This is a genomic window from Rhizobium sp. CF080 (genome assembly GCF_000282095.2).
Taxonomy (GTDB): Bacteria; Pseudomonadota; Alphaproteobacteria; order Rhizobiales; family Rhizobiaceae; genus Neorhizobium.
In genome coordinates this window covers 559987-615817 of the sequence record NZ_AKKC02000015.1, presented here as the reverse complement: position 1 = coordinate 615817, position 55831 = coordinate 559987, and the positions used below count along the sequence as shown (strand labels likewise).

At 62.2% G+C, this 55831-nt stretch carries 54 protein-coding genes and 1 tRNA gene (2 of these 55 running past the window's edge); 30 read left to right on the top strand and 25 right to left on the bottom strand.

Translation table 11 applies throughout. The features are described from left to right. Positions 1 to 632, bottom strand: the 5' portion of a protein-coding gene (locus tag PMI07_RS30070; protein WP_024164288.1) for a competence/damage-inducible protein A. It extends 154 nt beyond the left edge of the window; 632 of the gene's 786 nt are visible here — the first part of the coding sequence; the start codon lies at positions 630 to 632; its stop codon lies beyond the left edge, outside the window. A gap of 248 nt (positions 633 to 880) precedes the next feature. Between PMI07_RS30070 and wrbA the strand changes: the two genes are divergently transcribed. Beyond that, positions 881 to 1480, top strand: a complete 600-nt coding sequence (wrbA, locus tag PMI07_RS30065) for an NAD(P)H:quinone oxidoreductase type IV (RefSeq protein ID WP_024164287.1) — start codon at positions 881 to 883, stop codon at positions 1478 to 1480. 57 nt (positions 1481 to 1537) lie between these two features. Here the strand turns inward: wrbA and PMI07_RS30060 are convergent, their stop codons facing one another. Then, on the bottom strand, positions 1538 to 2290 hold the full coding sequence (locus PMI07_RS30060; RefSeq protein WP_007765433.1) for a 3-oxoacyl-ACP reductase family protein: 753 nt from the start codon (positions 2288 to 2290) through the stop codon (positions 1538 to 1540). A 72-nt stretch (positions 2291 to 2362) separates the two neighbouring features. Then, positions 2363 to 2941 (bottom strand): TetR/AcrR family transcriptional regulator, encoded by a 579-nt coding sequence (locus PMI07_RS30055; RefSeq protein WP_007765431.1) that lies wholly within the window; start codon positions 2939 to 2941, stop codon positions 2363 to 2365. A gap of 193 nt (positions 2942 to 3134) precedes the next feature. Here PMI07_RS30055 and PMI07_RS30050 point away from each other — a divergent pair. Beyond that, positions 3135 to 3220: transfer RNA gene (locus PMI07_RS30050), tRNA-Leu, on the top strand. 67 nt (positions 3221 to 3287) lie between these two features. Beyond that, complete coding sequence (locus PMI07_RS30045; RefSeq protein ID WP_024164286.1) at positions 3288 to 3935, top strand: metallophosphoesterase family protein; 648 nt, start codon at positions 3288 to 3290, stop codon at positions 3933 to 3935. Here the strand turns inward: PMI07_RS30045 and PMI07_RS30040 are convergent. Then, positions 3932 to 5386, bottom strand: a complete 1455-nt coding sequence (locus PMI07_RS30040) for a TrkH family potassium uptake protein (RefSeq protein WP_024164285.1) — start codon at positions 5384 to 5386, stop codon at positions 3932 to 3934. The two genes, PMI07_RS30045 and PMI07_RS30040, sit on opposite strands and share 4 nt — an antisense overlap. A gap of 116 nt (positions 5387 to 5502) precedes the next feature. On the opposite strand from PMI07_RS30040, the gene ilvA reads away from it, so the two are divergent. Beyond that, the gene (ilvA, locus tag PMI07_RS30035) at positions 5503 to 6753 is read left to right on the top strand and encodes a threonine ammonia-lyase (protein ID WP_037088722.1); all 1251 of its coding nucleotides are present in this window, start codon (positions 5503 to 5505) and stop codon (positions 6751 to 6753) included. Here ilvA and PMI07_RS30030 read toward each other — a convergent pair. Continuing rightward, entirely contained in the window at positions 6746 to 7738 is a 993-nt protein-coding gene (locus PMI07_RS30030; RefSeq protein WP_007754181.1) for an alpha/beta fold hydrolase, read from the bottom strand. The two genes, ilvA and PMI07_RS30030, sit on opposite strands and share 8 nt — an antisense overlap. Before the next feature lie 80 nt (positions 7739 to 7818). After that, on the bottom strand, positions 7819 to 8835 hold the full coding sequence (locus PMI07_RS30025; protein WP_024164283.1) for a glycerophosphodiester phosphodiesterase family protein: 1017 nt from the start codon (positions 8833 to 8835) through the stop codon (positions 7819 to 7821). Positions 8836 to 8939: 104 nt separating this feature from the next. Between PMI07_RS30025 and PMI07_RS30020 the strand changes: the two genes are divergently transcribed. The 3 genes from PMI07_RS30020 to PMI07_RS30010 all read left to right on the top strand — a co-directional run bounded on the left by PMI07_RS30020 (position 8940) and on the right by PMI07_RS30010 (position 13958). After that, the gene (locus tag PMI07_RS30020; RefSeq protein WP_007761150.1) at positions 8940 to 9263 is read left to right on the top strand and encodes an HlyU family transcriptional regulator; all 324 of its coding nucleotides are present in this window, start codon (positions 8940 to 8942) and stop codon (positions 9261 to 9263) included. Between the two features lie 132 nt (positions 9264 to 9395). Further along, the gene (amt, locus tag PMI07_RS30015; protein WP_007761147.1) at positions 9396 to 12575 is read left to right on the top strand and encodes an ammonium transporter; all 3180 of its coding nucleotides are present in this window, start codon (positions 9396 to 9398) and stop codon (positions 12573 to 12575) included. 99 nt (positions 12576 to 12674) lie between these two features. Next, on the top strand, positions 12675 to 13958 hold the full coding sequence (locus tag PMI07_RS30010) for a GGDEF domain-containing protein (protein WP_007761144.1): 1284 nt from the start codon (positions 12675 to 12677) through the stop codon (positions 13956 to 13958). On the opposite strand, the gene PMI07_RS30005 is transcribed toward PMI07_RS30010, so the two are convergent. Continuing rightward, a complete protein-coding gene (locus PMI07_RS30005) occupies positions 13955 to 14572 on the bottom strand; it encodes an FMN-dependent NADH-azoreductase (RefSeq protein ID WP_007761141.1) in 618 nt (205 codons plus the stop codon). The genes PMI07_RS30010 and PMI07_RS30005 overlap by 4 nt on opposite strands. 163 nt (positions 14573 to 14735) lie before the next feature. Here PMI07_RS30005 and PMI07_RS30000 point away from each other — a divergent pair, with 163 nt between their 5' ends. Beyond that, the gene (locus PMI07_RS30000) at positions 14736 to 15704 is read left to right on the top strand and encodes a LysR family transcriptional regulator (RefSeq protein WP_007761137.1); all 969 of its coding nucleotides are present in this window, start codon (positions 14736 to 14738) and stop codon (positions 15702 to 15704) included. Between the two features lie 36 nt (positions 15705 to 15740). Here PMI07_RS30000 and PMI07_RS29995 read toward each other — a convergent pair whose 3' ends face one another. Then, a complete protein-coding gene (locus tag PMI07_RS29995) occupies positions 15741 to 16769 on the bottom strand; it encodes a zinc transporter ZntB (protein ID WP_007761134.1) in 1029 nt (342 codons plus the stop codon). 300 nt (positions 16770 to 17069) lie between these two features. On the opposite strand from PMI07_RS29995, the gene PMI07_RS29990 reads away from it, so the two are divergent. After that, positions 17070 to 17630 (top strand): DUF2087 domain-containing protein, encoded by a 561-nt coding sequence (locus PMI07_RS29990; RefSeq protein WP_007761131.1) that lies wholly within the window; start codon positions 17070 to 17072, stop codon positions 17628 to 17630. A gap of 85 nt (positions 17631 to 17715) precedes the next feature. Here PMI07_RS29990 and PMI07_RS29985 read toward each other — a convergent pair whose 3' ends face one another. From PMI07_RS29985 to PMI07_RS29965, 5 genes are all read right to left on the bottom strand, one after another. After that, on the bottom strand, positions 17716 to 18552 hold the full coding sequence (locus PMI07_RS29985) for a PhzF family phenazine biosynthesis protein (protein ID WP_007761128.1): 837 nt from the start codon (positions 18550 to 18552) through the stop codon (positions 17716 to 17718). A 79-nt stretch (positions 18553 to 18631) separates the two neighbouring features. Beyond that, on the bottom strand, positions 18632 to 20620 hold the full coding sequence (locus PMI07_RS29980) for a bifunctional 2',3'-cyclic-nucleotide 2'-phosphodiesterase/3'-nucleotidase (protein ID WP_007761125.1): 1989 nt from the start codon (positions 20618 to 20620) through the stop codon (positions 18632 to 18634). 159 nt (positions 20621 to 20779) lie between these two features. Next, a complete protein-coding gene (locus tag PMI07_RS35480; protein ID WP_007761120.1) occupies positions 20780 to 21148 on the bottom strand; it encodes a response regulator in 369 nt (122 codons plus the stop codon). After that, on the bottom strand, positions 21145 to 23187 hold the full coding sequence (locus tag PMI07_RS33860) for a CHASE3 domain-containing protein (protein WP_024164282.1): 2043 nt from the start codon (positions 23185 to 23187) through the stop codon (positions 21145 to 21147). Before PMI07_RS33860 ends, PMI07_RS35480 begins: the two co-directional genes overlap by 4 nt. A 303-nt stretch (positions 23188 to 23490) precedes the next feature. Further along, positions 23491 to 23829: a PilZ domain-containing protein gene (locus PMI07_RS29965; protein WP_007760814.1), complete on the bottom strand. Its 339-nt coding sequence runs from the start codon at positions 23827 to 23829 to the stop codon at positions 23491 to 23493. A 194-nt stretch (positions 23830 to 24023) separates the two neighbouring features. On the opposite strand from PMI07_RS29965, the gene PMI07_RS29960 reads away from it, so the two are divergent. Together PMI07_RS29960 and PMI07_RS29955 are read left to right on the top strand one after the other, a co-directional pair. Beyond that, positions 24024 to 24611, top strand: coding sequence for a TetR/AcrR family transcriptional regulator (locus PMI07_RS29960; protein ID WP_245277251.1), 588 nt, complete (start codon positions 24024 to 24026; stop codon positions 24609 to 24611). After that, positions 24608 to 25441: a DMT family transporter gene (locus PMI07_RS29955; protein ID WP_007760808.1), complete on the top strand. Its 834-nt coding sequence runs from the start codon at positions 24608 to 24610 to the stop codon at positions 25439 to 25441. Before PMI07_RS29960 ends, PMI07_RS29955 begins: the two co-directional genes overlap by 4 nt. Here the strand turns inward: PMI07_RS29955 and PMI07_RS29950 are convergent. Beyond that, the gene (locus tag PMI07_RS29950; protein WP_007760806.1) at positions 25436 to 25897 is read right to left on the bottom strand and encodes an Lrp/AsnC family transcriptional regulator; all 462 of its coding nucleotides are present in this window, start codon (positions 25895 to 25897) and stop codon (positions 25436 to 25438) included. The two genes, PMI07_RS29955 and PMI07_RS29950, sit on opposite strands and share 6 nt — an antisense overlap. 154 nt (positions 25898 to 26051) lie before the next feature. On the opposite strand from PMI07_RS29950, the gene ald reads away from it, so the two are divergent. Both ald and PMI07_RS29940 read left to right on the top strand, forming a co-directional pair. Continuing rightward, the gene (gene ald, locus PMI07_RS29945; protein WP_007760804.1) at positions 26052 to 27170 is read left to right on the top strand and encodes an alanine dehydrogenase; all 1119 of its coding nucleotides are present in this window, start codon (positions 26052 to 26054) and stop codon (positions 27168 to 27170) included. Between the two features lie 172 nt (positions 27171 to 27342). Beyond that, a complete protein-coding gene (locus PMI07_RS29940) occupies positions 27343 to 28029 on the top strand; it encodes a PadR family transcriptional regulator (protein ID WP_007760803.1) in 687 nt (228 codons plus the stop codon). Between the two features lie 66 nt (positions 28030 to 28095). On the opposite strand, the gene PMI07_RS29935 is transcribed toward PMI07_RS29940, so the two are convergent. The 6 genes from PMI07_RS29935 to PMI07_RS29910 form a co-directional block, all read right to left on the bottom strand. Next, positions 28096 to 28599, bottom strand: coding sequence for a DUF1203 domain-containing protein (locus tag PMI07_RS29935; protein ID WP_007760802.1), 504 nt, complete (start codon positions 28597 to 28599; stop codon positions 28096 to 28098). Between the two features lie 110 nt (positions 28600 to 28709). After that, positions 28710 to 29174: a hypothetical protein gene (locus PMI07_RS29930; RefSeq protein ID WP_007760801.1), complete on the bottom strand. Its 465-nt coding sequence runs from the start codon at positions 29172 to 29174 to the stop codon at positions 28710 to 28712. Next, entirely contained in the window at positions 29174 to 29731 is a 558-nt protein-coding gene (locus PMI07_RS29925; RefSeq protein ID WP_037088623.1) for a GNAT family N-acetyltransferase, read from the bottom strand. The genes PMI07_RS29930 and PMI07_RS29925 overlap by 1 nt, the downstream gene beginning before the upstream one ends. Positions 29732 to 29736: 5 nt before the next feature. Further along, a complete protein-coding gene (sseA, locus tag PMI07_RS29920) occupies positions 29737 to 30603 on the bottom strand; it encodes a 3-mercaptopyruvate sulfurtransferase (RefSeq protein WP_024164281.1) in 867 nt (288 codons plus the stop codon). Positions 30604 to 30627: 24 nt separating this feature from the next. Continuing rightward, positions 30628 to 31365: an alanyl-tRNA editing protein gene (locus PMI07_RS29915; RefSeq protein ID WP_007772758.1), complete on the bottom strand. Its 738-nt coding sequence runs from the start codon at positions 31363 to 31365 to the stop codon at positions 30628 to 30630. Positions 31366 to 31390: 25 nt separating this feature from the next. Further along, positions 31391 to 32428 carry a cysteine synthase A gene (locus PMI07_RS29910; RefSeq protein WP_007772756.1) on the bottom strand — a complete coding sequence of 346 codons (1038 nt, stop codon included), beginning with the start codon at positions 32426 to 32428 and terminating at the stop codon, positions 31391 to 31393. A gap of 343 nt (positions 32429 to 32771) precedes the next feature. On the opposite strand from PMI07_RS29910, the gene PMI07_RS29905 reads away from it, so the two are divergent. Further along, positions 32772 to 33413 carry a ChrR family anti-sigma-E factor gene (locus PMI07_RS29905; protein WP_007772755.1) on the top strand — a complete coding sequence of 214 codons (642 nt, stop codon included), beginning with the start codon at positions 32772 to 32774 and terminating at the stop codon, positions 33411 to 33413. A 33-nt stretch (positions 33414 to 33446) separates the two neighbouring features. Here PMI07_RS29905 and PMI07_RS29900 read toward each other — a convergent pair whose 3' ends face one another. From PMI07_RS29900 to PMI07_RS29890, 3 genes are all read right to left on the bottom strand, one after another. Next, positions 33447 to 33689, bottom strand: a complete 243-nt coding sequence (locus tag PMI07_RS29900) for a DUF982 domain-containing protein (protein ID WP_007772754.1) — start codon at positions 33687 to 33689, stop codon at positions 33447 to 33449. A 153-nt stretch (positions 33690 to 33842) separates the two neighbouring features. Then, entirely contained in the window at positions 33843 to 34232 is a 390-nt protein-coding gene (locus PMI07_RS29895) for a DUF1236 domain-containing protein (RefSeq protein ID WP_007772753.1), read from the bottom strand. An 85-nt stretch (positions 34233 to 34317) separates the two neighbouring features. Then, a complete protein-coding gene (locus tag PMI07_RS29890; RefSeq protein ID WP_007772751.1) occupies positions 34318 to 35019 on the bottom strand; it encodes a DUF899 family protein in 702 nt (233 codons plus the stop codon). Between the two features lie 162 nt (positions 35020 to 35181). Between PMI07_RS29890 and PMI07_RS29885 the strand changes: the two genes are divergently transcribed. Then, entirely contained in the window at positions 35182 to 35823 is a 642-nt protein-coding gene (locus tag PMI07_RS29885) for an alpha/beta family hydrolase (protein ID WP_007772744.1), read from the top strand. Positions 35824 to 36034: 211 nt separating this feature from the next. Continuing rightward, complete coding sequence (locus PMI07_RS29880) at positions 36035 to 37930, top strand: sugar phosphate isomerase/epimerase and 4-hydroxyphenylpyruvate domain-containing protein (RefSeq protein ID WP_024164280.1); 1896 nt, start codon at positions 36035 to 36037, stop codon at positions 37928 to 37930. Positions 37931 to 38000: 70 nt separating this feature from the next. Here the strand turns inward: PMI07_RS29880 and PMI07_RS29875 are convergent, their stop codons facing one another. Next, positions 38001 to 38699 (bottom strand): GntR family transcriptional regulator, encoded by a 699-nt coding sequence (locus PMI07_RS29875; RefSeq protein ID WP_007764365.1) that lies wholly within the window; start codon positions 38697 to 38699, stop codon positions 38001 to 38003. A gap of 173 nt (positions 38700 to 38872) precedes the next feature. Between PMI07_RS29875 and PMI07_RS29870 the strand changes: the two genes are divergently transcribed. From PMI07_RS29870 to PMI07_RS29845, 6 genes are all read left to right on the top strand, one after another. Continuing rightward, the gene (locus tag PMI07_RS29870) at positions 38873 to 40813 is read left to right on the top strand and encodes an ABC transporter substrate-binding protein (RefSeq protein ID WP_024164279.1); all 1941 of its coding nucleotides are present in this window, start codon (positions 38873 to 38875) and stop codon (positions 40811 to 40813) included. Positions 40814 to 40911: 98 nt separating this feature from the next. Continuing rightward, positions 40912 to 41898, top strand: coding sequence for an ABC transporter permease (locus PMI07_RS29865; RefSeq protein ID WP_007764332.1), 987 nt, complete (start codon positions 40912 to 40914; stop codon positions 41896 to 41898). Further along, a complete protein-coding gene (locus PMI07_RS29860; RefSeq protein WP_024164278.1) occupies positions 41895 to 43049 on the top strand; it encodes an ABC transporter permease in 1155 nt (384 codons plus the stop codon). The genes PMI07_RS29865 and PMI07_RS29860 overlap by 4 nt, the downstream gene beginning before the upstream one ends. Beyond that, positions 43046 to 44758 carry an ABC transporter ATP-binding protein gene (locus PMI07_RS29855; RefSeq protein ID WP_007759118.1) on the top strand — a complete coding sequence of 571 codons (1713 nt, stop codon included), beginning with the start codon at positions 43046 to 43048 and terminating at the stop codon, positions 44756 to 44758. Before PMI07_RS29860 ends, PMI07_RS29855 begins: the two co-directional genes overlap by 4 nt. Before the next feature lie 4 nt (positions 44759 to 44762). Further along, positions 44763 to 45971 (top strand): D-mannonate dehydratase ManD, encoded by a 1209-nt coding sequence (gene manD / locus PMI07_RS29850; protein WP_007759116.1) that lies wholly within the window; start codon positions 44763 to 44765, stop codon positions 45969 to 45971. A gap of 14 nt (positions 45972 to 45985) precedes the next feature. Next, positions 45986 to 47140: a mandelate racemase/muconate lactonizing enzyme family protein gene (locus tag PMI07_RS29845; protein WP_007759113.1), complete on the top strand. Its 1155-nt coding sequence runs from the start codon at positions 45986 to 45988 to the stop codon at positions 47138 to 47140. 72 nt (positions 47141 to 47212) lie between these two features. Here PMI07_RS29845 and PMI07_RS29840 read toward each other — a convergent pair whose 3' ends face one another. Then, on the bottom strand, positions 47213 to 47524 hold the full coding sequence (locus PMI07_RS29840; RefSeq protein WP_037088714.1) for a helix-turn-helix transcriptional regulator: 312 nt from the start codon (positions 47522 to 47524) through the stop codon (positions 47213 to 47215). 91 nt (positions 47525 to 47615) lie between these two features. Here PMI07_RS29840 and PMI07_RS29835 point away from each other — a divergent pair, with 91 nt between their 5' ends. From PMI07_RS29835 to PMI07_RS29800, 8 genes are all read left to right on the top strand, one after another. Next, positions 47616 to 50537, top strand: a complete 2922-nt coding sequence (locus PMI07_RS29835; RefSeq protein ID WP_037088621.1) for a monovalent cation/H+ antiporter subunit A — start codon at positions 47616 to 47618, stop codon at positions 50535 to 50537. After that, positions 50537 to 50875, top strand: coding sequence for a Na+/H+ antiporter subunit C (locus PMI07_RS29830; protein WP_007759109.1), 339 nt, complete (start codon positions 50537 to 50539; stop codon positions 50873 to 50875). Before PMI07_RS29835 ends, PMI07_RS29830 begins: the two co-directional genes overlap by 1 nt. Then, the gene (locus tag PMI07_RS29825; protein WP_007759100.1) at positions 50872 to 52503 is read left to right on the top strand and encodes a monovalent cation/H+ antiporter subunit D; all 1632 of its coding nucleotides are present in this window, start codon (positions 50872 to 50874) and stop codon (positions 52501 to 52503) included. Before PMI07_RS29830 ends, PMI07_RS29825 begins: the two co-directional genes overlap by 4 nt. Next, positions 52503 to 52979 carry a Na+/H+ antiporter subunit E gene (locus PMI07_RS29820; RefSeq protein WP_007759099.1) on the top strand — a complete coding sequence of 159 codons (477 nt, stop codon included), beginning with the start codon at positions 52503 to 52505 and terminating at the stop codon, positions 52977 to 52979. The genes PMI07_RS29825 and PMI07_RS29820 overlap by 1 nt, the downstream gene beginning before the upstream one ends. Further along, on the top strand, positions 52976 to 53257 hold the full coding sequence (locus PMI07_RS29815) for a K+/H+ antiporter subunit F (protein ID WP_007759098.1): 282 nt from the start codon (positions 52976 to 52978) through the stop codon (positions 53255 to 53257). The genes PMI07_RS29820 and PMI07_RS29815 overlap by 4 nt, the downstream gene beginning before the upstream one ends. Then, positions 53254 to 53655 (top strand): monovalent cation/H(+) antiporter subunit G, encoded by a 402-nt coding sequence (gene mnhG / locus PMI07_RS29810; RefSeq protein WP_007759097.1) that lies wholly within the window; start codon positions 53254 to 53256, stop codon positions 53653 to 53655. Before PMI07_RS29815 ends, mnhG begins: the two co-directional genes overlap by 4 nt. Positions 53656 to 54045: 390 nt before the next feature. After that, a complete protein-coding gene (locus PMI07_RS29805; RefSeq protein WP_007759096.1) occupies positions 54046 to 55449 on the top strand; it encodes a PLP-dependent aminotransferase family protein in 1404 nt (467 codons plus the stop codon). A gap of 128 nt (positions 55450 to 55577) precedes the next feature. After that, positions 55578 to 55831 carry the 5' portion of a DUF983 domain-containing protein gene (locus PMI07_RS29800; protein WP_245277250.1) on the top strand. The gene runs 133 nt beyond the window's last position, so the window shows 254 of its 387 coding nt (coding positions 1-254); the start codon lies at positions 55578 to 55580; its stop codon lies off the right edge, out of view.

Sequence of the window (55831 nt, the reverse complement as noted above, 5' to 3'; positions counted from 1 at the left end):
GAGCCGATGCTGGTCTCGGGATGCGCCTTCTGCACGGCCGACAGCAGCGTGCCGATATCGCCTTCGCCATAGGGGCAGGGCAGCGCCCGCGACAGCATTTTTGCGCCGGAACGCAGCATCGGCAGCACGTTATCGACCATCGCCTGAAAGACCTGAGGCACGCCGGCCATCACATAGACGTTGCCGATGATGAAGCCAGGCGCGGTCGAGACGGGGTTCGGGATATGCCTGGAGCCCTCAGGCATGCGGGCCATGCGCTGGCGTGCCTCGGTGAATTCCATTTCCCGGCGCTTGTACATGTCGGCGAGCAGCTTCATCGCATCGGGATCATGGATGCAGGGCACGCCGAAGGCTTTCGAGATCGCATCGGCGGTGATGTCGTCATGGGTAGGCCCGATGCCGCCCGAGGTGAAGACGTAGTCGTAGCGCGCGCGCAGCGCATTCAGCGCCTCGACGATCGCATCCTCCTCGTCGGCGACGATCCGCACTTCCTTGAGGTCGATGCCAGAAAGCGTCAGCAGATCGGCGAGATGGCCGATATTCTTGTCCTTGGTCCGGCCGGACAAAAGTTCGTCGCCGATGGCGAGCATGGCGGCGGTGACGATTAAGGATGGTTGCGACGCGTCAGACATGGATATTCCTCCGTAAGTGCCACACTCCTAAGCCCAAATTTTTCGAGGCAGAAGCGATTTTGTGGTGACGGCTGCAGAAACCGCGTCTGTTACGAATTTATGATCCGCAAGCGAAATATCGTCTCCGAATGCTGAACAGTGCGTAGACCCGACAGGGGCTGTCGCCAAGCTGTGAAGCCGTTACATCTGGGCCTGGTTCTGGCCGCAGACGGCCTTGTTCACACATCAGAGATTGAATGGAGAAGATCATGGCAAAGGTTCTCGTGCTTTATTATTCCGCTTACGGCCACATCGAGAAGATGGCCTATGCCGTTGCGGAAGGCGCGAAGTCGGCGGGCGCCGACGTGACGGTCAAGCGCGTTCCGGAACTGGTTCCGGACGAGGTCGCAAAGGCTTCCTACTACAAGATGGACCAGCAGGCCCCAGTCGCGACCGTCGAGGAACTGACCGAATACGACGCGATCATCGTCGGCGCCGGCACCCGGTTCGGCACGGTCGCTTCGCAGATGCGCAATTTCTGGGATCAGACCGGCGGCCTGTGGGCGCAGGGCAAGCTGGTCGGCAAGCTCGGCTCGATGTTCACCTCGTCCGCCACCCAGCACGGCGGCCAGGAATCGACCATTCTCGGCTTCATCCCGACCTTCCTGCACCAGGGCATGGCGGTCGCCGGCCTGCCCTACGCCTTCGCAGGCCAGATGGGCACCGAAGAAGTCAAGGGCGGTTCGCCCTACGGCGCCAGCACGATCACCAACGGCGACGGTTCGCGCCAGCCTTCCGAGATCGAACTCGAAGGCGCAAAATTCCAGGGCGCCCACGTTGCCAAGCTGGCCGCCAAGCTCGCTGCCTGATTGAATTGAGATGAATGAATGAAAGGGCGCGGCGAGAAATCTCCGCGCCCTTTTACGTCATGCGAGGTAGCCGCCGTCGATGGTGAGCGCCGATCCGGTGATGAAGCTCGATTCGGGGCTGGCGAGATAGGCGACCAGGCTCGCGACCTCATAGTCCTCGCCCACGCGGCCGATCGCCATCAGCGGTTTGGTGAGGGCACGGCTTTCCTCGCTGGAATTCATGTCGGTCGCCGTCGGCCCCGGCTGGATTGCGTTGACGGTGATGCCGCGGGGACCAAGATCGCGGGCGAGGCCGCGGGTCATCGAGGCGATCGCGCCCTTGGTCATGCTGTAGACGGAAGAGCCGGGAAAGCCGCTCCGCTCCGCAGTCACGCTGCCGGTGGTGATGATGCGGCCGCCCGACTGCATATGCGGCAGGGCGGCCTGGATCGCCACGAACGCCGCGCGGACATTGACGTCGAACATCCGGTCAAACGTGGCAAGATCGTAGTCGTCGACCAGGCCCCGCACGAGAATGCCGGCATTGTTGACCAGGATGTCGAGCCTGCCGAAGGCGTTCGCGGTTTCCGCAACCGCCGCCCTGACCGCGTCGACATCGGCGCTGTCGGCCTGGATCGCCAGCACCCTGCCGCCGGCCGACTCGATTTCGGCCGCAAGCTTTGCCGCCTGTTCCCCGGAAGCGGAATAGGTGAAGGCGACCGCCGCGCCGTCTTTCGAGAGGCGGCGGACGGTTGCAGCACCAATGCCGCGCGAGCCGCCGGTGACGAGCGCGACCTTGCCGGCGAGAGAATACGAGAGGGAGGATGGCATGGAAACTTCCTTCTTTATTGGATCGATCAGTCTAGAATTTGGCATGCGAAAACGATGTGGGAGACATGTCCTTCAGCGAAGGCTTCGAAGCGCGGTCCGGGCTATGCCCTGGAGGATCTGGGAGGAAGCTCCGGCGCGTGCGGCAACCTTGATGCCGGTGAGCGTCGCGAGGATGAATTGTGCGGCTTCGGCGGGTACGAGCTCCTCGGGCGCCTCGCCGGTGCCGACCGCTTCGGAAATGCGTGTCTCGAGGGCTGAGAGCAGGGCGCGGCCGGAAATCTCCGTCACCAGCGTCACCTCGCGCTCCGAATGGCCGAATTCGCAGACCGCGCTGATGCCAAGGCACGCGGGTGCAGGGTTTATGAGCGCGGTTTGAATCATATTCTCCAGAAGCGCCTCCACGCCTTTGATCGGAGAGGCTTTTCCGTTGAGAACCGCGACCTGGGAGGCGACGCTTTCGGTGACATAGCGTTGCAGGGCCTCCAGATAGAGTGCCCACTTGTCGCCGAACGTGTCGTACATGCTCTGGCGGCTGATCCCCATGGCCTTCAGGAGCGCATCCGTGGACGTGCCCTCGAAGCCGTGATCGGAAAAAACCCCGATCGCCCGCTTCAACACCGTGTCCCGCTCGAATTCCTTTTGCCGTGCCATGATCTGCAGATAGAAATTCCGGACTGATCTGTCAAGAATAGACGTCGGTATTTTTCTGCGACCGGCGCGACCGCCAAGGGGCGGGCCGGCCTTGCGCTCATCCGACCTTTCACGCTTTTTCGTGACAGGCGAACCGCTTCCGCGATTTGGGTGCTTGACGACGCCCCGCAACTTCAAGAAACAGGACGCCCATGCGGACGTGGCGAAACTGGTAGACGCAAGAGACTTAAAATCTCTCGGCCTTTGGTCATGCGGGTTCGATCCCCGCCGTCCGCACCAAACCAGACCCTGCCTGCAACCGTTTTCGATGAAGACCGTTTGATATCCATTTTGATGGAGGCGTGCTTTGGGCTTTACCTTTGCCATTGGCGATATCCACGGCTGCCTGGCGCAGTTGAAGGAACTGCTCGGGCATGTGGAGGACCATGCGCCTTCCGGGCACGTGGTGTTCATTGGCGATTATATCGATCGTGGGCCGAAGAGCAGGGGCGTGCTCGACCTTGTCATGGCGGGGCCGCGCAAGGAAGGGTGGCGGTGGATGGCGCTCAAGGGCAATCATGAGGACATGATGGTCCGCGCGCATCAGAACCGCGGGCACGACGAGATCACCTGGCTCGACAATGGCGGCCGCGAGACGATGGTCTCCTTCGACGGCTACGTGCCGCCTCAGGTGCTGTCATGGTGCGCGCATCGTCCGCTGATCCATGTCGACGAGCGCCGGATCTTCGTGCATGCCGGCGTCGACGAGACGCTGCCGCTCGATGGGCAGCGGGAGCGCGACCTGATCTGGAAGCGATTTGCGAGCGACGAGGACGGAGAATTCTGGGGCCGGCATCTCTGCCACGGCCACACGCCGCTTCCCGGCAATCCGCAGACGATCGGCAACCGCACCAATATCGACAGCGGCTGCGTGTTCGGCGGCGAACTGACCTGCGCCGTCTTCGACGACGACGAACCGGGCGGGCCGGTCGAATTCCTGCGCGTGCCGGGCTAGTGCCGCCAGAAAACCGGCGTCAGCAGGACCAGCACGGTCAGGATTTCGAGACGCCCGAGCAGCATCATCAGCGACAGGAGATAGAGCGCCGGATCGCTGATCGTGGAAAAGTTGCCGACGGGGCCGACGATCGGGCCGATGCCGGGACCGACGTTCGACAGCGCGGTGATGACCGAGGACGTGGCGGTCAGGACGTCGTAGCCCAACAGCGCCATGCCGACGCTGCCGACGACCCAGAGGAAAATGTAGAGGCTGACGAACAGGAAGACCGCACGCTGCGTCTCGGCATCCACCGTCAGGCTGCCGTAACGCACGGGATAGATCGCATTCGGATAGATGAGCTTGTTCAGCCCGGCGCGGATGACGTTGACCATCACCACGAAACGATAGGCCTTGATGCCGCCGGCCGTCGAACCTGAGCAGCCGCCCACGAAGGTGGCGAAGAAGGCGACGAGCACCACGAACGGTCCCCAGAGCGTATAGTCGTCGCTCGCAAAGCCACCGGTCGACAGGATCGAGGTGATGTTGAAGAACGAATGGATCAGCGCGTCGTCCAGTTCGACGCCATTTCTCAGGTGGTGGTAGACGGCAACGACGATCGAGATGAGGCAGAGATAACCGAGGAAAACCAGGATTTGCGGATCGCGCAGCGTATCCAGCCGCCCGCGGACGGCGAGCAGGATCAGCACCGAAAACGGCAGGCTGCAGATCGCCAGAAAGATAGTACCCACAACCAGAAGCCCGTTGTTGTCGAAATAGCCAAACGACATATCGTGGGTCGAGAAACCGGCCGTGGCGATCGTCGACATCGCATGGTTCAGCGCATCGAAATGGTCCATGCCGGCGAGATCATATGCGACGGTGCAGGCAAGCGTCAGCAGCACGTAGACGATCAGGAAGGCCCGGGTGAAGCTCGCAAGCCGGGCGAACGGTTTGTCGTTGGTCTCCGACGATTCAAGCTTGAAGATCGAGGCGCCGCCGACTTTCAGGAACGGCAGGACGAACAGGCCGAGACCGACGATGCCGATGCCGCCGAGCCAGGTGAGCAGCGAACGCCAGAGCAGGATGCCGGGCGGCATGGTGTCCAGCCCGACGATCACCGTCGAACCGGTGGTGGTGATGCCGGAGATCGACTCGAACAGCGCTTGTGCAAACGAGAGTTCGTGTTCCGCAAGGAAGAGCGGGATCGCGCCCACTACAGAAAACATCGCCCACAACACGTTGACCAGCAGGAAACCCAGCCGCTTGTTGAAGACCGGCGGTGGGCCATGGGTCGCCAGCGCCGCTGCCGCCGCAAGCCCCCCGACCATGAAGCCGGACATCGCGAAAACCTGCCAGTCGCGGTGCCCGTAATAAAGGTCCACCATCGCCGGCAGGAACATGGCGAGCGACAGGTAGAGCGCGCAGAGCGCCGTCATGTAGATGACCGACTGGAGAAGATTGGCGTTCAAAAAGGGTTGTCCCGAAGTTCGCGGCAACTGAAAGAAGCTTTGTCTCAGCCGTAAGCCTATGGCATAGCGGGACCATTCTTGAAATTCAATGGATGACCGATGTGACCAAGGCGGGCGTGACCAAAGCAGGCGTGGACGAAGCCAGGGTGGCGATGCGGGAGATTTTCCCCGAGACGCCGCTGCAGATGAACGAGCACCTGAGCCGCCGCTACGGCGCCGAGATCTGGCTGAAACGCGAGGACCTGTCGCCGGTCCGCTCCTACAAGATCCGCGGCGCCTTCAACTTCCTGCGCAAGGCGATCGCGTCAGGCGCCAAGGGCAAGACCTTTGTCTGCGCCTCGGCCGGCAATCACGCGCAGGGTTTTGCCTTCGTCTGCCGCCATTTCGAAGTGCCGGGCGTGGTCTTCATGCCGGTGACGACGCCGCAGCAGAAGATCGACAAGACCCGGATGTTCGGCGGCCAGTTCATCACCATCCGGCTGATCGGCGACATTTTCGACCAGTGCTATGCGGCGGCCCGCGCCCATGTGGAAGAGATCGGCGGCGTCATGGTGCCGCCCTTCGATGACGCCGACATCATCGAAGGCCAGGCGACCGTCGCGGCCGAGCTGCTCGAACAACTGCCGGAAGGCGTGACGCCCGATCTGGTCATCCTGCCGGTCGGCGGCGGCGGCCTTTCGTCGGGCACGACCGGCTACCTGAAGGACATCGTCAAGCGGGAAGACTTTCTCTTCACCGAGCCTGAAGGCGCGCCGAGCCTGAAGAAGAGCCTCGAGGCGGGCGAGCCGGTCACGCTCGCCAAGCTCGACAATTTCGTCGACGGTGCTGCCGTGGCGCGGATCGGCGACCTTAATTTCGAGGCTTTGAAGGGCTTTTCGCCGGATCAGGTTCTGCTGGTGCCGGAAAACGCCATCTGCGTGACGATCACCGAGATGCTGAACGTCGAAGGTGTCGTGCTGGAACCGGCCGGTGCCCTGTCGATCACCGCGCTCGATAGGCTGGGACGCGAAAAGCTCGGCGGCAAGACGGTGGTCTGCGTCGTCTCGGGCGGCAATTTCGATTTCGAACGCCTGCCCGACGTCAAGGAACGCGCCATGCGCTATTCCGGTCTCAAGAAATACTTCGTGCTGCGGCTTGCCCAGCGCCCCGGCGCGTTGCGCGATTTCCTCAATCTCTTAGGACCGGAAGACGATATCGCCCGCTTCGAATACCTGAAGAAATCGGCCCGCAATTTCGGCTCGATCCTGATCGGCATCGAAACCGCAAGACCGGAGAATTTCGCCGGCCTGATCGAACGGTTCGAGGCGGCGGGCATGGGTTATCAGGACATTACCGAGAACGAGATCCTGGCGAATCTCGTCATTTGAGGATGCCGTTGAGCCAGGCGATGGTCCGGTCGGCAAGCGGCCCGGTCGTCGCTGGCGAGATGATGTCGCCTGCAATCACATGATTGCCGGGATCGCCGGTCTTGCCGACATCGAAAAGCGCGTGAGGTCCGCCCCAGCGCCCGGCGACTTCGCGCACCTTGTCGGGACGGATGACCTGATCGAGCGACGAATAGAGAAACAGCGCCGGCGTCTTGATCTGCTCGGCTGGGCTCTCGACCGAGAGTTTGACCAGCGCCGCCATCGGCAGCAGCGCGCTTGTCGGATACCGGGTCGTCCAGTGGGCGGCGTGGCGGTCGTTGTAGGCCGTGAAGCCGCGGCTTTCGCCAAGCAGCAGCCTTGAAAGCTGCGGCGCGACTGGCGTCGTCAGAAGGAAGGCGCCGAAACTGTTGATGCCGTAGTTCGGCGACACGAAGACGGCGGCCGAGATGCGGGAAGCGATCCTCGGATCGGCCAGCGCCAGCGTCGCAAGCGAGGCGCCGGTCGAGGTGCCGATGACGATCACCTGGGTGCCGAGCGCTTCGCCGATCGCCAGACTTTCGGAAAAATCCGCCAGCCAGTCTTCGAGGCCTGGCTCGCCCATGGCATCGCCGCTGCGGCCATGGCCGGCAAGCCGGGTGAAATAGAGATTGGCGCCGAGCGCTGCCGCGACGCGGTCGGGCAGGGGGCGGATCTCCTCGGCCGAAGCCGAGAAGCCGTGCAGGTAGACGACGGCGAAGGGCGTTTTTGCCTTCGTCGCCGGATCGGCCCAGACGATGCGTTTGGCAGCCCCCGGCCGGATGTCCGGATAGCGGCTTTCGCCGGCGGCGAGATAGGCGTCGATGTCCACGCCGAGGCTGGCTTTGTCGAAGGCGGGGAAACCGTCAGCGGGCATGCGCGGGCCGGACATCAAGTGCACTCCGAAGGCGGCGACCAGGATCGCGCAGACATAAATGATCGCCCGCCATGACAAGAATCTCCTCCGCATCCGGCGCTCCCTCCGAACCGAGAGCTGATGATAGGCACGGTTCGTGACGACGGGAAGTCTATCGGCCGCAGATCGTCGGCCTAGCCGCAGATCAGCGGCCGGGCGGGCAGGGCGCAGAAGCCGCGGCGCTCCGCCTCGGGCCGGGTCTTCTCGATCACGTTGGTCCAGACGAGGCCCGGAAAGCCTGATGGCACCATGTCCCAGGTCTCCCGGTCGTCTATGCCGGACGATCCGGCGTCGCCGGCCTCGAACGGACCGATCAGCACCACATCCGATCCGGCCGCCCGCATCCGGTCGTAGAAACGCTCCGGCCAGCCCCAGAGGAGGAACGCATAGTTGATCGGCACGGGCACGAGCGTTTTGCGGCAGGCTTCCGGCACATGGCCGCTCCAGCCGAGGGCCAGATAGGTGAGAAGGCAGGATTTCGCCGTGCGGTTCGAATAGCCCGGAAGGCCTGCGACCGAGCCGACCGCCTTTTCGGTCGGCTCGTTGCCGCCATAGACGCCGAATGTCGCTGCGCGGGCGGACGGCTGGCTGTTGAACAGGGCAGCAAGCGCTTCGCCTTCCTCGGCGCGGCGGCTCTTGAAATTGATCAGGAAACGGCCGTCCGGCAGGGCGTCAAAAACCTCCGGCAGGGTCGGCATCAGGCCCTTGCCGTGGCCCCGGAACGGAAAGGTCTTACCCCCATCGGCCGTGTAACCGTAGCCGATGTCGAGCGACTTCAGGACGGACATCGGGGGCTGTTCGGTAACGCCCTTGCCCTCGGTGCGGCAATCGAGCGTCCAGTCGTGGAAGACGGCGAACTGCTTGTCAGGCGTCAGATGCACGTCGAGTTCGACCACGTCGGCGCCGGCATCAAAGGCGGCCTTCATGCCCGCAATGGTGTTCTCCAGAAAGGCATGCGTCGGCGGCAGCATCAGGCTCGCGGTGCAGGTGTCGTTTTCCACATCGGAGGTGTCGAAAAGCTGGTGCTGGCCGCGATGGGCGATGATCCTGAGCGGCCTATCGTCCGGGAAGCGGGAGAAGAGGGAGGTATTGCCGATCCATAGGGCGGCGGCGAGGGCGAGGGGGAATGCTGCGGCGATCTTCCATTTCATGCGGACGGCTCCTGAAGCGTGCGGATGGACATCAGACGTTCGAGCGCGACTTTTCCTTGGGTGCCCCGCTTCCGGCCCGGGCAGGAATATGATAGGCAGCCGCCATGGCTTCGTTTCTGTCAAACATATTCTCGATGTTCTCCGGTGGCGGCAAAGCTGCCGAAGCACCAGCTGCTTCCGTCAAGCCTGTCGAGCATGAGGGCTGCATCATCCATCCGGCGCCGATCCGGGAAGGCTCGCAGTTCCGGCTGGCGGGACGAATCGAGAAGGACGTCAACGGCGAGACGCTGGTGCGCAATTTCGTCCGCGCCGACGTCTTTACCTCCCTGGACGATGCGGTCGAATATACCGTCCGCAAGGCGCAGCAGATCATCGACCAGAATGGTCCGTCACTGTTTTCCGATGGGGAGAAGTCGCGCTCCGCGTGACATGCGTTCGGCCTTGTGATCGCAAAAATTGTGAGTCACACTCAAAATTAAATCATTAGCGATAGCTTGAGGCATCTGTTCCGATGTCTTTTCTGCGGTCGACCTTTGATGCGATCTCGCTGGTCATATTTTATGCTTTTTATCGGCTCCGGGCTTTCCTGCGGCCTGGTTCCGGGCCTTGCCTTCGCGGATGATCTCCTTTCGCGCAATTCCCGGCTGGACATGACATGGGTGCTCGTCGCCGCCGGACTGGTGATGATGATGCAGGTCGGCTTCCTTCTGCTCGAAGCCGGCATGGTACGATCGAAGAACTCGATCAACGTGGCGCAGAAGAACCTTCTCGATTTCGTCTTCGGCGTCGTCGCCTTCGCGGCGATCGGGTTCATGATCGCCTTCGGCCATTCGAACGGTTTCCTGTTCGGAAGGCAAAGTGAATTCTATTTCCTGCGCGATCTGGACAGCTGGCAGTCGGCCTTTTTCGTCTTCCAGGTCATGTTTTGCGGCACGGCCGCGACGATCGTCTCGGGCGCCGTTGCCGAGCGCATGAAGCTGCCGGCCTATGTGTTCGGTTCGCTGTTCATGTCGGGGCTGATCTATCCGGTCTTCGTGCACTGGGCCTGGGGTTCGGCGCTGTTCCCGAATGCGTCGGCCTTCCTGTCGCAGATGGGTTTCGTCGATTTCGCCGGCTCCACGGTCGTCCATTCGACCGGCGGCTGGGTGGCGCTGGCGGCCTGCATGGTCATCGGTCCCCGCATCGGCAAGTTCAATGCGGACGGCACGCCGGTCAGGATCGCCGGTCATAGCCCGGTCCTGTCGACCACCGGCGCGCTGCTGCTCTTTATCGGCTGGATCGGGTTCAACGGCGGCTCGACGCTCGGCGTTTCCGACCAGGTGGCGCCGATCATCATGAACACGGTGCTGGCCGGCGGCATGGGCACCTGCGTCGGTTACATCATCGGCTTCTACCAGGATGGCGTCATCCTTCCCGAAAAATCGAATTCCGGCATGCTCGGGGGGCTCGTGGCGGTCACCGCCGGTTGCCATATCCTCGACCCGGCAAGCGCGCTGATGGTCGGCGCGATCGGCGGCGCGGTGGCGATCTTCGGCAATGCGTTCGTCGAGAGAAAACTCAGGATCGACGATGCGGTTGGCGCAATCGGCGTGCATGCCTTTGCCGGCGTCACCGGCACGCTGCTTCTGGCACTTCTCGCGCCCGTCGATCAGCTTCCAGCCGGCGGCAGGCTGGCGCAGCTGCATGTGCAGCTCGTCGGCGTCGGCGTCAATTTCTACTGGGCCTTCGGGCTCGGTTACGCCTTCTTCTGGGCGGCGGACCGGCTGATGCGCATCCGCGTTTCGGCCAAGGACGAAGAGGACGGGCTGAACCTTGCCGAACACGCGACCCGCCTCGGCGTCGGCCATGTCGAGGATGCGCTGACCGATCTTCTCGGCGGCAATGCCGACCTGCGCAAGCGGCTCCCCGTCGTGCAGGGCGACGAGGCCGAAAAGCTGACCGGCCTCTTCAATCGGCTGATGGACAATGTCGAGGAAGAGGAGCGCAGCCGCGGAGAGCTGATGGAACTGCGCCGCGACAACGAGGAGTCGGAGCGGGTCGCAGCCCTTGCGAACGCCACGTTCGAGGCGATCCTGATCCACCGCGACGGCGTTATCGTCGACGGCAATGAGCAGCTCGGCAAGATGGTGGGCCTGCCGCTTGCCGAAATCATCGGCCGTTCCGCCTTCGATTTCCTGCATGACGGCGAGACGATCCGCGTCGCCGACATGATGAAACTCAACGACGACAACAGCCACGAAATCATCGTGAGGCTGGCGAGCGGCGAAGGAATCCCCGTCGAGGCGCGCGGCCGCGACATCCTCTATCGCGGCGAGAAGGCCCGTATCGGCTGCCTCGTCGATCTCAGGGAACGCAAGCTGGCGGAGAGCCGCATGCGCTACCTCGCGCTTCACGATCCGCTGACCGGGCTGCCGAACCGCGTGCTGTTTTCCGAACGGCTGACCGAACTGGTGGCCGAGGCCGGAAATGGCAAGGGTTGCGGTGTCCTGATGGTCGATCTAGACCGCTTCAAGGACATCAACGACATTCACGGCCACCAGACCGGCGACGCGGTGATCCGCGAGACCGCCGCTCGCCTTGCGGCCGAGGCCGGACCGGACAATATCGTCGCCCGTCTCGGCGGCGACGAGTTCGCCGTCATCATCGCCCACACGTCCGAGACCGGCGAGCTCGAGAATTTCGGCGACCGGCTGCTGGCCGCGATGGCCGATCCGATCGATATCGGCCACGGCGAGCAGGTCAATATCAGCGTCAGCATCGGCGGCGCACTGTGTCCCGAACATGCGCAGGACATGGATGCGCTGATCGGTTGCGCCGACGTGGCGCTCTACCATGCCAAGAACGCCGGCCGGAATGCCTGCCGCATGTTCAGGCGAGGCATGAACGAACTGATCGAGAAGCGCCGGGCGCTGGAAGTCGATCTGGAAATCGCCCTGCAGGGCAATGAATTCGAACTCTACCTGCAGCCGCGTGTCGAGGCGGAAAGCGGCCTCATCATCGGTTACGAGGCGCTGCTGCGCTGGGTTCATCCAAAGCGCGGCATGATCAGCCCGGGCGACTTTATTCCCGTCGCCGAGGCCTCCGGCAAGATCATCCGGCTCGGTGCCTGGGTGCTTGCCGAAGCCTGCCGGCTCCTGGAGGATCTCGACGGCCATATCAGCATCAATGTCAGCCCGTTACAGTTCCGCCACGCGGATTTCGTCGCCGATCTTGCCGATCTTCTGAAACGTACCGGCGCCGATCCGCACCGGATCGAACTCGAGATCACTGAGAGCGTGCTGATCGAAGACGACAAGCGCGCCGTGCAGATCCTCAACGACCTCAAGCGTATGGGCTTCCACATCGCGCTCGACGATTTCGGCACCGGTTATTCGTCGCTGAGCTATCTCAGCCGCTACCCGTTCGACACGATCAAGATCGACCGCAGTTTCGTCAGCAATCTGAACCTGGTCGACAATGCGCAGATCATCGTGCGCACCATCATCGACCTGGGTACCGGTCTCGGCATGAAGGTCGTCGCCGAAGGTGTCGAGACGACCGAACAGGCACTGTTCCTCGCTCACGCAGGCTGCGACGAGCTGCAGGGTTATCTTCTCGGCAAGCCCCGGAAGGCCAGCGAAATCATCCGCGAAATCGACCCCGCGATCGCCACCCAGCTCCGCAATGTCCCGAAGAGGCTGCCGGAGATCCAGGATTACCCGACATTCGAAGGCGAAACCTACCCAGCCGTTGTTGCATAGTCATGCATAATGGCGATAATCCCCGCCGGGTTGGAGATCGTGTAAAAAAGATAGCGGTTACAGCGGCATAGTGCCTGCAGGGGGTTAAAGCAGATCGAAATGCAAGTGTTCAATCTCGCCCTCTTCCTGTCGGAAGCGGTGATCTATTTCGCTGTCATGACCGCCTTCCTGCATTTCCGTCGTCAGATTGGCCTCGGCGTATTTCTTGCCGCGCTCGGCGTGATGCATTTCATGGAGACCTACCTTGCGGCGGTCTTCTATATTGATCTTCCATTCGGTACCGTTTCTCCGGGCTCGTCGGTGTTTTTTGCCGGCAAGCTGATGATGATTCTGCTTCTTTACTTGAAGGAGGATGCGGCAACCGTCCGCCAGCCGATCTACGGGCTGTTCCTCGGCAACCTTCTGACGGTTGGGATCGCCCAGCTTCTCCAGGCGCACGAGGTCGTGGCGCTGCCGGGCGGCCGCGCCGCGGACATGGGTTTCCTGAACGAGATGGGCTGGCTGATGGTGTGGGGCACGGCGCTGCTCTATATCGACGCGATCGGCATCATCCTGCTGTACGAGCGGCTGGGCCGCGTATTGCGCAGCAACGTCGTGCTGAGATTCGCGATCAGCGGTGCGGTCATGCTGACCTTCGACCAGGTCGGCTTCTATGCGGCACTCAACATCCTCTTCGATGCGCCGCCTTCGGTCTTCTTCGGCGGCTGGTATGCGAAGATCCTCGCTGTGGTCCTCTATGCGCTGCTGTTTGCCGTCTATCTCAAGATCGAACAGATCCCGCGGCTCGCCAGGTCGACGCGCGAGATCACCGATATCTTCAACGACCTGACGTTTCGCGAGCGCTACCAGGCGCTGCTTGCCAAGAGCGGCGTCGACGGGCTGACCGGTCTTTTCGACCGCAGCCGGCTGGAGGCGGATGTTCCCAAGCTCATTCACCGCTGTCTCGATCGCGGAACGGGACTCAGCCTCATCATCGTCGATGCGGATCATTTCAAGCAGGTCAACGACCTCTTCGGCCATCTGAAGGGTGACGAGGTGCTGAAGGAAATTGCGCTGTGCCTGCAGGCCGGCTCGCGCCCGAGCGACCATCTGTCCCGTTTCGGCGGCGAGGAATTCGTGCTGATCCTGCCCGACACCGATCACGACAGCGCCCTGATGATCGCCGAGCGCCTGCGGACTGCGATCTGCCGGTCGGTCATTCGTCCCGACGGCCAGTGCGTGACGGTATCGATCGGCGTGGCGACGGCTCCGGAAGACGGGCATGCGCTCGATGCGGTGCTCGGGCGTGCCGACGAGCGGCTCTACCGCGCAAAAAATGACGGCCGGGACAATGTCCACGGCCGTCTTGGCAGGCTCGCCCCGTCAGGCGCAGGGACGGCTTAAGCGGCGAGAGCGAGCTGCCGATTGCGCTGCTGGGCGGCGGCGATAGCCTTTTCAGCAGCGTCCGGGCCGAAGGCGACGCCTTCGACATAGATGACTTCCACATCGGTCATGCCCAGGAAGCCGAGCACGGTCGTGAGGTAGGGGACGGCGTGGTTCATGCCGGCGGCCGGGCCTTCCGAATAGACGCCGCCGGATGCGAGCACGACATAGACTTTCTTGCCGGTGGCAAGGCCTTCGGGGCCTGTCGCCGTGTAACGGAACGTCTGGCCGGCGCGGGCGATGTTGTCGATCCAGCTCTTCAGCGTCGAATAGATGTTGAAGTTGATGAGGCCGGTGGCGATGACCACGGTTTCGGCCGCCAGCAGTTCGGCGACCAGCTTGTCGGAATAGTCGGCGGCGGCGGCTTCTGCCGGGGTACGGTCGGCCGCAGGCTTGCGGATGGCGGAGGTCGTGACGCTGTCCAAATGCGGGATCGGGTTGGCGCCGAGGTCGCGATGGACAACCGACGTTCCGTTGTCGCGGGCGCTCAGTTCGTTGGCAAGGTCATGGGCGACCTTGCTGGAGAGCGATTCGTCGCCGCGGGGGCTGGAAGTAACGAGAAGAATGGAAGACATGCTTTTTTTCCTTGTCTGGAGATCTTATCTGCAGTCTTGGGCGCTGCAGAGGGATTGGAGAGCGGGTGGATCCGCTGTGTTCGAGAGATTAGATAGGCGTGGACGCCCATCGATAAAACTGAGATAATCTCGAAGCTATATATCGAAAATTTGGATGAAGACCATGGAAGCCAATCCGACCCTCGACCAGTTGCAGGTGTTTCTCGCGATTGCCGAAACGGGAAGCTTCTCCGCCGCCTCGCGCTTGCTCAACCGGGCGCAATCGGTGGTGAGCTATACGATCGGCAACCTCGAAACCCAGCTCGAAGTGGCGCTTTTCGAGCGCAGCGGCGCGCGCCAGCCGAAGTTGACCGAAGCGGGCAAGGCGATGCTGACGGATGCGCGGCGGATCGTCGCCGACCTCCAGGTGATGCGCGCCCGGGCGAAAAGCATCAAACAGGGGCTGGAGGCGGAGCTGTCGCTGGCGCTGAGCGTGATGGTGCCGTCGGATGCTATTGTGACCGAACTGCGTGAGTTCCGGGAGAGATTCCCGAGCGTGGCGCTCAATCTCAATGTCGGCGAACTCGGCATGGTCATGGAGATGGTCATTTCCGGCAAGGCCGATATCGGCATAGGCGGATCGATCCTTCGTCAGGAGGATTCGCTGGTGATGGAGAAGATCGGCTACTCCTTCATGATTCCGGTCGCCGCTGCCGAACATCCGCTTGCAAAGTTGGGTCGGCCTCTGACGCTCGCGGACGTGCGCGAGGAGGTCCAGATGGTCGTGACGGATACGTCCGGCCTGACGAAGGGGCGCGATTTCAATGTCTTGTCCTACAAGACATGGCGCGTCAGCGACATCGCCACAAAGCACCAGTTGATCAAGGGTGGTCTTGGCTGGGGCGGCCTGCCGGCTTCGGTCGCCGGAAAGGACATCATGGACGGAACGCTCGTGGCGCTCGATCTCGAAGCCTATGAGCAGAGCGAATACCCGCTTTATGCCATGCGCAAGACCGCAAACCCGCTGGGCCCCGCGGGCCGGTGGCTGGTCGATGCCATGGAGCGCCGGCTATCGACCTGCCCCAACCATGATGACTTCAAGCAGATGCTCGGGCTAGAACCGCGTGAAACGATCCCTCAAGCGGCCGAATAGCCGAAGCGGTGCTGGCCCGGGCACACCGAAGCGGATTCAAAGCCACTCGATGCGCTTCAGGATCCACAGCGTTCCGGCGGAAATAACCACGACGAGCGCAACGATGATCAGGAAGGCCCAGGTGTCGTTGACGCCGGGAATGCCGCCGACATTCATGCCGAAGAGACCGGCGACGACGCTCGGCGGCAGGAGAAGGGCCGCCAGCGCGGCAAGCCTGTTGGAATTGCGGGCGATCCGCTCGCCGATGACCGTGGAAAGGTCGTCGTGAAGGATGCTGGTCCGGTCGCGGATCGCGTCGAGATATTCGATGAACCGCATCAGTTTGTCGATCACCTCGCGAAAGCGCAGCTTGTCCCGTTCTTTGAGCCAAGGCGCGTCGTCGTGCTCGATCCTGTTGAGCGCGTCGCGCTGCGGGGAGAGATAACGGCGTAGCTGCACGGCGCGGCGGCGCAGCAGCTTGAGCCTTTGGCGGACCTCACTCGCTTCCCCCTTGAAAATCAGCTCGTCGAGTTCGTCGACCTCTTCGTCCATGTCGTCGAGCACGGGCTCCAGATCGCGGACGAGCTTGTCGCTGACGAGTGCCAGAAGTTCCCCGGCCTGCCGGGGGCCCTTGCCGTTGTCGAGCGCCCGCCGGATATCGCGCAGTGCGGTGATATAATGGCCGCTGTCTCGCAATGTCACCAGTCGGTGCTCGTCCACCCAGATATGCAGCGGCACGAGGTCGATCTCGTTGGAGTTTTTCTCTGCTTCCTCCGGCGGAGCGGCGCAGACGCCGCGCAGGATGATCAGCAGCCCGTCGCCCACGGGTTCGACCCGCGGGCGTGAATCCTCCGCAAGAAGCGCCTCCGCCACCAGCGGATCGAAACCGCCCTTGGTGTTTATCCATTCTGCCGTCGCCGGATGGTCGCGCTCGAAATGCAGCCAGACGATACCGTCCCCCCGCTTCCAGCTGCAGGCCTCGGCCATGTTCATCGTCCTGCAGCCCCCGTGGCCGTCGAGGTTAAGGACGAAGCGCAGGCCGGGTTCGTCGCCGTAGCTTTCTGCAGTCTTTACCTTTTCGAGCATCGATGGACGTCCTCCTCAGGCGATTTCGATCGATTTTACCAGCAAATGTCTTGCCCGCGAAGAGCATGCATTCCCTGCAAAACGGCGGAACGACCGGAGCGCACCGGCTGCGAGTTGACGCTGTTTCGACCTCTGCTATAACGGCGCCACGGTCTGCAGTTCACCGAGGCGTCGCCGTCCCGAAAGGGAAGCTAAACCTGCACAGACGAAGATGATCAGCACTTATCCCGTGCTCGAGTCGACAAGCCGGCGACCAGCGACACCCTGATTTTTAGGGAATGGCGCGTTTGAGGATAAGACATGCCGAGATCCATCTTTCCCATGGAGATCGCCGACCTTTCGGCTTTCGCCAAATCCGTCCGTCACCAGATCGACACGCTCGACCACAAGCCGAGCCATCTGGAAATGCTCAATCTGCTTACCAAGGCGGCCGGTTTCCGCAACTACCAGCATTTTCGCGCGGCCGCCAAGACCGCCGATGTCATCGCTGGGTGGCGTCCGGTGCTGGACGACGAACCGGCACCCGACGAAGAGCGGGTGCTGAAGACCGCCCGCCATTTCGACGAGGAGGGCAGGCTGGTGCGCTGGCCGGCCAAGCGCGGGCAGCAGGAAATCTGCCTCTGGTTCCTCTGGTCGAAGATACCGGCGGGCCGGGAGTTCACCGAGCGGCAGATCAGCGAGCTGCTGAACACGTTGCACGTCTTCGGCGATGCCGCGCTGCTGCGCCGCGATCTCTTCGATTTCGGCCTCGTGCAGCGCACGCGCGACGGCCGGGAGTATCGGCGCATCGAGCAGAAACCGCCGGCCGAGCTGAAGCTGCTGCTGTCCCGGATTGGTCTCGCCAGGGCAAAGGCGGCATAACCGTCAGTCGGCCCACCGGATCGGTCTCAATCGCGATCGTGTGCCATCGGCCGGGACTTTCCCTGCCGATGGCATCTCCGACAGGTCAGAGTTCCAGCGCACCCTGAATACATGTGACCACGTCTCCACCGATCCAGATATCGTCGCCGACTTTGTCGACATAAACCCGGCCGGCGCGGCCAAGGACGGTGCCTTGGGCCGCAACGTAGCTTTCCGGCGCGACACCGGATCCGATCAGCCATTGGGCAAGGCCGGCATTAAGACTGCCGGTGACCGGATCCTCGTAGCCGTTGCGGGTAAAGGCGCGCACCTCGAATTGCGCGTCCTTGTCATCGAGATCGGGATTGAAGCGCCCGACGAGCCCGACGCGGGTGCCGGCGAGAGCGGAATAGTCCGGCTTGACCGCCAGCACATCGGCGCGCGAGGGCAGGCGCACGCCGATCCAGTCCGGACCGTTCTCGCACCAGTTGGAATCCTCGATCAGGTTGGTGGGCAGGTTGAGCGCCTTGGCGATCCGCTCCACCAGTGCCGGATCCACCGGGCCGTTGCGCGTAAGCGGCGGCGCCGCAAACGCAAGCCGATTGCCGTCACGGCGGATGCGGACGAGGCCCGCGCCGCATTCCTGCACGATATCGCCGGTCGGTGACATCTGTTGCTGCGAGAGCCAGACATGCGCACTGCCGAGCGTCGGATGGCCGGCGAAAGGCAGTTCCTGCGACGGCGTGAAAATCCTGACCCGGTAGCTGGCCTTCGGATCGGTCGGCTCAAGCAGGAATGTCGTTTCGCTGAGATTGGTCCAGTTGGCGAAGGACTGCATTTGCGCGTCGCTCAGTCCGTCGGCGCCGATCACCACGGCAAGCGGGTTACCGCGCATCGGCTGGCTGGAGAAGACGTCGACCTGCTGGAAGGAGAATTTTTGCATTGCCTTGCCTCATGCAGTTGAAAAGAAAGACGGCAGCCAAGGCTGCCGTCCAGATATTGCCGCAGGATGATATTGGCCGTTACAGCACCAGCCGGAACTTGGCAAAACCGTTCTCACCGTCGCCGGCGTCCTCGATCTTGGCACCCTTGACCGCGGTCGCGTACTGGCGGGCCTTGGGGCCGGTTTCGAAGATGGCGCTTGTGCCGGGCAGAGGCTTGAACGACCAGTTGGCATCGGCGGACGGGTTGATCGTGCCCTGTTCGACGATGTAGCGGACGATCACGTCGCGGTTGGTGTCGGGCGCCACGAAGATCACCTTGTCGCCGGCGATCTCTGGGAATTTGCCGCCGCCGCCGGCGCGGTAGTTGTTGGTCGCCACCACGAATTTCTGCGCCGGATCGATCGGCTTGCCGTTGTACTGCAGGTTCACGATCCGGTTGGAGTTGGCATTGATCAGCTTGCCGTCCTTGTCGAAACGGGTCGGCTGCGACAGGTCGATCTGGTAGGTGACGCCGTCGATGACGTCGTAATTGTAGGACGGGAAATCGTTGTTGAGCAGCGGCGCATCCTTGGCGCCGGCCGCGACCTGATTGAACATGCCGGCCGACATTTCCAGCCAGTTCTTGACCTGGGCGCCAGTGATCAGCACCGCCTGCACGGTGTTGGGGTAGAGGTAGAGATCGGCGACGTTCTTGATGGCGATGTCGCCCGCCGGCACATCCGTGAAATATTCAGCGCCGCCGCGGCCGCCGGCCTTGAAGGGGGCTGCAGCCGAGAGGACGGGGAGGTCCTTGTACTGGCCTTCCTTCAGCATCTCCTTCATGTACCAGGTCTGGGCATTGGAGACGATCTGCACCGACGGATCGTCGGCAACCAGCGCGAAATAGGAATAGAGCGGCGCCGAGCTCTTGCCGACGGCGCGGCGGACATAGGCAAGCGTTGCCTCATGCTCTTCCTTGGCGGCGGCGATGATTTCCGGCTTGTCCTTGACGTCGGCGACGATCTTGCGGGCATCGTCGCGGTGGTAGATCGGCCGGGCTTCGGACGTCGAATCGACGATCTTCCAGGTCTTGCCGTCCTTTTCGAGCAGCAGGTCGATCAGGCCCATATGCGAGCCCCAGAAGCCGCCCATGACGGCGGGCTTGCCCATCAGCTTGCCCTTCTTCGTGTCGGCGCCGGTGACGCCGTCGAAATCCTTGGTGCCGGGGAAGACCAGATGCTGGTGACCGGTGAAGATCGCATCGATGCCCTCGACGCCGGCAAGATAGAGCGAGGCGTTTTCCATGCGGTCGCTCAATCCGCCGCTATCGATGCCGGAATGGGAGAGCGCGATGACGATATCCGCACCTTCCTCCTTCATGACCGGCACCCAGGCCCTGGCGGCATCGACGATGTCGCGGGTCTGCGCCTTGCCTTCGAGGTTTTTCGCATCCCAGGTCATGATCTGCGGCGGCACGAAGCCGATGAAGCCGACCTTGACCGGGCTCGTGGCGCCCGAACCATCACGGATCTGCTTTTCGACGATCACATAGGGCTTGAGGAAGAGCTCGTCCTTCTTGGCATCGGATGCCAGCATGCCCTTGGTGAGGTTGGCGCAGACGTAAGGGAAGCCGGAGCCGGCCAGGACCTTGAACAGGAAATCGAGGCCGTAGTTGAATTCGTGGTTGCCGAGCGTGCCGGCATCGTAGCCGAGCACGTTCATCGCCTTGATGACCGGATGCTTGTCACCCTCCTTCATGCCGCGCTCATAGGCCATGTAGTCGCCCATGGGGTTGCCCTGCAGGAAGTCGCCGTTGTCGATCAGCATGGAGTTGCCGGCTTCGGCGCGGATCGCGTCGATGATCGAGGCGGTACGGGCAAGGCCGAGCGTGTCGTTCGGCTTGTCGGCGTAATAGTCGTAAGGGAAGACGTGGACGTGGATATCGGTGGTTTCCATGATGCGCAGATGCGCCTGGTTGCCGGCCGCGCGGGCAGCAAAGGGATGCAGCATCACCAGCGCCGACGAGGCGGCGACGCCTGCTAGCAGCGAGCGGCGGGTGATCGGGTGAAGAGCATTAAGCGATGACATGGGCAGCCTCCTTCGAACGGACCGGTGAGCGACAATTCGGCGCCATATTGACGCGCGTGGATTGTAACTCCAAGCGGATTCTGAGCGATGGAGGAGATGCGCGTGACGATCGCCCGCTCTACCCTGAATGCCGTCCGGAAGAGGCGCAAGTGCCAGGCATCAATAGGCCGCCATTCGCATGGATTCGACAAGTTGGGCCATCTGGAAAGGTTTCGGAAGGATCGGGACATGGCGCATGTCGGCGGGCAGGCCGAGCGGCCCGTATCCGGTCACGAAAATGAAGGGAATGTCCCGCGCCGTGAGGATCTCGGCGACCGGAAAGCTGGCTTCGCCGGCGAGGTTCACATCGAGCAGGGCCATGTCCAGGGAAAGCGACCGGGCCTTGATGATCGCCTCGTCGAGCCGCGAGGCCGTTCCCATCATCCTGCATCCGATCTGCTCCAGAAATTCTTCGAGCATCATCGACACGAGTGCTTCGTCTTCGATGATGAGAACGCGAATACCGACAAAGATATGGGTATCGTTCACCTTGCACCCACTTGCAGGAGAGGCGTCACCTCCGCCGAGACGACGACATCGGCCAGCGGTGCTTCGATCGTGCCGACGATCCCCGCAGGCTGATCGAAGATCACCGATGCCTTGCCGCCGAGATCCTGGGCCAGGCTGCGTTCGATCAGCCTGACGCCGAACCCCCGTTTCGACGGCGCCATCACCGGCGGTCCGCCGCTCTCCGTCCATGTCAGTCGCAGGAGGGGTTTTGCACCCTCGACAACCTGCCAGTTTATCGCGACCTGACCCGCAAGGGTCGAAAGCGCGCCGTATTTCAAGGCGTTGGTCGTTAGTTCGTGCAGGCCCATGGCCAGCGCGAGTGCAGCCCGCGGCAGCAGCCGGAGCGATGGGCCGGACACCGTGAAGCGATAGTCACCGCCGTCGCCGAATGGCGCCAGTGCACCGGTCACCACATCGTCGATATCAGCCCCCTCCCAATTTTCGCGGGTGAGCACGTCATGGGCGGCAGCCAGCGCCATGAGGCGCCGCTCCAAGGTCTGGCGCACGATCGGATCACCGCCCCGCAGGGTCTGGGAGGCGATGGCCTGGACCGTCGCAAGCGTGTTCTTGACGCGGTGGTTCAACTCGTTGACCATGAGCTGCAACCGGTCCTCGATCCGTTTCCGCTCGGTGATCTCGACAGAGACGCCGACCAGGCCGATAACTTTGCCGTCGGCATCGCGCAACGGTGCCTTGGTCGACGACCAGACCCGCGGATGGCGGCCCTCGTGGCTGATGATCTCTTCGAATTCTTCTGTTTTCGCCTGATCCATGATCCGACGGTCATTGGCCATCACCAGCTGAGCCTGGGCCTTGTTGTCCAGGAATTCCAGGTCGGTGCGGCCCTCGACTTCGGACCACGGCCTGCCGATCAGATCCAGGGTCGAGACATTCGCCAGCATGATGCGGCCCTGCAGATCCTTGGCATAGATCAGTCCCGGCGCAGTCTCCAGAATGGCGCGCAGCAGGGCGTTGGTCTGGTGGAGTTCCCGTTCAGCGAGCTTGATGGAGGTGATGTCGCTGCTCACCTCGATCGCGACTTCCGGTTCCCCGGCTTCGCCGCGGTTCAGCGACCACTTGCTGATGATATGGATCTCTCTACCGTCCTTGTGGCGACGCGTGAGTTCGCCCTGCCATTCGCCGTCGCGGACAAGGATCGCATTGATTTCCTCGAGAGAGACCGGGCCGCGGGTCTGCAGGAGGTCGAGCGCGTTTTTCCCCAGGGCCTCTTTTTCTGAATAGCCGTACAGGCGTTCCGCGCCGATCCCCCAGAACACTATCCTGCCGTCGAGGCTGCGCAACGTGCCCTGGGTCTGCCCGAACGCCTGCGTGAACCTTTCGAGCCGATAGAGCTTCGCATCGATATCGCGCTGTATCCGTCGTTTTGCCCAGACAGTCGCTGCGAACGAAGCCGCGGCAAGCGCCACAAGGAGGATTGCCTCGCCCAAAGTATAGGCCGAGTGGATCGACCCGTGCGCCTGGACAAACTGGTTCCGGAGATCGGCCTGTAGATCGGCGACTTCGGCGCCGATGGTGTCCATGGTCCGTTTGGCCCGGTTGGCGAGCTCCAGTTGACGCGCCCCGTCGCGCTCGCCTGACTGATACAGTTCGATCGTCCGGGTAAGTTCGGAGAGCCTGGCGTCGGCCAGTCGCCGGATGCGCGCTATCTGTGCGATTCGCGAAGGGGAGGGCGAAGGAGCTGCCCGCAGATTGGCGAAGTCCTGATCGAACTGCCGGCGGGCGGCTTCATAAGGCTTCAGATAGGAGGTGTCGCCGGTCAGCAGATAATGCCTTTGGCCGGCTTCCGCGTCCTTCAGATGAGGCAACACCCGCTCGGCTGCAAGTTGCGCTGTCGTGTGGTCGCTGAGCGTCGTGTTGCTGTCAAAGCTTCCAAGGTCGGACGCCGCCAGAAGGCCGCCCAGTGCCAGGAGCGCCAATGCTAACCAAGTAACCAGGGTAACGAGCAGGCGGGCCGCCCGCGATGTCGGAGAGGGCAAGGTAAAAGGAACAGCAACCATCTAAGCATCCTTGGCTTTGCCTGTGCGCTGGGGCGGTCAGCTCAATGCAGGCGAAAAAAACGGGGACGCTTGAACAGCCGCTACTCTTAACGAGGGCGGTTTTTAGTTTGCTTGCTTCGGATAGATTAGGACTTTATCATTTATGAATTCAACGGCAAGTAGTAAATATCTGGTAAACACCCATTTTGGCTTGATATTTCGCGCTTCTACGGCCTTTACATTGTTTCCATTTGTGCATTGTGATTCGGGAAATCGCGAATGTGTTGAAAATGGGATGGCCGGCGAGATTAAGCCCGGCCGACCTCATCGCGACGTCGGCACGTCCTTGTGGAAGAAGCGGAAATAGGACGAGACCTGCGCCAGCGCATTGCTGTTGATGCTGAACTGCACGCCGAGCCGGCCGCTGCGCCGCCACTTGACGGTGCCTTCCAGGATGCCGAGCTCGTCGCTTTCGACCCGGACCGGGCTGCCGTCTGCGGCATGCAAGGTGCGTCCGCCGAGATCGAGCGCCATGCCGGTCGCCGAGAGATCGGTGACGCGACCCTGGACCGCCTGGTTGAAATATTTGACCGTGCCGAGAATGCGGGTCTTCTTTCGCTCGGCGCTGCGGGTCTTCATCCGTCCGGTACTGGTGGTGGTCATGTAATATGGTCCCCGTTGTTTCCTCTGTTCCCACCAATAAGGAAGACCTATTGAAGTCCGCTTAGGTCGATCTGTAAAAGTCTATCGATGACCCGAATTCTCCTGGCGTCGAACCTCTGAACGCAGTGACTTGACGGCTGTATGCGATGCCGCTAGTGATGAGACAGATCTGTCTCATCACTATGGTGTTTTCCTTGTCATCCGCGCAGACCTCGCAAGCTTTCTCGAAGCGGCAGCATATTGTCGAGACGGCCTACAGGCTGTTCACGCGGGACGGCTTTCATGCGACCGGCATCGACCGGATCATCGCCGAGGCCCAAGTGGCCAAGATGACCATGTACCGCCATTTTCCATCCAAGGAGGGCTTGATCGTCGAAGTCCTCGATGAGCGGTTCCGGCGTTTCGAAGAGCAGCTCGACCGCATGGCCGCCGCATCGAAGCAACCGGAAGGAATGATCGACGATATTATCGCGTGGTACGGGCGCTGGTTCGACCGAGCGGATTTCAACGGCTGCCTGTTCGCCCATGCGCTTGCGGAATATGGCTCGCCCGGCCATCCTGTCTTCGAAGCCGCCGTCAGGCAGAAGGAAAGCCTGAGGCGCCGCATGGCGGAGATTCTGGCGAAATGGATGTCCGGTGCCGAAGCTGAAACGACCTCCACGGCAATCCTGATGCTCCTGGAGGGAGCGACCCTGATGGCCGAGATGGGGCAGGGCGGCAAAGCCATCGATGCCGCACGCAAGGCGGCATCGGATATCATCGCCGCGAGCCGCCGTACATGAGCACATCCGTCGTCCTGCTCGCTCTTTTCGCGGCCGTGCTTCATGCCTGCTGGAACGCATTCCTGCGCTCCGGCGCCGACCGGTTCTGGACGATGACAATCATGGCGCTGGCCATGACGGTTGCGGCCTTGCCGGTGGCATTGATCCTGCCGCTGCCGGCTGCCGAAGCATGGCCCTATCTGGTTGGCTCCGCGGTCTTCCAGCTCATCTACAGCCTGTTGCTGGTCGCCGCCTATCGGCATGGGGAACTGGGTCAGGTCTATCCGATCATCCGCGGCAGCGCGCCGCTGCTGGTGACGCTGGCGGGGGTGATCTTCGCGAGGGAACTGCCGCTGCCGCTCTCCATGGTCGGCATCTGTTTCGTGGTGCTCGGCATCATGCTTCTTGCCCTTGGCAAAGGGAAAGCCTCTACCGGTTCGATGCTCTACGCGCTGGCGACCGGCGTTTCGATTGCCGGTTATTCGACCGTCGACGCTGTCGGCATTCGCCTGTCCGGCAATACCAGCGCCTATATCACCTGGGTGTTCGTATTGCCCGGCATCCTGCTCCTGGTCGCCTTCATGGCAATGCGTGGACGCCTGCGGGTCGATCTGCGATCGCGCGAAACGCTCAAGGCGGTCGGCGGAGGCCTGGTGTCGCTCGTCTCCTACGGCGCGGTGCTGGTCGCCTATTCGATGGCCCCGGCGGGGCCGGTTTCGGCGCTGCGGGAAACCAGCGTCGTGTTCGCGGTGCTGATCGGCTGGCTGTTTCTCGGCGAGACCCTGTCCGCGAAGCGGATCGCTGCCTGCATAGTGGTCGCGGCCGGCGCCATCCTCATCGGCGTTTCATAACCCTACATTCGGCTTGTCGATGATTTCGCGCAGCGCGAAGCTCGAATTGATCTTCACCACATGCGGCAGCGCCGACAGCCAGTCGCGATGGATGCGCTCGTAATCCTCGAGATCCTTGGCCGCGACCCGCAGGATATAGTCGTATTCGCCGGACATCAGGTAACAGACCAGCACATTGGGACAGAGCTTCACCGCCGCCTCGAACTCGGTAAGCGTCTTGGCAAACTGGCCGGACAGCGAGATATGGACGATCACCATCATCTTGTAGTCGAGCGCCTTGTTGGAAAGGCGGGCGTGATAGCCGCTGATCGTGCCGCTTTTCTCGAGGATGTCGAGCCGCCGCGAACAGGCCGATGGCGACAGCCCGACCCGCTCGGCAAGCTCCGCATTGGAGATCCGGCCTTCCTGCTGTAGGGCCCGCAAGATCGCAAGATCAATGGCATCCATGGCGCTCATTGGTAGATCCTTCGAAATATTCTCGGTTCACGCAATTATCTGCGAAAATACGATGTTCCGCAATTCGTCTTCGCAAGGACATTCGCGCGATTCTCTGGTTTGCTTGGGTTGGGAACATCAACCGGCGAAAGCCACAACCTGAGAGGAACGCTGTATGCGTGTCGGATGCCCGAAGGAAATCAAAAACCATGAATATCGCGTAGGGCTTACCCCCGGCGCGGTACGTGAATATGTGGCCCATGGCCACGAAGTGCTGATCGAAACAAAGGCTGGCGCCGGCATCGGCGCAGATGACGGCGCCTATGCGGCAGCCGGAGCCAGGATCGTCGGTTCGGCCAAGGAAATCTTCGAAAAATCCGACATGGTCGTTAAGGTCAAGGAACCGCAGCCCTCCGAATGGGTGCAGCTCCGCGACGGCCAGCTCCTCTATACCTATCTCCATCTCGCGCCCGATCCGGAACAGACCAAGGGTCTGCTCGCCTCCGGCGTCACCGCCATCGCTTATGAAACCGTGACCGACGAGCGCGGCGGGTTGCCGCTGCTGGCTCCGATGTCGGAAGTCGCCGGTCGCCTGGCGATCCAGGCGGGCGCAACCGCGCTTCAGAAGGCGAATGGTGGCCGGGGTATCCTGCTCGGCGGCGTGCCGGGCGTGCTGCCGGCCAAGGTCGCCGTCATCGGTGGCGGCGTCGTCGGCCTGCATGCGGCCCGGATGGCCGCCGGCCTCGGCGCCGACGTGTCGATCATCGATCGGTCGCTGCCACGTCTTCGCCAGCTCGACGACATTTTCAATGGCCGCGTCCATACCCGCTATTCGACGATCGACGCGGTGGAAGAGGAAGTCTTCAGTGCCGATCTCATCATCGGCGCCGTGTTGATCCCCGGCGCCGCGGCTCCCAAACTGGTCAGCCGCGAAATGCTGTCGGGCATGAAACAGGGCGCGGTCATGGTCGACGTCGCGATCGATCAGGGCGGCTGCTTCGAGACCTCGCATGCAACGACCCATTCTGAACCGACCTATGAGGTCGACGGCATCGTGCATTATTGCGTGGCCAACATGCCGGGCGCCGTGCCGGTGACGTCGGCGCATGCGCTGAACAATGCGACGCTGCAGCACGGGCTGGCGCTGGCCGACCGTGGGCTGCGGGCGATCGCCGAAGACAGGCATCTTCGCAACGGCCTCAATGTCCACAGAGGCCGGGTGACCAACAAGCCGGTCGCAGAAGCGCTAGGCTACGAGGCCTTCGCGCCGGAAAGCCTGCTCAGCGTCGCGTAACCGGGGCGGCTTAGCCATCAGTTAGGGGCTGGAGAGACGCCGGGCGTTATACGTCCGGCGTTTTTCTGTGTTCAAAATCAATCAGATATGATTTAGATATATCTAAGTGATTGACGAAAGCCTGGGAGTCGCTATCTTTAGATATATCGAAAGACAGTCTAAGGAGATAAAAATGTTTAAACACAGGTTCGATGGACGCAATGGTTGCGGCGAACGCGGCGGCCGCAAGGGTTTCGAGGAAGTGTTCGCTGCGCGCGGCGGCCCGCTTGGCGGAGGATTTGGACGCGGCGGCCGGGGCGGTCCCGGCGGCGGCCGCGGTTTCGGCGATGAGGGCGATGGCCGTATCGGCCGGTTCCTGATGCAGGGCGACCTGCGCCTCGTCGTATTGGCGCTGATCGAGAAGGAGCCGCGCCATGGATACGAGATCATCAAGCATATCGAGGATCTCACCTACGGCTTCTACGCGCCGAGCCCCGGCGTCATCTACCCGACGCTGACCTATCTCGAAGAGGCCGGCTACGTCGTCGCCGAGGCGGACGGCAACAAGAAGCGTTATGCAATCACCGACGAAGGCCGCAAGTATCTCGACGAAAACCGCAGCTTTGCCGCGATGATCCTCGACCGGCTGTCGCAACTCGCCGAGCGCATCAAGCAGCGGCAGGACCGCCACGAGCGCGGCCGCGACACCGGCCCGTCACTGCCGCGCAGCGTCGATGCGGCCATGCTCAACCTTCGGGAGGTGATCGCCCGCAAGCTCGAGGGTGACGAAAAGAAGGGCGGCGAGATCGTCAGGCTGCTGCTCGATTTCGCCGAAAACCTCGAACGCGACGACGAGCAGGGCGACAATACCCAGAACTGAAGCTTAAGCAGGCTTGAGAACGAAGATGATGGCGCGCCGCTTCGGTAGAACGGCGCGCCTTCGCTTTCAGATCGCCAGAGCCGCGCCTGCGAACGCTGGCACCTCGACCTTGTCGATCCGGCACTGGTAGCAATTGTTGCGGGCCGAGCGGACATGCACATAGGCGATGTCGGCGCGGGCCAGCAGTTCCTCGGCGCGCGAGGCGATCCTCTCCGTCGGCGTCACCGCGCCGCTGCCATAGACGATCCGGTCGTCTTGGCCGTAGCCGCGGACGATATAGTCGGTGCTCGACAGCATGGGCGGCAGAACCTCTTCCGCCGCATAACGTCGGCAGGGCTGCTTGTGCAGGAAGATCGGGCCGGTTTCCGCATAGGGTTGCAGTTCGGGGAAGGGCCGGTAGGCGAGAACCAGCAGTTCCTCGCCGGCATCGATGTTCTTGAGGCAATGGCGGCAGGGATAACCGGGGCCGTCGGAGGTCATCGTTTCGGGCTGGCGGCCGTAGGCGTCGGTGCCGCCGTTCCAGAGGTGCTCGGCATCGGCGGCGGGCATGGCGATGAAGGCGATGGTCATGGCGTTCTCCTGTTCGTGTTGCACAAGAGATGACTCCACCGGCTACTCCCCGCCACCCGATACTTGCGGGGCCTCAAGAATATGAAATGTGCCGCGCTGGCGGACCTGTATCATTTGCCCGCTGTCGGCGGGCGTATGACGTTTTCGGGGGCGATGCTGGGGCTCGACCAGTCGGTGAAGGTTTCGGGCATCAGCCGTGAGGCTTCGATCTCGATCCGATCGCCTGTCCCCGCGGACTGGTTTCGGTCGTTCCGGCTCCGCTGGAGCGTTCCGCGATAGCTCTTGTTGTCGGCGGGAGAGACGTAGGTGAAGGAAATGAACGTGTGTTCGGATACATGCGACCCGAACTGCCGCCGCAACGCGCCGCAATCCGAGCTCCACTTGCGCGTTGGTTGGAACGCGTGCCCCCGCCGAGGAGGCCGCTTTGAGCACAGCACGTCGATCCGATCGATGCTGACGGTTTGCGGAGTGTAGAGCGCGATCCTGATAACCCACCAGGAGACAAATAGCAGGACGACGACGAGCATCATCACCACCAAAGCGATCAGGATCGCCTTGGGTGAAAATTTCGACATCAGCCGTCGAGCGCCTTCAGGAGCTCGGCATCCGTCATCGGCGCAACCAGCGCCTCATAGGTCGAAACCGGCGAGAAGCCCATCATCTGATAGAGCTGCAGGGCGCGCGGATGGTCGAGCGTATTGGTGGTGACGGTCACCTTCTGCGGATTGTCCTGCCAAGCGGAGTAAAGCGCCTGGAGCAGGAACCACTTGCCGATACCAAGCCCGATCGCCCGCTCGAACAGCCCGAAATAGGAGAGCTCGATGACGTCGTCGCTTTCCTTGAACAGTTCGAAAAAGCCAGCCGGTGCGCCGTTGACGTAAAGCACCGTTACGGAGGTACGTGGATTGTGGATGGCCGCCGCAAGTTCCTCGTCACTCATGCGCAGCCGCTTGTACCAGTGCCAGCGTTTTCCCACCTGCCGGTAGAGATAGCGGTAATAGTGAAGCGGGATTTCGGGTGCGCGGATGATCGCCGTCTGGATATTCACCGGCACTGCCAGGCTCGTTTTCGGCGGTGCGGTCATTTCCAGGCTGGTGACATGGGCATTGAGCGGAGCGGGCTTCTTCGCCATGGCGCTCACGCCGCTTTCGGCGAGGGCGGGCCGGTAACGATAGGCGTGTCCTGGCGGCTGCCCCATTCGGTCCAGGAGCCGTCGTAAAGCGCATTGTCCTCATGGCCGAGGGATTCGAGCGCCAGCGTGATGATCGCGGCAGTGATGCCCGAGCCGCAGCTCGTCACCACCGGCTTGCCGAAGTCGATGCCGGCATCCTCGATCGCCTTTTGCAGCTCGGCCAGCGGACGCAGCTTGCCGTTGACCGAGAACGTGCCGGACGGAAGGCTGGCCGCGCCCGGTATGTGGCCGGAGCGCATGCCGGCGCGAGGCTCGGGATCCGTACCGGCGAAACGGCCGGCCGGCCGCGCATCGGCGATCTGGCGCGTGCCGTCGCTGACGATCGACAGCATGGTCTGGAAATCGATCACCTTGTCGACCCGGAAATTCGGGGTAAAGGTGACGGGTTCGGGCGAGGGCACGGTCGTGTCGAGCGGCCGGCCTTCGGCCTTCCAGCCGTCGATGCCGCCGTCGAGTACGAAGACCTGGCTTGCACCCATGATCCGGAACAGCCACCAGCCGCGCGGCGAGGAGAAGATGCCGGGGCCGTCATAGATGACGATCCGGTCGTTCTCGCAGATGCCCATCCGGCCGACGGCCTCGGCAAACACGTCGGGCGCCGGCACCATATGCGGCAGGCCGGTCGAGTGGTCGGCGACCTTGTCATGGTCGAAACGGATGGCGCCGGGAATGTGGCCGGCCGCGTATTCGGCGTCCGCATTGCGGTTCTGTGCCGGCAGGTAGAAGGACGCGTCGAGGATCTTGAGGTCGGGACTGCCGAGCTCATTGTGAAGCCACTCGGACGAAACGACGAAACGGCTGGTTTCACTCATGTCAAATCTCCTTTGGACCCGATATCAGGCCTCTGCGCCGGGCTCGCCGAACCGGATGCGGAAACGGCGGTTTTCCTTGCCCTTCTTCTCGATCTTGGCGATATGAATCGCCCCGACCTCCTGCGTTTCGGAGACATGTGTTCCACCGCAGGGCTGGCTGTCAACGCTGGAATTTTCGCCTATGCAGACGAGGCTGACGCGGCCGAGCCCCATCGGCGGGCGGACATTCTTCGACTTGACGATGCCCGGATTGGCGGCAAGCTCCTCGTCGGTGATCCACTGCACGTAGACGGGGTGGTTCTGGCCGACGAGCTCCATGAGTTTCGCGGTGACTTCTTGCCTGTCGATCGTGTCGGCCATGTCGAAATCGACGCGCGATTCGTCTTCGCCGACAGCGGCGCCGGTGATCGGATACTGGCAGACGACGGAGAGAAGATGGCAGGCGGTGTGCATGCGCATCAGCCTGTAGCGGCGCTGCCAGTCGATATGCATCACCAGGTTTTCGCCGACCAGCGGCTGCGCCTCGCCTTCGAGCGGCACGTGGATGACGATATCCTTGCCGCCGCCGTGCCTCGTCTGGCCGAGCTGGATCCTGGTGCCGTCGGCTCGCTCGAGAAAACCGGTATCGCCCGGCTGGCCGCCGGATGCCGCATAGAAACAGGTGCGATCCAGTTCGATGCCGCCGTCCTCGTGGATGGCCGTCACCACCGCTTCTGCTGTCGATAGATAGAAGTCGTCGCGGTAGAGGGCTTCAACGGGCATAAATCACTCTGTTCTTTAAACTGTATCAGACCGTCTGGAATGGAATGTCGATTTGCCGCTTGTGCGTCAGCCAGGCCGGCACCGGCAAGCCCTTCGACTTCAGGAAGTCCGGGTTGAAAAGCTTGGACTGGTAGCGGTTGCCGTAGTCGCAGAGCACCGTCACGATCGTGTGGCCGGGACCGAGATCCCTGGCGAGCCGGACGGCGCCGGCGATATTGATACCGGTCGAGCCGCCGAGGCAGAGGCCCTCGTGCTCGACGAGATCGAAGATGTAGGGCAGCGCTTCCGCATCCGGGATGCGGTAGGCGAAGTCCGGCGTAAAACCTTCGAGATTGGCGGTGATGCGGCCCTGGCCGATGCCCTCGGTGATCGAATTGCCTTCCGACTTGAACTCGCCATGGGCGTAGAATTCATAGAGGGCAGCGCCTTCCGGGTCGGCGATGCCGATCTTGATATCCGGATTTTTGGCCTTCAGCCCCATAGCGACGCCCGCAAGCGTGCCGCCCGAGCCGACCGCGCAGATGAAGCCGTCGACCTTGCCGCCGGTCTGCTCGAAGATCTCGGGCGCCGTGGTCTGGATATGCGCTTTGCGGTTGGCGATGTTGTCGAACTGGTTCGCCCAGATGGCGCCCGCAGGCTCGGTCTTTGCGAGTTCCTCGGCAAGGCGGCCCGAGATTTTAACGTAGTTGTTCGGGTTCTTGTAAGGGACCGCGGGAACCTCAACCAGTTCCGCGCCGAGCAGCTTCAGCGCATCCTTCTTTTCCTGGCTCTGGGTTTCCGGGATGACGATGACGGTGCGGTAGCCGAGCGCCTTGGCGACCAGGGTGAGCCCGATGCCGGTATTGCCAGCCGTGCCCTCGACGATCACGCCGCCGGGGCGCAGGAGGCCCTTCTTCTCGGCGTCCCGGATGATGTAGAGCGCGGCGCGGTCCTTGACCGACTGGCCGGGGTTCAGGAACTCCGCCTTGCCCAGAATTTCGCAGCCGGTCGCTTCGGAAGCGCCGTTCAGCCGGATGAGGGGCGTGTTGCCGATCACGTCGAGGACGGAGGGATGGGAGGTCATCGGGGTGGTGCCTTCTTGTTCATCGCACATGTAAACAGGGTCTTTTCGACGGACAAGGACCGGAGGGCAAGAAATTCTGTTTCGGGAAAGTGTTGACCCCGGTAAAATCCATCTTTTGATGGCCGGATTTCCGATTGCGATGGTGGGCTGAAAGAGGGCTCGGAGCGAGGTCCTCTAATGTATCGACAAGCCGTTAAAAAAAACGGCCCCATTATATTGGAAGTAGTAATCCAAATTTCTCTCCAGACGTATAGACGTACAATTGAAGCAGATACGGATCCGTGCTGTGCGATGAATTGACCGCGCGTTGACCGGATTTCTTGCGTGAAACTGGCATTTGGACATGCTGCAGAACCTCGAACGGCTGGATCTTCTGATCGCGCATTACGTGTCCGGCTCTCTTCCTGAGCCGGCTCACGTTCTCGTCGGTTCGCATCTGGAAATGCAGCCCTCGGCCGAGAAACTGGTCGGCGTCCTAGAGCGGTATGCCGGTGATGCCCTACAGGCGATCCCACCTGTGCCATTGTCTGACCGCGAGCGACTGTTGGCCGAAATCTTCGCCTCCGCGCCGCCGCCGGAGCCCCGGGCCAGGATCTTCGAAAAATCGAGGTTCCCCGCGTCGCTCCGGGCTTATGTGGGTACGGACCTTGCCGACATAGGATGGAAGATGAAACTGCCGGGGTTGCGTCATCACGTCATCGAAAAGTCGGAGGACGTCGAGACGAGCCTTTTATGGGTGCGGCCAGGAAGGGCGCTCCCCCAGCACAGCCATCATGGGCTTGAACTGACATTGGTGCTCGGGGGCGAATTTCACGACCATCGTGGCAATTTCGGCGAGGGTGATGTCTCGGTCGCAGACGAAATGCTGGACCATCGGCCCATCGCTGGCAAGCGCGAGCCGTGTCTGTGTTTCTGCGTGCTGTTCGCGCCGATCGCCCTTTCCGGCTCCACCCTCCGGCTTTTGGGCGATATCATCGGTCTCTGAACCATGGCGGCCGGCGATGACCGGCCCATTCGTTCAGTTCAGATGCAATTGCGCTTCGCTGACCGCTTCTTCGAATTGCTGACGCGCTTCTTCCGGCGACCTGCGTCCGTCGAGCGCTGCCCGGCAGACGCTACGCGCCTTGACAAAGTGCGGCCCGCGCATGTCCGGCCACCGGTCCGTCAACAAGGCAAGCGCCTCGAACGGTCCGTTGATGACCTCAGTACCGAGCTGCCCGAAGGCGACGCGCACCGGTTTTTGCCAACTTGCTTGCGGCATCTTTAGTGTCCTCCCTGGATACCAACCTTAGAAAACGACGCAGTCAGCCTTTGGTTCCACGAGATCTAAAAAAATCCTATCGGGCGGCCGATCCTCAAAAACAAGCCGCCGCACCTCTCGGTACGACGGCTTTCGATCAGCGATGTGGAGGGATCATTCGACGACCTGCACCACAGTATGGGTGCGTGGATCGACGATGACGCGCTGCTGGTTGACGATCGCATAGGCATAGGTCGGCGATTCCGGAATAGGGGTGAGGACCACCTGCTGCGAGATCGGCTGGCCGACCACGACGCGCTCCCGCACCACGACGGACTGCTGGACCGGCTGCTGGCGCACATAGGTGACGACACGTTCCGGCGGCGGATCGATCGCCGTACCGGCGACTGCACCGACCACGCCACCCACGGCAGCGCCGACCGGACCACCAACGATTGCACCAGTAACAGCACCGCCCACGGCGCCGTTGACCGTGCTCTGCTGGGCGATTGCGCCGGTCGCGAGGAGGCCGACTGCCGCGGAGAGAATGATGAGCTTTTTCATGGTCACTTCCTTTCGGTTGAAGTGGCCGGAGAACGTGGCGACATCATTTTTCGTTCCACCGCAATGGGCGCGCAGGACTTAAGTCCTAGTAGGACAGCTTGGGATACCAATGCGGTGCCCGGCCTTCCGGGGTCGAATCGAGGATCGTCCAGATCGGCATCAGATCGGGCGCGCCGCGCGGATCCTGGCCGGGGTCGGCGGTGGCGCCGCCCATCTCGCCGCTCCAGAAATGCCGCATCGTTCCATCCCGGCGGGTGAAGACGTTGAAGGCGGCGTCATCGCTGCCATCCTTGCCGAGCGCGTGGTAATCCCGGCTGAACTCGCCACTCGTGTCGGAATAGAGCGGCAGATGGTGCCAGCCCCGCTCGCGTCCGAAATCGGTGAGGCGCTGCAGCGGTGAGCGTGCCACGACCGCGAACGCGACGCGCTGCTGGATGTCGGGAACCTCGCCGTCCCAGGAGGAGAGCAGCGACGTGCACATCGGACAGGGCCGCTCGCGCTCCGGGCCGAACATATAGCTGTAGATGACGAGCGTTTCCTTGTCCGCGAACAGCTCTTCGAATGAGATTTTGCCGTTCACGCCCTCGAACGTATAGTTCTTCGGCACATGTCCGCCCGGCGGCAGATGGCGTCTCTGCTCGGCAACCCGCTCAATATGGCGGCGAAGTTCGATTTCCTCGGCGAGAAGCGCGTTCCGCGCCTCCCTGTAGGCGGCGCTTTCGTTCGGGAAGTGCACACCGTTCTTTCTCGCAAGTTCGACTGCTGGTGTGAGGCTCTGCATATCCATGACATTCCTCCATCTGTAATGGTTGGCAGGAGACTTGGCCTTGCTCCCGTTGATATAGTCGCCAAATTGCGGGCGGCCATGGCTCGCCCATACAAAGGACGTGCGCCAACGGTATGGTCCGACGGGCGCATGTAAAAAGTGAACCGGAATTGAGGGAGCAAGATGTCAGGGCGATTTCTGATCGAGGGACCGGAAGACGCACGCGTCACGATCCTGCTGGCGCATGGCGCTGGCGCGCCGATGGATTCCGCATCGATGACGGCTGCGGCGAAAGCCCTGTCGGCCAGGGGTTTTCGCGTGGCGCGTTTCGAATTCGGCTATATGGCGGCGCGCCGCACCTCCGGTGATCGCAAACCGCCGCCGCGGGCCGAAACGCTCAATCCCGAATACAAGGCTGCGATCGCCGAACTCGGTGCGAAGGGACCGCTGATCATCGGCGGCAAGTCGATGGGCGGACGGGTCGCGAGCATGATTGCCGACGAGCTTTACGAGGAAGGCGGGATCGCCGGTCTGCTGTGCCTCGGTTATCCGTTCCATCCTCCGGGAAAGCCGGAGCAGCTCCGCACCCAACATCTGAAAGGTCTCAAGGCCCCTGCGCTGATCTGCCAGGGAACCCGCGATGAATTCGGCACGCGTGAAGAGGTCAGCGGCTACGCACTCTCTCAGGTCATCGAAATCCTCTGGCTGGAGGACGGCGACCACGATCTGAAACCGCGCAAGACGATTTCCGGATTTTCCGCCGCCGACCATCTGGCGACAATCGGGGAAGCTGTTCTCGCCTGGATCGCAAGATTGAAGCCCTGAACGCGGTCCCAGGGTCCTAGATCCGCCGCCTCGGGGCGTTCAATGCGCTCCCCGAGATCGGTTATCGGCAGGAATACAAACTTCCCATTTGATGTTACGAACTATTTAGTACAAAATGACGCTGCCTGATGCCGGCTCGAAGCGGGAGGTCGCTCGTCGGCGTATCTGAGGAGTCTCCTCGGTCACATCCCGAGGATAAGGGAGGGAGCGCATGAAGACGTCGATAGCCACGGTTTCGATCAGCGGGGAACTGCCCGAGAAGCTTGAGGCGATTGCCAGGGCCGGTTTCGATGGGGTGGAGATCTTCGAGAACGATTTTCTCGCCTTCGATGGCAGCCCTTCGGATGTCGGCAGGATGGTGCGCGATCACGGGCTGGAGATCACCCTGTTCCAGCCGTTCCGCGATTTCGAGGGCATGCCGGAACCGCTGCGCCTGCGCACCTTCGATCGCGCCGAACGCAAGTTCGACGTCATGCAGGAACTCGGCACCGACCTCGTTCTCGTTTGCTCCAACGTCTCGCCGGTCTCGCTTGGCGGCATCGACCGGGCGGCGGCCGATTTCCACGAGCTCGGGGAACGGGCTGCCAAACGCGGGTTGAGAGTAGGCTATGAGGCGCTCGCCTGGGGCCGGCATATCAACGACCACCGCGATGCCTGGGAGATCGTGCGGCGTGCCGACCATCCGAATATCGGCCTCATCCTCGACAGCTTTCACACGCTGTCGAAGAAGATCGACATCAATTCGATCCGCTCCATCCCCAAGGACAAGATCTTCATCGTCCAGCTCGCCGATGCGCCGCTGATCGACATGGACCTGCTCTACTGGTCACGGCATTTCCGCAACATGCCGGGCGAGGGCGATCTGCCGGTGACGGCGTTTACCACCGCAATCGCCGAGACCGGTTACGACGGTTATTTCTCGCTGGAGATTTTCAACGACCAGTTCCGCGGCGGATCAAGCCGGGCGATTGCCGATGACGGCTATCGCTCGCTCATCTATCTCGGCGACCAGGTGCGCCGCAGCCCGAATGCATCGGGCCTGACGGTCCGCGACATGCCGGACCGCGCGGCGGTCAAAGGGGTCGGTTTCGTGGAGTTCTCCTCCGACGAGAAGGACGCGGCCGATCTTGCTGCGATCCTGCGAACGCTCGGTTTCCGCAAGACGGCGGTGCACAGGACGAAGAAGGTCAGTCTCTACAGCCAGGGCGATATCCGTCTCCTCGTCAACACCGACGAGAAGGGGTTTACCAACGCCTCGTTTGCCGTCCACGGCACCTCTGCCTATGCCATGGCTCTGGTCGTCGAGGACGCGGGGCAGGCGTTCGAACGGGCGGTGGCGCTCGGGGCTGAGCCGTTCCGGCAGCAGGTGGCCGCGGGCGAAGTGGAGATACCGGCGATCCGTGGCGTCGGCGGCGGGCTCGTCTACCTGATCGACGACAAGAGCAATCTCGGCCGTTTTTCCGAGATCGACTTCCTGCCCGTGAGCGAAGAGGGCGAAGCCAAAGTGACGCCGGCGCATCTTCTACATGTCGACCATATCGCCCAGACGGTCGCCTACGAGGAAATGCTGACCTGGCTGCTCTTCTACACCTCGATCTTCGAGACGCAGAAGACGCCGATGGTCGATATCATCGACCCCTCCGGCGTGGTGCGCAGCCAGGTGGTCGAAAACGCCTCCGGCACGTTGCGGATCACGCTGAACGGCGCCGAGAACCGCCGCACGCTGGCGGGGCATTTCATCGCCGAAAAGTTCGGGTCCGGCGTCCAGCATCTCGCCTTCCACACCGACGACATCTTTGCGACCGCCGCGGCACTTCGCAAGAACGGGTTCAGGCCGCTTGCCATCTCGCCGAACTACTATGGCGACGTCGAAGCCCGTTTCGGCCTCGACGCGGAACTTTCGGAGCGGCTGAAGGAAGAGAACATTCTCTATGATCGCGACGAACACGGCGAATATTTCCAGCTCTACAGCATGACCTATGGCGAAGGTTTCTTCTTCGAGATCGTCGAACGGCGCGGCTATCGCGGCTACGGCGCCCCGAACGCCATCTTCCGCATCGCGGCGCTGAAGAAGGCGCTTCGGCCCGAAGGCATGCCGAGGGTGTGAACGGCGCTTTTCGCCCCGCCCGATTATCGGACGGGTCGCCAATTGCAATCCCGATCGGATCAGACGCCCGTCAGGCGTTCCGCTTCTCGAGTCGCATCCGTTCGATGATATGCCGGCCGGACCCTTCGACATGGCGGGCGATCGCCCGTGAGGCGCCGTCGGCGTCCTGCGCCTTGATGCAGGCGATGAGCTCGCGGTGCTCGTCCAGGACGTTCGACTGCCGGCTGAGCGAGGTCTGGAAACCGCGGCTGATGGCCCAGAGAATGTGGCGGTGACGCACCCACAGGTCGACCGCGTGGCGGTTGTAGTGGCGGTCGTACATCAGCCGGTGGAACTGAAGGTCGAGATTGGAGTGCTTCATCTCGTCGCCGAAGTTCAGCGCCTCGATCTCCTCCTGAAGCCGTTCCAGCTCCTCGATATCCGCCTTGGTGACGATGCCGACGAACCAGCGGGTCAGCGCCGGCTCGATCAGGACCTCGATCTCGCAGATGTCGCGAACGAACTCCTCGTCGATGGGACGAACGCGGGCGCCGCGGTTCGGCGTCATGATCACGAAACCTTCGCCGCGCAGCTGCTGCAGCGCCTCGCGCACCGGATTGGTGGACGTGCCCATGCGGCTCGCAAGCTCGGCCACTTTCAGGCGTTCGTTCGCCTTGACGCGCCCGTGAATGATGTCGTCGCGCAGCCTCTCGTAGATCGAGGAGCCGCCGTCCTCCGCCAGATCGTCGCGGTCGGGGACAGCCTGTCTAATGCTGGTAATCGTGCTCATAGGCTTGCTTTTAATGCACTTTCCGCCGTCTTCCAAGAGCAAAACATTTAATTTTGTACATCTAGATTGACAAAGAATGTACGATCTGAAAGTTTTCATCCAACACGAATGCCGTGATGGCACTCGTTCGGGAGGAATCCGGCGGAGACAGCCGGTTAAGAGGAGGAGAGAATATGGGTTACCAGCAGAAGCTGCGTGGCCTCGTCGTGTCGACGGGGTTGCTGACGACCGTGCTCTGGGGAGCGACGCTCCCGGCCTGGGCGGCGGATTACAAGCAGGCGCCGATGCTCGACGAACAGGTGAAGGCCGGCAAGCTGCCCGCGGTCGCCGAGCGTCTTCCGGAACATCCTTACGTGGAAACCATGATCGACGGCGTCGGCAAGTATGGCGGCACGCTGCGCACCACGATTCTGGCCAATGGCGACCAGTACAATCTGACCCGCACGATCGCCAACGAACTGCTCGTCCGCTGGGACCCGAAGTGGCAGAAGGTGATGCCGTCGCTCGCCGAGGAGTTCAAGGCTTCGGAAGATGCGACGACTTACACGTTCAAGCTCCGCAAGGGCCTGAAATGGAGCGACGGCCAGCCGTTCAACGCCGACGACATCATGTTCTGGTACGAAGACGTGTTCATGAACAACGCGCTGTCGCCCGCCAAGAACCCCACCTTCACAGTCGCCGGCAAGCCGGTCAAGGTGACCAAGATCGACGACCTCACCGTCGAGTTCAAGTTCGAGTCGCCCTACGGCCTGTTCATCCAGCAGCTCGCCTACGGCCAGGGTCACCTGCCGGTGATCTATCCCAAGCACTACCTCAAGCAGTTCCACGAGAAGTACAACAAGGACGGTATTCCGGCTTTGCTGAAGGCCAATCCGGCCGCCGGCGACTGGGTGGCGCTGTTCAATTCCAAGGTCTCGCTGACCTTCCAGCCGCCGTTCTGGCAGAACCTCGCCCTGCCGACGCTGAACCCGTGGATCCTGACGGTTCCCTACGCCGACAGCGAACGCGTCGTCGCGAGCCGCAATCCCTATTACTGGAAAGTCGATACGGCCGGAAACCAGCTGCCCTATATCGACGGCATCACCTGGGCGAAGCTCGACGACCCGCAGCTGATGGCGCTGAAGATGACCTCGGGCGAGTTCGATTTCGCCTTCCGCCACATCAACAATTCGACCTTCAAGTCGGTACTCTTCGACGGTCAGCAGACGGGCAATTACAAGTTCGTCGACGTCAAGGACCTGCCGGCCAACGACGCGGTCATCCTCCTGAACCTGAACTCCACCGATCCGGTGAAGCGCAAGATCTTCCAGAACAAGGATTTCCGTATCGCTCTCAGCCGCGCCATCAACAGGCAGGAGATCATCGATCTCGTTTATGTCGGGCAGGGGGCTCCGGCGCAGGTTGCCGTCCAGCCCGAGCACGAGCTTTTCAACGAGCGCGAGGCGAAGCAGTATACCGAGTTCGATCCCAAGGCATCAGTGGCGAGCCTCGACAAGATCATGCCGAAGAAGGATGCCGAGGGCTTCCGGCTCGACGAGACCGGCAAGCGCTTCACCATCAACTTCATGGTCGCCGACGTCTTCGGCCTGTCTTATCCCGACGTGATGCAGATGGTGCAGAAATACGCCAAGGAGGTCGGCATCGACATCCAGCTGCGCACCACGGACCGCGCCCGCCTCAACACCATGTGGGCGGCCAATGAGCAGGACGCCTATATCTGGAACTGCGTCGGCGGGCTTTCGGAAGTCTATACCGATCCGCGCTGCTACATGCCCTTCCAGAAGGCCGACATCTTCTTCGCGATGAAGTGGAGCGAATGGTATTCGAACCACGCGACGGGCGAGGAACCGCCGGAAAACATCAAGGCGCTGATGGCCGCCTACGACAAGGTCAATGCTGCCGTGACCGACGACGACCGTCGCCAGAAGATGAAGGACTTCCTCAATCAGTCTGCCGACAACTTCCTCAACATCGGTATCTCGCGCCCCATGCCGAAATACATGATGACGTCGAAGAACTTGAAGAATGTCGTCAACGGCATTCCGATCACCGGCAACCTCTGGCACCCGGCGCCGACGCTGACCCAGTGGTATTTCGACAAGCCGGCAAAATAGGGCCGACCAAGTAAGGGCCATCAGGCTCCTCCCGAGGCCGGTGGCGGCTTGAACGCTGCCGCCGGCATCCCTTCGATCCAAATCGAACGGTCAGTTCCATGCTCCGTTACATTCTCAAGCGGCTGGTGTTCGCGATCCCGACACTGTTTGCCGTCTCCATCATCGCCTTCATCATCATCCAGCTGCCGCCGGGCGACTATCTGACGACGCTGATGGCCGACTGGGCAAGCCAGGGCGGCGCGGTGGAAGCCGGCACGGTCGCGGCGATGCGCGAGCGCTACGGCCTCGATCAGCCGATCTATTTCCAATATTACAAATGGATCTGGGGCATCCTGACCGCCGGCGATTTCGGCATCTCGTTCGAACTCGGCAAGCCGGTGACGGAACTGATCTGGAACCGCCTCGGCTTCTCGCTGCTGCTGTCGCTGCTGACGCTCTGCTTCGTCTGGGCGATCGCCATCCCGATCGGCATCCTGTCGGCGGTGCGGCAATATTCGATCTCCGACTACACGGCGACCTTCCTTGCCTTCTTCTTCCTCGCGGTGCCGGACTTCCTGATGGCGCTGTCGGCCATGTACGTCATGTCCGCCTGGTTCGGCCAAAGCGTCGGCGGTCTCTTTTCGCCTGACTATGTGGATGCCGGCTGGAGCTTTGGAAAGCTCGTCGATTTCGCCAGGCACGTCTGGCTGCCGGTCGTGGTCATCGGCCTCGGTTCATTAGCAGCCTTGGTGCGCATCATGCGCGCCAACCTGCTCGACGAACTGTCCAAACCCTATGTCACCACGGCGCGCGCGAAGGGCATGTCCGAGCTGGAGCTGCTGATCCGCTACCCGGTGCGACTTGCGCTCAACCCGCTGATCTCGACGCTCGGCTGGATCCTGCCGGCAGTGATTTCGGGCGAGATCATCGTCTCGGTCGTCATGAGCCTGCCGACCACCGGGCCGCTGCTGCTCCGGGCGTTGCTCGCCCAGGACATGTATCTCGCCGGCTCACTCATCCTGCTGATCTCGGTGCTCACCATCATCGGCACGCTGATTTCGGACATCCTGCTCGCTCTCACCGACCCGCGGATCCGTTTCCAATGACAGATATCACCAGCCTCCCGCCGGAAACCGGCCCGTCGTTCAACCTCTCCGGCAAGGACATTGCCGTCGCCGGCCAGTGGCGCCTGTTCTGGCTCAAGTTCAAGAAGCACAGGATCGCGCTCGCGAGCCTCGTCGTGATCGTCTTCATGTATCTCGTCGCGGCATTCGCGGATTTCATCGCGCCCGTCGATCCCAACGCCACCAATGCGCGCTTCACCTACGCGCCGCCGCAGGGCCTGTCGCTGCTGCTCGACGGTTCGTTCCGGCCGCATGTGTACCAGCTGAAGATGACGCTTAACACCGAATCCATGCGCCGCGAATTCGTGGCCGATCCCACCAAACCGGTCTCGGTGGGCTTCTTCGTGAAGGCGCCGCAGCCCTATTATCTGCTCGGCCTTATCCCGATGCAGACCAAGCTTTTCGGCCTCACCAATCCGCAGGTCGGCGACAGCCTCTATATCTTTGGCGCTGACCGGCTCGGCCGCGACATCTTCAGCCGTGTCGTCCACGGCGCCCAGATCTCGCTGTCGATCGGGCTTGTTGGCGTGTTCATGAGCCTGATCCTCGGGGTGACGATCGGCGGCATTTCCGGTTTCTTCGGCGGCTGGGTCGATCTCGCCATCCAGCGCTTCATCGAGCTCTTGCGCTCGATCCCGACCATCCCGCTCTGGATGGGACTGGCCGCCGCGATCCCCGTCGGCTGGCCGCCGCTCAGGACCTATTTCGTCATCACCCTGATCGTCTCGCTGATCGGCTGGACGAGCCTCGCCCGCGAAGTGCGCGGCAAGTTCCTGTCGCTGCGCAGCGAGGATTTCGTCATCGCCGCGCGCCTCGACGGCATGAGCGAGATCGGCATCATCTTCAATCACCTGGTCCCGTCGTTCATGAGCCATATCATCGCGACGCTGACGCTGGCGATCCCGTCGATGATTCTGGCCGAGACGGCGCTATCCTTCCTCGGCATCGGCCTGCAGCCGCCGATCATCTCTTGGGGCGTGCTGCTGCAGGAGGCGCAGAACATCCGCGCCGTCGCCCAGGCGCCGTGGCTGCTGTTCACGCCGGCCGCCGCGATCGTCATCTCGGTCCTGTCCCTCAACTTCCTCGGCGACGGTCTCCGCGATGCCGCTGACCCCTATGAGTCCGTGTCATGAACATGAGCCCCAACACGTCACAAGAAACGATCCTCAAGGTCGAGGACCTCAAGACCTACTTCCCGATGCGCACCGGCATCTTCAAGGCGGTCGATGGCGTCTCGTTCGAACTGAAGCGCGGCAAGACGCTCTGTGTCGTCGGCGAGAGCGGTTCCGGCAAGTCGGTGACCGCCCGCTCGATCCTGCAGATCGTCGACCGGCCCGGCCGTATCGAAGGCGGCTCGATCCTGCTCACCCGCGCAGACGGTTCGGTGACCGATCTCGCGAAGCTTGACCCGCGCGGCAAGGACATCCGCTCGGTGCGCGGCAAGGAGATCGCCATGATCTTCCAGGAGCCGATGAGCTCGCTCTCGCCGGTCCACCGTATCGGCACCCAGATCGGCGAGGCGCTGCGCATCCATTTCGGCATTCGCGGCAACGAGCAGCGCGAACGCGTGCTGGAGCTGCTGCGCCAGGTGGAAATCCCGCGCCCGGAAACCGCGATCGACCGCTACACGTTCGAGTTCTCCGGCGGCATGCGTCAGCGGGTGATGATCGCGATGGCGCTCGCCTGCAATCCGCAGGTTTTGATCGCCGACGAGCCGACAACCGCGCTCGACGTGACCACCCAGGCTGAAATCCTCGACTTGATCAAGAAGCTGCAGCAGAGCCATGGCATGGCCGTGCTGTTCATCACCCATGACATGGGCGTGGTAGCAGAGATCGCCGACGAAGTGCTGGTCATGTATCGCGGCAAGGTGATGGAACGCGGGCCGGTGGAACAGATCTTCCACGCCCCGCAGGACGATTATACGCGCCGGCTGATCGGCTCGGTCGTCAAGCTAGAGAAGAAGGCGGAGGTCCGTCTGACGCGCGCGCCGATCGCCGCCGAAGCGGCGCCGCTTCTCGACGTCAAGAACCTGTCGCTGACCTTTCCTTCGGGACTCAAGGCGGTCGACGACGTGTCGCTGGTTGTGCGGCCGGGAGAGACGCTCGGCATCGTCGGCGAGAGCGGTTCCGGCAAGACCACCATGGGCCGCTGCCTGCTGCGCATCTACGATCCGCAGGCCGGCGCCATCGATTTCCGTCGCCCGGATGGCCATACGGTCGATATCCGCACCGCCGACAAGGCGGAGCTGAAAGATATCCGACGCGAGGTGCGGATGATCTTCCAGGATCCGGTAGGCTCGCTCAGCCCCCGCAAGAATGTCGGCCAGATCATTGCCGAACCGCTGAAGCTTGCCGGCGTGAAGGGCAGGGAGCTCGAGGACCGGGTCTCCGAACTGATGGTGCAGGTGGGCCTCGAGCCTGCCTGGCGCGAGCGTTATCCGCACGCCTTTTCAGGCGGCCAGCGCCAGCGCATCGGCATTGCCCGGGCGATCGCGGTCAAGCCGCGCCTGATCGTTGCCGACGAGGCGACCTCGGCGCTCGACGTGTCGTTGCGCTCGCAGATGCTCGACCTGATGATGAAGCTGCAGGATGAACTGGGTCTCTCCTACGTGTTCATCTCCCACGACATGTCGGTGATCCGCTACATGTGCGACCGCGTCGCGGTCATGTATCGCGGCAGGATCGTCGAGACGGGCGATACCGACCAGGTCGTCAACCACCCGCAGCACGACTACACCCGCGCGCTGCTCTCGGCCATTCCCCATCCCGATCCGCGCGAACGGCGCATCCACAAGCGGTTCCGTTACGATCCGGCCCGCACAGTTTCAGCCAACGGATAAATCGATGAAAATTACCGACGTCAAAATCATTGTCTGCTCGCCGGGCCGCAACTTCGTCACCGTCAAAATTTTTACCGACGAGGGCCTGACCGGGGTCGGCGATGCGACGCTGAACGGCCGCGAAAAGGCGGTCGTCGCCTATCTGGAGGAGCACCTGGCGCCGCTTCTGATCGGCCGCGATCCGAGCCGCATCGAGGATATCTGGCAGTATTTCTACAAGGGCGCCTATTGGCGTCGCGGCCCGGTGACCATGGCGGCGATCGCCGGCATCGACACCGCGCTCTGGGATATCAAGGCCAAGGCCGCCAACATGCCGCTCTACCAGCTTCTCGGCGGTGCGAGCCGCGAGAAGGTGCTCTGCTACACCCATGCCCAGGGCACGGATATAGCCGAAGCCGTCGCAGCGGTCGGTAAGCGCATTGAGCAGGGTTACAAGGCGATCCGCGTGCAGGTCGGCATTCCCGGCCTGCCGGATGTCTACGGCACCGGCAAGAAATCGGTCACCAACAACGCTGCCGACGATGCGTTTCCGCATGAGGAAACCTGGTCGACCTCCAAATATCTCCGCTACATTCCCGAACTGTTCAAGGCAGTGCGCGAGGCGCATGGCTGGGATATTGAGCTTTTGCATGACAGCCATCACCGCCTGACTCCGATCGAAGCGGCCCGGCTTGGCAAGGATCTCGAATTCGCGCGTCTCTTTTGGCTGGAGGATACCGTCGCTGCCGAGCATCAGGAAAGTTTCCGCCTGATCCGCAAGCACACCACGACGCCGCTCGCCGTCGGCGAGGTGTTCAACACGATCTGGGATGCGCGGCTTTTGATGGAAGAGCAGCTCATCGACTATATCCGCACCACGACCGTGCATGCCGGCGGCGTCACCGCGCAGCGGCGGATCATGGATTTCGCGAGCGTCTATAACGTCCGCACCGCCTGCCACGGCGCCATGGACATGTCGCCGATCTGCCTTGGCGCCAACCTGCATCTCGATCTCTGGGTCCCGAATTTCGGCATCCAGGAATATTCCGGCTACCTGCCGGAAATCCTCGACGTCTTCCCGAGCGCCTGGAGCCTCAAGGACGGTTACCTGCATCCGGGCGAGGCGATCGGCCATGGCGTCGATATCGACGAGAAGCTTGCGGAAAAATATCAATACCAGCGCGCCTACCTGCCGGTGAACCGTCTTGAGGACGGCACCCTGTGGCACTGGTAATTCAGGAGAAAACGATGAAGATCACAGCGATCAAAAGCTATGCCGTCAAGGTCGGCATCCGCAATCAGCTCCTGGTAAAGGTCGAGACCGACGAGGGGATTTTCGGCTGGGGCGAAAGCGGTCTTTCGGGTCGCGAAAAGGCGGTCGTCGGCGCGCTCGAACATTATGCCGAATTCCTGCGCGGCCGCGATCCGTTCAAGATCGGCGCGCTCTGGCAGGAAATGTACCGCAGCCAGTATTTTGAGGGCGGCCGCGTGTTGCAGGCGGCGATCTCGGCGATCGACATCGCGCTCTACGACATCAAGGGCAAGGCGCTCGGCGTGCCGGTCTACGAATTGCTGGGCGGCAAGCAGCGCGATCGCATCCCGACCTTCGCGACGACGTTTGCCGAGCCCGGCCCGGCCATGGTCGAGCAGGCGCAGATGCTGGTCGAGCACGGCTGGACGGCGATGCGCCTGTCGCCTTCGGGTCATGAACACAAGGACATCTACGAACCGCGCGAGCATATTGCCACGACCGCCAAATGGTGCGTAAAGACTCGCGAGGCTCTGGGCGACGACGTCGTGCTCGGCATCGATTATCATCATCGCCTAAGCGTCGCGGAGGCTGCAAGCTTCTGCCAGAAGATGCCGAAGGGCACGCTCGATTTCCTCGAAGAACCGATCCGCGACGAGTCGCCGAGCTCCTACGAGGCGCTGCGCAGGATGACCGACATTCCCTTCGCGATCGGCGAGGAGTTTTCCTCGAAATGGCAGTTCCAGCCCTATATCGAGCGCGACATCCACCAGTTCAACCGTCTCGACGTCTGCAATGTCGGCGGCCTGACGGAGAGCATGAAGGTCGCTGCCTGGAGCGAGACCCACTACGTCGACATGATGCCGCACAATCCGCTCGGTCCGGTCTGCACCGCGGCAACCATCCATTTCTCGGCGGCGGTTGCCAATTTCTCCTGGCTGGAGACCCGTGCGAGCCCGGCGGAAACTCATCTCGGTTTCGATAACTCGGAATTCTTCCCCGTCCAGCCGCGGCTGGAAGGCGCGTATTATCCCGTCTCGGATGCGCCGGGCCTCGGCGTCGAGGTCAACGAGGAACTGATTGCCAAGCAGAGCTTCGAGTTTTGGGAAGCGCCGCATCTGAAGCGCCGGGACGGCTCGGTCACCAACTGGTGATTCGAGTTTCGGCCCAACCTCTCCGCAGGGCGCGATCCTGGCGTCCCGCGGTAAAGCCGAACCCGGTCCGATCTATTGCGGCGCCCGCGCCGCCTTGGGACAGACGCCGAAGCAACCGCCCTCCATATGGACGAAGGCGACGCCGCCGTCTTCGAAGGCCAGGCGCAGCTGCGCCTCCGTTGCGCGATGGAGGTCGTGCCGGCTGCCTTCGTAATCGCGGATGGTACTGCGCGACACCCCGGACCGGTCGGCAAGATCGGTCTGCGTCCAGTCCAGAAACCCACGGGCGGCGCGACACAAGGCCGGCGTCAAAATTACGTTCTTTGCGGCTTGACCCATCTCACCAAACTGCCCATATTGGTCAATATCTCTCATATATGGCAATTTGGATTCGATTGCTAGATGGAGCACCGCAAGCCCCTTCGGAGGAGGCGCCTGGCGGATGCGGAGCACATAGGAAGGCCGGAGCATTGGGATAACGTCAGGACCATATCTTCTTCTTGTTCTTCTGGTCCTGCCTTTCCTCGGAAGCCTGGTCTCCGTATCTCTGCTGCGAACGCGCTCGCGCGTGCTGCCGTCCTGGGTCGCCGGCGCCACTGCTCTCCTGTCCCTACTAATCATCGCGGCCTTCTATCCGAGTGTCACCAATGGCGGCGTGCTTCGCTTCGAGGGCACGTGGCTGCCGCAGCTTGGCCTGAACTTCACGCTGCGCATGGACGGCTTCGCCTGGCTCTTCTCCATGCTGATCGCCGGCATCGGCTTCCTCGTGGTCGTCTACGCCCGCTACTACATGTCGGAAGACGATCCTGTTCCGCGCTTCTTCTCCTTCCTGCTTGCCTTCATGGGCGCGATGCTCGGCATCGTCATGTCCGGCAACGTCATTCTCCTGTCGGTGTTCTGGGAACTGACCAGCATCTTCTCCTTCCTGCTGATCAGCTACTGGCACAACAATGCCGCCGCGCGCGACGGTGCCCGCATGGCCCTGACGGTCACCGGGATCGGCGGTTTCTGCCTGCTGATCGGACTGCTGCTGCTCGGCAATATCGTCGGCAGCTACGACCTCGACAAGATCCTTGCCGCCGGCGACGTCATCCGCGGCCATTCCCTCTACGTGCCGGCGCTGGTCTTCATCCTGCTCGGCGCCTTGACCAAGAGTGCCCAGTTTCCGTTCCATTTCTGGCTGCCCAATGCCATGGCAGCGCCGACCCCCGTCTCCGCCTTCCTGCATTCGGCGACCATGGTGAAGGCGGGCGTCTTCCTGCTGGTGCGCTTCTGGCCGGTGCTCTCCGGTACCTATGAATGGTTCTACCTGGTCGGTCTGGCCGGCATCATCACCCTGGTGCTTGGCGCCTATTTCGCGATGTTCCAGCAGGACTTGAAGGGCCTGCTCGCCTATTCGACGATCAGCCATCTAGGGCTCATCACCACGCTGCTCAGTCTCGGCAGCCCTCTGGCGACGGTCGCAGCGATCTTCCACATGGTCAACCATGCGACCTTCAAGGCGTCGCTGTTCATGGCCGCCGGCATCATCGACCACGAGACCGGCACGCGCGACATGCGACGATTGAGCGGGCTTTTCCGGTATCTGCCCATCACGGGCACGCTGGCCATGGTGGCGAGTGCCGCCATGGCTGGTGTTCCTCTGCTCAACGGCTTCCTGTCGAAGGAAATGTTCTTCGCCGAGGCGGTCGAAACCCATGCGGATTCCATTCTCGACCGCATCCTGCCCTATGTGGCGACGCTCGCCAGCGCCTTCAGCGTCGCCTATTCGCTGCGCTTCATCCATACCGTCTTCTTCGGTCCGCAGCCGACCGATCTGCCCAAGCCGAAGCCGCATGAGCCGCCGCGCTGGATGCGTTTTCCCATCGACCTTCTTGTCGTCGCCTGCCTGGTCGTCGGCATCATTCCGGCGATTTCGATCGGGCCTTTCCTGCATACCGCCGTCGTCAGCGTGCTAGGCCCGGAGACCCCGGAATACAGCCTTTCCATCTGGCACGGCGTCAACCTGCCGCTGATCATGAGCGCGATTGCGCTGGTCGGCGGCACGCTGCTCTATCTCTCGCTCCGCAAATATCTCGCGACCTGCGAGGACGGCCCGCCGATCCTGCGTAACCTCAAGGGCCAGCGCATCTTCGAGCGCATTCTCGTGGAAGTGTCCTGGCGCTGGGCCCGCACGCTCGAACGGCGCTTCGGCACCCGCAATCTGCAGCCGCAGCTTCGCTGGGTGGTGGCGACCGGTTTTCTGGCGGGGCTGCTGCCGCTCTATCTCTCCGGTTTCGAGACGCGCGAAATCGCCTTTTCCGGCATCGATCCGGCCTTCGCCGCGATCTGGCTGCTCGGCATCTGCCTTGCCTTCGGTACCGCCTATCTCGCCAAATATCATCGCCTGGCGGCCCTCGTCATGCTCGGCGGAGTCGGACTCATCGTCTGCATCACCTTCGTCTGGCTCTCGGCGCCGGATCTGGCGATCACCCAGCTTCTTGTCGAGATCGTCACTACAGTCCTCATCCTTCTCGGCTTGCGCTGGCTGCCGAAGCGGACGGAGGGACTGGCCGAGTCCATCACGTTGCGCGCCCGCTTCCGCCGCTTCCGCGACCTGACGCTTGCCGTCCTCTGCGGCATCGGCATGTCCTTCATCGCCTATGCCGTCATGACCATGCCGGTGCCGGATGCGATCGCCAACTATTTCCTGGAAAACGCCTATTCTCAAGGGGGCGGGCGCAATGTCGTCAACGTCATCCTGGTGGATTTCCGCGGCTTCGATACGCTCGGCGAGATCGCCGTGCTCGGCGTCGTGGCGCTGACGGTCTTCGCGCTGCTTCGCCGTTTCCGTCCGGCCCCCGACAGCATGGACCTGCCGGAGCAGCAGCGCATCCAGAACCGGTTCGACGAGGATCGTCCCGAGCGTTCGGCCGGCGATACGGTGCGCGACTACCTGCTCGTGCCCTCGGTCATCATGACCTGGCTGTTCCCGGTGATCATCACCTTCGCCGTCTATATTTTTATGCGCGGTCACGACATGCCGGGCGGCGGGTTCTCGGCCGGGCTGACGCTGTCGATCGCCTTCTTGCTACAATATCTGGCCGGCGGCACGCGCTGGGCCGAAGATCGTATCCGCATCCTGCCGCTGCGCTGGATGGGGGCGGGGATACTCACCGCGTCGGCCACTGGCATCGGCGCCTGGTTCTTCGGTTATCCGTTCCTGACCTCGCATTTCCAGTATGTCGAACTGCCGCTGATCGGCAAGATGCCGGCCGCCACCGCGCTGCTCTTCGACCTCGGCGTGTTCTCGCTGGTGGTCGGTTCGACGGTCCTCATTCTCGTGGCGCTAGCGCACCAGTCGATCCGCATCAACCGCCTGCGGGCGATCGATGTTGCCAGGACGGAGGAGGGCTGATGGAACTCGTTTTGTCCACGGCGATCGGCGTGATGACGGGTTGTGGGGTCTGGCTCATCCTGCGTCCGCGCACCTATCAGGTCATCGTCGGCCTTTCTCTTCTCTCCTACGCCGTCAATCTCTTCATCTTTGGCGTCGGCGGCGTGAAGACCAATGTCCCGCCGATCCTCGTCGATGGCGTTCCCAATTCGACGCTTGCCGATCCGGTGCCGCAGGCGCTGGTACTGACGGCCATCGTCATCGGGTTTGCGACCACCGCGCTGTTCCTCGTCGTCCTGCTCGCCTCCCGGGGCCTGACCGGCACCGACCATGTCGACGGGAGGAACGAGCCGAAATGACTGGCTGGTCCCACCACCTCATCATCGCGCCGATCCTGGTGCCGCTGGTCGTCGCCGCGCTCCTTCTGTTCTTCGACGAACGGCAGCGCGTCGTAAAGGCGATGATCAGCCTCGCTTCGACGCTGACCCTGGTCGTCGTCTCGCTCGCGCTTCTGCGGATCGAAAGCGGCCCGAACGACTTCGACGGCGTCTATCTTCTCGGAAACTGGGCTGCCCCGTTCGGCATCGTGCTGGTTCTCGATGCGCTGTCGGCGCTGATGTTGCTCCTGACCGCGCTGCTCTCGGTCGCGGCACTGGTCTTCTCGCTCGCCCGCTGGCATGCGGTCGGGGCGCATTTCCACACCATGTTCCAGCTGCTGCTGGTCGGGCTGAACGGCGCCTTCCTGACCGGCGACCTGTTCAACCTCTTCGTTTTCTTCGAGGTGATGCTGGCGGCATCCTACGGCCTGCTGCTGCACGGTTCCGGCCCTTTGCGCGTCAAGGCGGGCATGCACTATATCGCCGTCAACCTGGCCGCAGCACTTCTGTTCCTGATCGGGGTCAGCCTGATCTACGGCACCGCCGGCACGCTCAACATGGCCGATCTTGCCGCCCGCATTCCCGATATCGAGCCGGACCGCCGGATGCTGATGGAGGCGGGAGCCGGCGTGCTCGGCATCGCCTTCCTCATCAAGGCCGGCATGTGGCCGCTCTGCTTCTGGCTGCCGACCGCCTACAGCGCCGCCTCCGCTCCGGTCGCCGGCATCTTCGCCATCATGAGCAAGCTCGGCATCTACATCATCCTGCGGCTGACGATGTTGCTGTTCGGGGAGGGACCGTCCGCCGGCTTCGGCGCCGATGTGCTTCTTTATGGCGGCATCGCCACCATCATCTTCGGTACGATCGGAGTGCTGGCGTCGCAGGCGCTCGGTAGGCTTGCGGGCTTCTCGGTTCTGGTTTCTTCCGGCACCTTGCTGATGGTGCTCGGCATCAATGACGGGGCGATCTCGTCCGGGGCACTGCTCTATCTCGTCAGCTCGACATTGACGATCAGCGCCTTCTTCATGCTGATCGAACTGGTCGAGCGCGGACAGGATGCCGGTGCGATCGTCCTTGCGGTGACCATGGAAGCCTATGGCGACGCGGATGAGGACGAGCCGGAGGAGGGCGACGGCGTCACCATGCCCGGCACGATGGCGATCCTCGGCATCTGCTTTGCCGCCTGCGGCATCCTTTTGTCCGGCCTGCCGCCGCTTTCCGGCTTCATCGCCAAGTTCGCCATGCTATCGGCGATGATGGGCACGGGCGCGATCGGCGTGCCGCCGACGGCGACCGTCTGGGTTCTGGTCATCCTCGTCATCCTCTCCGGCATCGCCGCGCTGATCTCGATGACCCGTGCCGGCATCCGCACCTTCTGGAGTTCGCTCGAGGGAACCGTGCCGCGCGTCCTGGTCATAGAGATCGTGCCGGTAATGTTCCTGCTGTTCCTGACGTTGGCGCTCGCCGTCCAGGCCGGGCCGGCCATGCAGTATATGGATACGACGATCCGCACGCTCAGCAATCCGCGGAATTATATCGATGCGGTCCGCAATGCGGCGGTGGTGCCGGATTATGACGGCGTCTCCTCGTCCAACGCAGGGAGCAAGTGATGCTGCCCTATCCACTGCTCACCCTCTCGCTGATCCTGATGTGGCTGCTGCTCAACGGCTTCACGCCCGGCCATCTCGTGCTTGGCATCCTGGTCGCAGTCTTCGCCTCCTGGGCGATGGCGTCGCTGCGCCCGGACAGGCCGAGGTTTGCCAAATGGTATCTGTTGCCAAAACTGTTCGGGATCGTGCTCTACGACATCGTCAAGTCGAACATCGCGGTCGCGCTGATCATCCTCAAGATCGGCCGGCGCAGCCACAATCCGGGTTTCCTGACGGTCGAACTGGATATCGAGAACCATGTCGCCGTCGCAGTCCTCGCGGTCGTGCTGACAAGCACGCCCGGATCCGCCTGGCTGGAATATGATTCCAACGACAGGACGGTGCTGCTGCATGTCCTCGATCTCGACAACGAGGCGCAGTGGCGCGACATGATCAAGAACAGGTATGAGAAGCTGCTGATGGAGATATTCGCATGAGCGCCATCATTCTCTTCACCGCGGTTTCGATCGCCCAGCTGATGCTGGCGGCGGCGATGGCGATCGCTTCGGTCCGCATGTTCCGCGGCCCGCGGGCGCAGGACCGGATCATCGGCCTCGACACGCTCTATATCAACGCCATGCTGCTTCTGGTGACCTTCGGCATCGGCACGGGCCAGGTGATCTATTTCGAATCAGCGCTTGTCATCGGCATGCTGGGCTTCGTCGCGACCGTGGCGCTCGCGAAATTCCTGATGCGCGGGGAGGTGATCGAATGATCCAGCCTGCAGCCGATATTCCCGTCTGGGCCGCCATCGCGGTCGCATTTTTCCTGCTGGTCGGTTCCGGCCTGGCGCTGATCGGCGCGATCGGCTTCCTGCGCCTGCCCACCTTCTACGAGCGCATTCACGCGCCGACGCTCGGCACCAGCTGGGGGATCGGCGGCGTCATGCTCGCCTCGATGATCTTCTTCACCGTCTCCTCGGGGCGCCTGGTCTTCCACGAAATACTGATCGGGATCTTCGTGACGGTGACCACGCCGATCACCTTCATGTTGCTGGCACGCGCTGCCCTCCACCGTGATCGGGCGGAGGGGAATGGCAACGTTCCCGACAAGCAGAACAAGAGCCAGGTCGCCACCGATGTCTTGGTCGGGAGCGGGTCCCGCGACGTATAGTTCCGCCGAGCCTCCTGCCGGCAATCAAACCTGCAGGCCATTGGCGCCATTACCGCCAGGCCCTCGCGAACGACGCAAGCAGACTATCCGCGTCCGCCAGTTAGGTGGTTCGGAAGAGTTATCCCTCAATTATGCGATCAATTGTGCGGTGCGGCGTTCAGATCGAATATCGATCGGAAGGGTGCCGGCCAAATCATTCGACAAAGCGCAGTTCAGAAATTTCCGTTGGAAGCACGGGAAAATTGCAAGCGCGCTGACTGACTACCGTAAATGGAGTGCCGTGGATATCTCCGGTCCCCAGTTGCGGTGCAATGTCGGTTCTTTTCCTGATGACAGACTCACTGGGCAACAATATACAGTCAATTCAGGACCAACTATCGGACGTCACGGATGAAGATTTGGAAGCCTGACTTGAGCCGCAGCCGTTCCCCGCGCTATATGGCGATCGCCGATGTCATCGAGATGGACCTGAGGAGCGGCAACCTCGTCGTTGGAGACCGGTTGCCACCGCAGCGCGAGCTGGCCAAGGTGCTCGATGTCGATTTCACGACCGTGGCGCGCGGTTATCTGGAAGCGCAGAAGCGTGGCCTCGTCAGTTCGCATGTGGGGCGGGGCACATTCGTGACGGGCGGTGCCGACAAGGAACGCCGAGGTTTCGTCTCCGACGCCGCGCCGGATCCCCGCCGGGCCTCGATCGTCGATTTTTCCATGAACATGCCGCCGGAGCCGGACGATCCGGAACTGATCGCCCGGATGCGGGAAGGGCTCACCGCGGTCGCCACCAACCTCGTGCATTTGCTGCGTTACCAGAGTTTCGGCGGCGCCGGCATGGACAAGGAAGCGGCCGCCCTCTGGCTCAGCCGGCGCGGCCTGGTTCCTCCGCAGGACCGTATTTTCGTCACCCCTGGCGCACATCCGGCGCTGCTGGCGATCCTCGGCACGCTGGCAAAACCGCGCGAGACGGTGCTCTCGGAAAACGTCACCTATCCCGGCATCCGTTCGATTGCCGCCCAGTTGCAATTGAACCTCATCGGCCTGCCGATGGACGACGAAGGCATTCTCCCTGCGGCCTTTGCGGCGGCCTGCGAGAAGAAGAAGCCGAAGGCGCTCTATCTCAACCCTGTCCTGCAGAACCCGATGACGCTGACCGTTTCCGACAGGCGCCGCGAGGAGATCTGTGCGGTGGCGCGCAAGTACAATGTGCCCATCGTGGAGGATGACGCTTACGGCTTTATCCCACTCCACAGTCCCGTACCGCTGGCGGCGATGGCGCCTGATCTGACCTGGTATGTCGGCGGGCTTTCCAAATGCATCGGCGCCGGTCTCAGGCTCGCTTATGTCGTCGCTCCGGATACCAAGGCGGCATGGCCGTTCGTCAGTGCCATGCGCGCCAACAATGTCATGGCATCACCATTGTCAGCGGCGCTCGCTACCCGCTGGATCGAGGACGGCACCGCCGACGGCATCCTGCACTTCATCCGCGCCGAATCTGCGGCCCGCCAGGCGCTTGTCGCGGGCATATTGCGGAAGGGTAGTTATCGCAGCGATCCGAACAGCTTCAACATCTGGCTGCCGCTGACGCACGGTTGGACCCGCTCTACATTCGGCAGCCATATGCGCTCCGCCGGCATCGGCGTGGTGGCAAGCGATGCCTTCACGGTCGATGGCCCGGCTCCTGAAGCGGTGCGCGTATGTCTCGGCGGTCCTATCCAGCGGCCGGCGCTCAAGGCCGCGCTGGAATTCATGGGGCACGCCCTGGAAACCTCGCCCGAAATGGCTGGCTCCTTCTTCTGATCTCCCTCTCTTGTCCGCGACCGTGAACCGGAATGCCTGCGGCATTCTGGCTAATCGACGCATTGAATGCATCAATCTATATAAATGACTGCAATCAATAATCGCTTTGACGGTTTGCTCCAAGGACAATGATCATGGATCATGAATGGCCTCCTCTCCCTCCCATGCAGACCGGCGTCCGCGGGCGTTGCCCGCGCTGCGGCCAGGGACATCTGTTCAACGGTTTCCTGACGCTCAACCCGAAGTGCGAGGCCTGTGGCTTGGACTACTCCTTCGCCGATCCCGCGGACGGCCCGGCTTTTTTTGTGATCTGCTTTGCCTGTGTGCCGAGCGTGCTTCTCGGCGTCTGGCTGGAGGTGCAGTTCCAGCCGGCTTGGTGGGT

Bases quoted from the DNA above. Each gene is read 5' to 3' on its own strand.
- PMI07_RS33860 (WP_024164282.1), bottom strand. From the start codon at position 23,187: ATGGTTGCTGTTCCTTTTACCTTGCCCTCTCCGACATCGCGGGCGGCC.
- PMI07_RS29820 (WP_007759099.1), top strand. From the start codon at position 52,503: ATGCTGCCCTATCCACTGCTCACCCTCTCGCTGATCCTGATGTGGCTG.
- PMI07_RS29935 (WP_007760802.1), bottom strand. From the start codon at position 28,599: ATGACCATCGCCTTCATCGCCATGCCCGCCGCCGATGCCGAGCACCTC.
- PMI07_RS29940 (WP_007760803.1), top strand. From the start codon at position 27,343: ATGTTTAAACACAGGTTCGATGGACGCAATGGTTGCGGCGAACGCGGC.
- mnhG (WP_007759097.1), top strand. From the start codon at position 53,254: ATGATCCAGCCTGCAGCCGATATTCCCGTCTGGGCCGCCATCGCGGTC.
- PMI07_RS29895 (WP_007772753.1), bottom strand. From the start codon at position 34,232: ATGAAAAAGCTCATCATTCTCTCCGCGGCAGTCGGCCTCCTCGCGACC.
- PMI07_RS29930 (WP_007760801.1), bottom strand. From the start codon at position 29,174: ATGTCGAAATTTTCACCCAAGGCGATCCTGATCGCTTTGGTGGTGATG.
- PMI07_RS29830 (WP_007759109.1), top strand. From the start codon at position 50,537: ATGGAACTCGTTTTGTCCACGGCGATCGGCGTGATGACGGGTTGTGGG.
- ald (WP_007760804.1), top strand. From the start codon at position 26,052: ATGCGTGTCGGATGCCCGAAGGAAATCAAAAACCATGAATATCGCGTA.
- manD (WP_007759116.1), top strand. From the start codon at position 44,763: ATGAAAATTACCGACGTCAAAATCATTGTCTGCTCGCCGGGCCGCAAC.
- PMI07_RS29900 (WP_007772754.1), bottom strand. From the start codon at position 33,689: ATGCCGCAAGCAAGTTGGCAAAAACCGGTGCGCGTCGCCTTCGGGCAG.
- PMI07_RS29875 (WP_007764365.1), bottom strand. From the start codon at position 38,699: ATGAGCACGATTACCAGCATTAGACAGGCTGTCCCCGACCGCGACGAT.
- PMI07_RS29860 (WP_024164278.1), top strand. From the start codon at position 41,895: ATGACAGATATCACCAGCCTCCCGCCGGAAACCGGCCCGTCGTTCAAC.
- PMI07_RS29915 (WP_007772758.1), bottom strand. From the start codon at position 31,365: ATGCCCGTTGAAGCCCTCTACCGCGACGACTTCTATCTATCGACAGCA.
- PMI07_RS29965 (WP_007760814.1), bottom strand. From the start codon at position 23,829: ATGACCACCACCAGTACCGGACGGATGAAGACCCGCAGCGCCGAGCGA.
- PMI07_RS29950 (WP_007760806.1), bottom strand. From the start codon at position 25,897: ATGAGCGCCATGGATGCCATTGATCTTGCGATCTTGCGGGCCCTACAG.
- PMI07_RS29905 (WP_007772755.1), top strand. From the start codon at position 32,772: ATGCTGCAGAACCTCGAACGGCTGGATCTTCTGATCGCGCATTACGTG.
- sseA (WP_024164281.1), bottom strand. From the start codon at position 30,603: ATGAGTGAAACCAGCCGTTTCGTCGTTTCGTCCGAGTGGCTTCACAAT.
- PMI07_RS29985 (WP_007761128.1), bottom strand. From the start codon at position 18,552: ATGCAAAAATTCTCCTTCCAGCAGGTCGACGTCTTCTCCAGCCAGCCG.
- PMI07_RS30025 (WP_024164283.1), bottom strand. From the start codon at position 8,835: ATGAAATGGAAGATCGCCGCAGCATTCCCCCTCGCCCTCGCCGCCGCC.
- PMI07_RS29910 (WP_007772756.1), bottom strand. From the start codon at position 32,428: ATGACCTCCCATCCCTCCGTCCTCGACGTGATCGGCAACACGCCCCTC.
- PMI07_RS29845 (WP_007759113.1), top strand. From the start codon at position 45,986: ATGAAGATCACAGCGATCAAAAGCTATGCCGTCAAGGTCGGCATCCGC.
- PMI07_RS29890 (WP_007772751.1), bottom strand. From the start codon at position 35,019: ATGGATATGCAGAGCCTCACACCAGCAGTCGAACTTGCGAGAAAGAAC.
- PMI07_RS29925 (WP_037088623.1), bottom strand. From the start codon at position 29,731: ATGGCGAAGAAGCCCGCTCCGCTCAATGCCCATGTCACCAGCCTGGAA.
- PMI07_RS29825 (WP_007759100.1), top strand. From the start codon at position 50,872: ATGACTGGCTGGTCCCACCACCTCATCATCGCGCCGATCCTGGTGCCG.
- PMI07_RS29805 (WP_007759096.1), top strand. From the start codon at position 54,046: ATGAAGATTTGGAAGCCTGACTTGAGCCGCAGCCGTTCCCCGCGCTAT.
- PMI07_RS29885 (WP_007772744.1), top strand. From the start codon at position 35,182: ATGTCAGGGCGATTTCTGATCGAGGGACCGGAAGACGCACGCGTCACG.
- PMI07_RS29990 (WP_007761131.1), top strand. From the start codon at position 17,070: ATGCCGAGATCCATCTTTCCCATGGAGATCGCCGACCTTTCGGCTTTC.
- PMI07_RS29865 (WP_007764332.1), top strand. From the start codon at position 40,912: ATGCTCCGTTACATTCTCAAGCGGCTGGTGTTCGCGATCCCGACACTG.
- PMI07_RS29855 (WP_007759118.1), top strand. From the start codon at position 43,046: ATGAACATGAGCCCCAACACGTCACAAGAAACGATCCTCAAGGTCGAG.
- PMI07_RS29980 (WP_007761125.1), bottom strand. From the start codon at position 20,620: ATGTCATCGCTTAATGCTCTTCACCCGATCACCCGCCGCTCGCTGCTA.
- PMI07_RS30000 (WP_007761137.1), top strand. From the start codon at position 14,736: ATGGAAGCCAATCCGACCCTCGACCAGTTGCAGGTGTTTCTCGCGATT.
- PMI07_RS30005 (WP_007761141.1), bottom strand. From the start codon at position 14,572: ATGTCTTCCATTCTTCTCGTTACTTCCAGCCCCCGCGGCGACGAATCG.
- PMI07_RS30030 (WP_007754181.1), bottom strand. From the start codon at position 7,738: ATGCGGAGGAGATTCTTGTCATGGCGGGCGATCATTTATGTCTGCGCG.
- PMI07_RS30020 (WP_007761150.1), top strand. From the start codon at position 8,940: ATGGCTTCGTTTCTGTCAAACATATTCTCGATGTTCTCCGGTGGCGGC.
- PMI07_RS29995 (WP_007761134.1), bottom strand. From the start codon at position 16,769: ATGCTCGAAAAGGTAAAGACTGCAGAAAGCTACGGCGACGAACCCGGC.
- PMI07_RS29880 (WP_024164280.1), top strand. From the start codon at position 36,035: ATGAAGACGTCGATAGCCACGGTTTCGATCAGCGGGGAACTGCCCGAG.
- amt (WP_007761147.1), top strand. From the start codon at position 9,396: ATGCTTTTTATCGGCTCCGGGCTTTCCTGCGGCCTGGTTCCGGGCCTT.
- wrbA (WP_024164287.1), top strand. From the start codon at position 881: ATGGCAAAGGTTCTCGTGCTTTATTATTCCGCTTACGGCCACATCGAG.
- PMI07_RS30010 (WP_007761144.1), top strand. From the start codon at position 12,675: ATGCAAGTGTTCAATCTCGCCCTCTTCCTGTCGGAAGCGGTGATCTAT.
- PMI07_RS30055 (WP_007765431.1), bottom strand. From the start codon at position 2,941: ATGGCACGGCAAAAGGAATTCGAGCGGGACACGGTGTTGAAGCGGGCG.
- PMI07_RS29815 (WP_007759098.1), top strand. From the start codon at position 52,976: ATGAGCGCCATCATTCTCTTCACCGCGGTTTCGATCGCCCAGCTGATG.
- PMI07_RS29870 (WP_024164279.1), top strand. From the start codon at position 38,873: ATGGGTTACCAGCAGAAGCTGCGTGGCCTCGTCGTGTCGACGGGGTTG.
- PMI07_RS30060 (WP_007765433.1), bottom strand. From the start codon at position 2,290: ATGCCATCCTCCCTCTCGTATTCTCTCGCCGGCAAGGTCGCGCTCGTC.
- PMI07_RS29955 (WP_007760808.1), top strand. From the start codon at position 24,608: ATGAGCACATCCGTCGTCCTGCTCGCTCTTTTCGCGGCCGTGCTTCAT.